The organism is Leuconostoc sp. S50, from assembly GCF_016624925.1.
In the GTDB taxonomy this organism is placed as follows: Bacteria; Bacillota; Bacilli; order Lactobacillales; family Lactobacillaceae; genus Leuconostoc; species Leuconostoc pseudomesenteroides.
In genome coordinates this window covers 1-57,671 of record NZ_JACVUE010000006.1, presented here as the reverse complement: position 1 = coordinate 57,671, position 57,671 = coordinate 1, and the positions used below count along the sequence as shown (strand labels likewise).

General features: G+C 36.0%; 60 protein-coding genes (1 of these 60 running past the window's edge). 49 read left to right on the top strand and 11 right to left on the bottom strand.

Annotated elements, in window-relative coordinates; genetic code table 11:
* The 6 genes from IAE53_RS06510 to msrA form a co-directional block, all read left to right on the top strand.
* Window positions 1-298 carry the 3' portion of a hypothetical protein gene (locus IAE53_RS06510; RefSeq protein ID WP_188353288.1) on the top strand. 404 nt of this gene lie to the left of the window's left edge, so the window shows 298 of its 702 coding nt (coding positions 405-702); its start codon lies beyond the left edge, outside the window; its stop codon occupies window positions 296-298.
* Window positions 295-909 (top strand): hypothetical protein, encoded by a 615-nt coding sequence (locus IAE53_RS06505; RefSeq protein WP_147651447.1) that lies wholly within the window; start codon window positions 295-297, stop codon window positions 907-909. The genes IAE53_RS06510 and IAE53_RS06505 overlap by 4 nt, the downstream gene beginning before the upstream one ends.
* Window positions 910-911: 2 nt before the next feature.
* Complete coding sequence (locus IAE53_RS06500; RefSeq protein WP_200136112.1) at window positions 912-1,547, top strand: ABC transporter ATP-binding protein; 636 nt, start codon at window positions 912-914, stop codon at window positions 1,545-1,547.
* A 232-nt stretch (window positions 1,548-1,779) separates the two neighbouring features.
* On the top strand, window positions 1,780-2,271 hold the full coding sequence (locus tag IAE53_RS06495; protein ID WP_200554207.1) for a hypothetical protein: 492 nt from the start codon (window positions 1,780-1,782) through the stop codon (window positions 2,269-2,271).
* 184 nt (window positions 2,272-2,455) lie between these two features.
* Window positions 2,456-3,787 carry an NAD(P)/FAD-dependent oxidoreductase gene (locus IAE53_RS06490; RefSeq protein ID WP_147651452.1) on the top strand — a complete coding sequence of 444 codons (1,332 nt, stop codon included), beginning with the start codon at window positions 2,456-2,458 and terminating at the stop codon, window positions 3,785-3,787.
* A 58-nt stretch (window positions 3,788-3,845) separates the two neighbouring features.
* Window positions 3,846-4,676 carry a peptide-methionine (S)-S-oxide reductase MsrA gene (msrA, locus tag IAE53_RS06485; RefSeq protein WP_188353290.1) on the top strand — a complete coding sequence of 277 codons (831 nt, stop codon included), beginning with the start codon at window positions 3,846-3,848 and terminating at the stop codon, window positions 4,674-4,676.
* 142 nt (window positions 4,677-4,818) lie between these two features.
* Here msrA and IAE53_RS06480 read toward each other — a convergent pair whose 3' ends face one another.
* Window positions 4,819-5,214 (bottom strand): hypothetical protein, encoded by a 396-nt coding sequence (locus tag IAE53_RS06480; RefSeq protein WP_200136110.1) that lies wholly within the window; start codon window positions 5,212-5,214, stop codon window positions 4,819-4,821.
* Between the two features lie 29 nt (window positions 5,215-5,243).
* Window positions 5,244-6,128, bottom strand: coding sequence for an EamA family transporter RarD (rarD, locus tag IAE53_RS06475; RefSeq protein ID WP_139968582.1), 885 nt, complete (start codon window positions 6,126-6,128; stop codon window positions 5,244-5,246).
* Window positions 6,129-6,277: 149 nt separating this feature from the next.
* On the opposite strand from rarD, the gene IAE53_RS06470 reads away from it, so the two are divergent.
* From IAE53_RS06470 to IAE53_RS06460, 3 genes are all read left to right on the top strand, one after another.
* A complete protein-coding gene (locus IAE53_RS06470) occupies window positions 6,278-6,850 on the top strand; it encodes a uracil-DNA glycosylase family protein (protein WP_147651458.1) in 573 nt (190 codons plus the stop codon).
* Between the two features lie 85 nt (window positions 6,851-6,935).
* A complete protein-coding gene (locus IAE53_RS06465; RefSeq protein WP_200136109.1) occupies window positions 6,936-7,538 on the top strand; it encodes a sugar O-acetyltransferase in 603 nt (200 codons plus the stop codon).
* 43 nt (window positions 7,539-7,581) lie between these two features.
* Window positions 7,582-8,058 carry a PASTA domain-containing protein gene (locus tag IAE53_RS06460; RefSeq protein WP_010280335.1) on the top strand — a complete coding sequence of 159 codons (477 nt, stop codon included), beginning with the start codon at window positions 7,582-7,584 and terminating at the stop codon, window positions 8,056-8,058.
* 96 nt (window positions 8,059-8,154) lie between these two features.
* Here the strand turns inward: IAE53_RS06460 and IAE53_RS06455 are convergent, their stop codons facing one another.
* Entirely contained in the window at window positions 8,155-9,381 is a 1,227-nt protein-coding gene (locus IAE53_RS06455) for an MFS transporter (RefSeq protein WP_200136108.1), read from the bottom strand.
* A 104-nt stretch (window positions 9,382-9,485) separates the two neighbouring features.
* Window positions 9,486-9,875, bottom strand: a complete 390-nt coding sequence (locus tag IAE53_RS06450; protein WP_010280331.1) for an MmcQ/YjbR family DNA-binding protein — start codon at window positions 9,873-9,875, stop codon at window positions 9,486-9,488.
* Window positions 9,876-10,535: 660 nt separating this feature from the next.
* Between IAE53_RS06450 and IAE53_RS06445 the strand changes: the two genes are divergently transcribed.
* From IAE53_RS06445 to IAE53_RS06435, 3 genes are all read left to right on the top strand, one after another.
* On the top strand, window positions 10,536-11,828 hold the full coding sequence (locus IAE53_RS06445; protein WP_147651461.1) for an O-acetylhomoserine aminocarboxypropyltransferase/cysteine synthase family protein: 1,293 nt from the start codon (window positions 10,536-10,538) through the stop codon (window positions 11,826-11,828).
* A gap of 66 nt (window positions 11,829-11,894) precedes the next feature.
* Window positions 11,895-13,490 (top strand): peptide ABC transporter substrate-binding protein, encoded by a 1,596-nt coding sequence (locus tag IAE53_RS06440; protein WP_200136107.1) that lies wholly within the window; start codon window positions 11,895-11,897, stop codon window positions 13,488-13,490.
* Window positions 13,491-13,497: 7 nt separating this feature from the next.
* The gene (locus IAE53_RS06435) at window positions 13,498-14,208 is read left to right on the top strand and encodes a gamma-glutamyl-gamma-aminobutyrate hydrolase family protein (protein WP_147651465.1); all 711 of its coding nucleotides are present in this window, start codon (window positions 13,498-13,500) and stop codon (window positions 14,206-14,208) included.
* 75 nt (window positions 14,209-14,283) lie between these two features.
* Here IAE53_RS06435 and IAE53_RS06430 read toward each other — a convergent pair whose 3' ends face one another.
* From IAE53_RS06430 to IAE53_RS06420, 3 genes are all read right to left on the bottom strand, one after another.
* Window positions 14,284-15,621 carry a hypothetical protein gene (locus IAE53_RS06430; RefSeq protein WP_147651467.1) on the bottom strand — a complete coding sequence of 446 codons (1,338 nt, stop codon included), beginning with the start codon at window positions 15,619-15,621 and terminating at the stop codon, window positions 14,284-14,286.
* Between the two features lie 195 nt (window positions 15,622-15,816).
* Window positions 15,817-16,140, bottom strand: coding sequence for a branched-chain amino acid transporter permease (locus IAE53_RS06425; RefSeq protein ID WP_010280319.1), 324 nt, complete (start codon window positions 16,138-16,140; stop codon window positions 15,817-15,819).
* Window positions 16,141-16,824, bottom strand: coding sequence for an AzlC family ABC transporter permease (locus IAE53_RS06420; RefSeq protein ID WP_200136106.1), 684 nt, complete (start codon window positions 16,822-16,824; stop codon window positions 16,141-16,143).
* A gap of 98 nt (window positions 16,825-16,922) precedes the next feature.
* On the opposite strand from IAE53_RS06420, the gene IAE53_RS06415 reads away from it, so the two are divergent.
* On the top strand, window positions 16,923-18,311 hold the full coding sequence (locus IAE53_RS06415; protein ID WP_200554205.1) for a PLP-dependent aminotransferase family protein: 1,389 nt from the start codon (window positions 16,923-16,925) through the stop codon (window positions 18,309-18,311).
* A 132-nt stretch (window positions 18,312-18,443) separates the two neighbouring features.
* On the top strand, window positions 18,444-19,010 hold the full coding sequence (locus IAE53_RS06410) for an NADPH-dependent F420 reductase (protein ID WP_147651472.1): 567 nt from the start codon (window positions 18,444-18,446) through the stop codon (window positions 19,008-19,010).
* 90 nt (window positions 19,011-19,100) lie between these two features.
* On the opposite strand, the gene IAE53_RS06405 is transcribed toward IAE53_RS06410, so the two are convergent.
* The gene (locus tag IAE53_RS06405; RefSeq protein ID WP_147651474.1) at window positions 19,101-19,457 is read right to left on the bottom strand and encodes a helix-turn-helix domain-containing protein; all 357 of its coding nucleotides are present in this window, start codon (window positions 19,455-19,457) and stop codon (window positions 19,101-19,103) included.
* 259 nt (window positions 19,458-19,716) lie between these two features.
* Here IAE53_RS06405 and IAE53_RS06400 point away from each other — a divergent pair, with 259 nt between their 5' ends.
* The 3 genes from IAE53_RS06400 (at window position 19,717) to IAE53_RS06390 (ending at window position 23,789) form a co-directional block, all read left to right on the top strand.
* The gene (locus IAE53_RS06400; protein ID WP_147651476.1) at window positions 19,717-20,688 is read left to right on the top strand and encodes a Gfo/Idh/MocA family protein; all 972 of its coding nucleotides are present in this window, start codon (window positions 19,717-19,719) and stop codon (window positions 20,686-20,688) included.
* Window positions 20,689-21,322: 634 nt separating this feature from the next.
* A complete protein-coding gene (uhpT, locus tag IAE53_RS06395) occupies window positions 21,323-22,717 on the top strand; it encodes a hexose-6-phosphate:phosphate antiporter (protein ID WP_200136104.1) in 1,395 nt (464 codons plus the stop codon).
* 76 nt (window positions 22,718-22,793) lie between these two features.
* Window positions 22,794-23,789, top strand: coding sequence for a zinc-binding dehydrogenase (locus IAE53_RS06390; protein ID WP_200136103.1), 996 nt, complete (start codon window positions 22,794-22,796; stop codon window positions 23,787-23,789).
* A 144-nt stretch (window positions 23,790-23,933) separates the two neighbouring features.
* On the opposite strand, the gene budA is transcribed toward IAE53_RS06390, so the two are convergent.
* Window positions 23,934-24,641: an acetolactate decarboxylase gene (gene budA, locus IAE53_RS06385; protein ID WP_147651481.1), complete on the bottom strand. Its 708-nt coding sequence runs from the start codon at window positions 24,639-24,641 to the stop codon at window positions 23,934-23,936.
* Window positions 24,642-24,790: 149 nt separating this feature from the next.
* On the opposite strand from budA, the gene IAE53_RS06380 reads away from it, so the two are divergent.
* The 11 genes from IAE53_RS06380 (at window position 24,791) to IAE53_RS06330 (ending at window position 35,117) form a co-directional block, all read left to right on the top strand.
* The gene (locus IAE53_RS06380) at window positions 24,791-25,252 is read left to right on the top strand and encodes a MarR family winged helix-turn-helix transcriptional regulator (protein ID WP_147651483.1); all 462 of its coding nucleotides are present in this window, start codon (window positions 24,791-24,793) and stop codon (window positions 25,250-25,252) included.
* 43 nt (window positions 25,253-25,295) lie between these two features.
* A complete protein-coding gene (locus IAE53_RS06375) occupies window positions 25,296-25,652 on the top strand; it encodes a DUF1304 domain-containing protein (RefSeq protein WP_010280298.1) in 357 nt (118 codons plus the stop codon).
* 93 nt (window positions 25,653-25,745) lie between these two features.
* Complete coding sequence (locus IAE53_RS11625; RefSeq protein ID WP_147651485.1) at window positions 25,746-26,606, top strand: N-acetyltransferase; 861 nt, start codon at window positions 25,746-25,748, stop codon at window positions 26,604-26,606.
* Between the two features lie 238 nt (window positions 26,607-26,844).
* A complete protein-coding gene (locus tag IAE53_RS06365) occupies window positions 26,845-27,948 on the top strand; it encodes an ABC transporter ATP-binding protein (RefSeq protein ID WP_228928844.1) in 1,104 nt (367 codons plus the stop codon).
* Between the two features lie 33 nt (window positions 27,949-27,981).
* Window positions 27,982-28,884: a carbohydrate ABC transporter permease gene (locus tag IAE53_RS06360; protein WP_147651487.1), complete on the top strand. Its 903-nt coding sequence runs from the start codon at window positions 27,982-27,984 to the stop codon at window positions 28,882-28,884.
* A complete protein-coding gene (locus IAE53_RS06355) occupies window positions 28,871-29,689 on the top strand; it encodes a carbohydrate ABC transporter permease (protein ID WP_147651489.1) in 819 nt (272 codons plus the stop codon). Before IAE53_RS06360 ends, IAE53_RS06355 begins: the two co-directional genes overlap by 14 nt.
* Window positions 29,690-29,738: 49 nt before the next feature.
* The gene (locus tag IAE53_RS06350; RefSeq protein WP_114667584.1) at window positions 29,739-31,067 is read left to right on the top strand and encodes an ABC transporter substrate-binding protein; all 1,329 of its coding nucleotides are present in this window, start codon (window positions 29,739-29,741) and stop codon (window positions 31,065-31,067) included.
* Window positions 31,068-31,070: 3 nt separating this feature from the next.
* The gene (locus IAE53_RS06345; protein WP_200136102.1) at window positions 31,071-31,787 is read left to right on the top strand and encodes a glycerophosphodiester phosphodiesterase family protein; all 717 of its coding nucleotides are present in this window, start codon (window positions 31,071-31,073) and stop codon (window positions 31,785-31,787) included.
* Window positions 31,788-31,792: 5 nt separating this feature from the next.
* A complete protein-coding gene (locus IAE53_RS06340) occupies window positions 31,793-32,476 on the top strand; it encodes a histidine phosphatase family protein (RefSeq protein WP_147651492.1) in 684 nt (227 codons plus the stop codon).
* A gap of 287 nt (window positions 32,477-32,763) precedes the next feature.
* Window positions 32,764-33,279, top strand: a complete 516-nt coding sequence (locus tag IAE53_RS06335) for a DUF6622 family protein (protein ID WP_147651494.1) — start codon at window positions 32,764-32,766, stop codon at window positions 33,277-33,279.
* A gap of 245 nt (window positions 33,280-33,524) precedes the next feature.
* A complete protein-coding gene (locus IAE53_RS06330) occupies window positions 33,525-35,117 on the top strand; it encodes a LysM peptidoglycan-binding domain-containing protein (RefSeq protein WP_200136101.1) in 1,593 nt (530 codons plus the stop codon).
* Window positions 35,118-35,186: 69 nt separating this feature from the next.
* On the opposite strand, the gene IAE53_RS06325 is transcribed toward IAE53_RS06330, so the two are convergent.
* The gene (locus IAE53_RS06325) at window positions 35,187-35,750 is read right to left on the bottom strand and encodes a TetR/AcrR family transcriptional regulator (protein ID WP_147651498.1); all 564 of its coding nucleotides are present in this window, start codon (window positions 35,748-35,750) and stop codon (window positions 35,187-35,189) included.
* Between the two features lie 113 nt (window positions 35,751-35,863).
* Here IAE53_RS06325 and IAE53_RS06320 point away from each other — a divergent pair, with 113 nt between their 5' ends.
* The 3 genes from IAE53_RS06320 (at window position 35,864) to IAE53_RS06310 (ending at window position 38,396) form a co-directional block, all read left to right on the top strand.
* The gene (locus IAE53_RS06320; protein ID WP_147651500.1) at window positions 35,864-36,985 is read left to right on the top strand and encodes an alpha/beta fold hydrolase; all 1,122 of its coding nucleotides are present in this window, start codon (window positions 35,864-35,866) and stop codon (window positions 36,983-36,985) included.
* Window positions 36,986-37,248: 263 nt separating this feature from the next.
* Complete coding sequence (locus IAE53_RS06315; RefSeq protein WP_200136121.1) at window positions 37,249-37,566, top strand: PadR family transcriptional regulator; 318 nt, start codon at window positions 37,249-37,251, stop codon at window positions 37,564-37,566.
* On the top strand, window positions 37,563-38,396 hold the full coding sequence (locus IAE53_RS06310; RefSeq protein WP_147651501.1) for a hypothetical protein: 834 nt from the start codon (window positions 37,563-37,565) through the stop codon (window positions 38,394-38,396). Before IAE53_RS06315 ends, IAE53_RS06310 begins: the two co-directional genes overlap by 4 nt.
* 353 nt (window positions 38,397-38,749) lie before the next feature.
* Here the strand turns inward: IAE53_RS06310 and IAE53_RS06305 are convergent, their stop codons facing one another.
* On the bottom strand, window positions 38,750-39,688 hold the full coding sequence (locus tag IAE53_RS06305; RefSeq protein WP_114667624.1) for a sugar-binding transcriptional regulator: 939 nt from the start codon (window positions 39,686-39,688) through the stop codon (window positions 38,750-38,752).
* A 263-nt stretch (window positions 39,689-39,951) separates the two neighbouring features.
* Between IAE53_RS06305 and IAE53_RS06300 the strand changes: the two genes are divergently transcribed.
* The 18 genes from IAE53_RS06300 to IAE53_RS06215 all read left to right on the top strand — a co-directional run bounded on the left by IAE53_RS06300 (window position 39,952) and on the right by IAE53_RS06215 (window position 57,640).
* Window positions 39,952-41,103 carry an NADP-dependent malic enzyme gene (locus IAE53_RS06300; RefSeq protein ID WP_147651503.1) on the top strand — a complete coding sequence of 384 codons (1,152 nt, stop codon included), beginning with the start codon at window positions 39,952-39,954 and terminating at the stop codon, window positions 41,101-41,103.
* Between the two features lie 9 nt (window positions 41,104-41,112).
* On the top strand, window positions 41,113-42,174 hold the full coding sequence (gene citC, locus IAE53_RS06295) for a [citrate (pro-3S)-lyase] ligase (protein ID WP_200136120.1): 1,062 nt from the start codon (window positions 41,113-41,115) through the stop codon (window positions 42,172-42,174).
* A complete protein-coding gene (gene citD, locus IAE53_RS06290; protein WP_050892382.1) occupies window positions 42,164-42,457 on the top strand; it encodes a citrate lyase acyl carrier protein in 294 nt (97 codons plus the stop codon). The genes citC and citD overlap by 11 nt, the downstream gene beginning before the upstream one ends.
* Window positions 42,457-43,365, top strand: a complete 909-nt coding sequence (gene citE, locus IAE53_RS06285; RefSeq protein WP_050892381.1) for a citrate (pro-3S)-lyase subunit beta — start codon at window positions 42,457-42,459, stop codon at window positions 43,363-43,365. The genes citD and citE overlap by 1 nt, the downstream gene beginning before the upstream one ends.
* Complete coding sequence (gene citF, locus IAE53_RS06280) at window positions 43,355-44,893, top strand: citrate lyase subunit alpha (protein WP_147651507.1); 1,539 nt, start codon at window positions 43,355-43,357, stop codon at window positions 44,891-44,893. The genes citE and citF overlap by 11 nt, the downstream gene beginning before the upstream one ends.
* Before the next feature lie 79 nt (window positions 44,894-44,972).
* Complete coding sequence (citG, locus tag IAE53_RS06275) at window positions 44,973-46,376, top strand: triphosphoribosyl-dephospho-CoA synthase CitG (RefSeq protein ID WP_147651509.1); 1,404 nt, start codon at window positions 44,973-44,975, stop codon at window positions 46,374-46,376.
* On the top strand, window positions 46,373-47,170 hold the full coding sequence (locus IAE53_RS06270) for an alpha/beta fold hydrolase (RefSeq protein WP_188353299.1): 798 nt from the start codon (window positions 46,373-46,375) through the stop codon (window positions 47,168-47,170). Before citG ends, IAE53_RS06270 begins: the two co-directional genes overlap by 4 nt.
* A gap of 81 nt (window positions 47,171-47,251) precedes the next feature.
* Complete coding sequence (locus IAE53_RS06265; RefSeq protein ID WP_200136100.1) at window positions 47,252-48,577, top strand: 2-hydroxycarboxylate transporter family protein; 1,326 nt, start codon at window positions 47,252-47,254, stop codon at window positions 48,575-48,577.
* 408 nt (window positions 48,578-48,985) lie between these two features.
* Window positions 48,986-50,191 carry an MFS transporter gene (locus IAE53_RS06260; protein ID WP_148422805.1) on the top strand — a complete coding sequence of 402 codons (1,206 nt, stop codon included), beginning with the start codon at window positions 48,986-48,988 and terminating at the stop codon, window positions 50,189-50,191.
* A gap of 575 nt (window positions 50,192-50,766) precedes the next feature.
* Window positions 50,767-51,123 carry a hypothetical protein gene (locus IAE53_RS06255; RefSeq protein ID WP_148422804.1) on the top strand — a complete coding sequence of 119 codons (357 nt, stop codon included), beginning with the start codon at window positions 50,767-50,769 and terminating at the stop codon, window positions 51,121-51,123.
* Between the two features lie 142 nt (window positions 51,124-51,265).
* Window positions 51,266-51,562 (top strand): hypothetical protein, encoded by a 297-nt coding sequence (locus tag IAE53_RS06250; protein ID WP_167497493.1) that lies wholly within the window; start codon window positions 51,266-51,268, stop codon window positions 51,560-51,562.
* 156 nt (window positions 51,563-51,718) lie between these two features.
* Entirely contained in the window at window positions 51,719-52,138 is a 420-nt protein-coding gene (locus IAE53_RS06245; RefSeq protein WP_148422802.1) for a MarR family winged helix-turn-helix transcriptional regulator, read from the top strand.
* Between the two features lie 159 nt (window positions 52,139-52,297).
* Window positions 52,298-53,680, top strand: coding sequence for an MFS transporter (locus IAE53_RS06240; RefSeq protein WP_200136098.1), 1,383 nt, complete (start codon window positions 52,298-52,300; stop codon window positions 53,678-53,680).
* 193 nt (window positions 53,681-53,873) lie between these two features.
* Entirely contained in the window at window positions 53,874-54,404 is a 531-nt protein-coding gene (locus IAE53_RS06235) for a TetR/AcrR family transcriptional regulator (RefSeq protein WP_200554203.1), read from the top strand.
* Entirely contained in the window at window positions 54,404-55,468 is a 1,065-nt protein-coding gene (locus IAE53_RS06230; protein WP_228929065.1) for an ABC transporter permease, read from the top strand. The genes IAE53_RS06235 and IAE53_RS06230 overlap by 1 nt, the downstream gene beginning before the upstream one ends.
* 6 nt (window positions 55,469-55,474) lie before the next feature.
* Complete coding sequence (locus tag IAE53_RS06225; protein ID WP_148422799.1) at window positions 55,475-56,149, top strand: ABC transporter ATP-binding protein; 675 nt, start codon at window positions 55,475-55,477, stop codon at window positions 56,147-56,149.
* A 168-nt stretch (window positions 56,150-56,317) separates the two neighbouring features.
* Window positions 56,318-57,340, top strand: coding sequence for a linear amide C-N hydrolase (locus tag IAE53_RS06220; protein ID WP_200136097.1), 1,023 nt, complete (start codon window positions 56,318-56,320; stop codon window positions 57,338-57,340).
* Between the two features lie 39 nt (window positions 57,341-57,379).
* Window positions 57,380-57,640 (top strand): hypothetical protein, encoded by a 261-nt coding sequence (locus tag IAE53_RS06215; RefSeq protein WP_148422797.1) that lies wholly within the window; start codon window positions 57,380-57,382, stop codon window positions 57,638-57,640.
* Window positions 57,641-57,671: the final 31 nt, after the last annotated feature.

Genomic DNA, 57,671 nt, shown 5'->3' with positions numbered 1-57,671 from the left:
TTCGGTTTTTTGGGAAGTAGTAGTGATTCAACTAATATTAATTGTGCACACATATTTGCAGAAGAATATATTGTTCACGGGATTATCGCTGCTTATCGCTATTGTACTTTTACTGCATGTTTGGCCAATGAACCAATCGTTATTTTCTGACACACAAGTTACAGCAATGATTAGAAATAATAATTACCAATCCGGTTTAGTCAGATTTATCAGCACCGTTGTCTTAATGGCTGTGCTTTCAACGTTTTTTCGACTTGTTATCGAACAAAATATTTGGCGGCTGGAGTGTAAGAAATGAAAAAAAGTGCGTTTATTTGTATTGTAACAGTAGTTGTGATGTTGAATTTTCTTTTACAAAAAAATGATACCTTAGGCTATTTTGTGGAAGATGCTACGAGTTCGTTAGTAGTAAAAGTGACATGGTTCGGTTTGGTTTGTGCGCCATTATTGTACCTCGTTGGAACGATTGATAAATGGCAAAACGGTTCGTATCTCAACCAGCTTGTCAGAACTGATAAACTACACAGAATAGTGATATCCACCTATTTCATAAACTTATTCCACGTTTTGGGTATTGTGCTTATTGGTTTGTTAATCAATGCATTACTGACAGGTAATACTGGATCAATAGAAAACATTTTGAATTTAGTTGGTAGTTATATGTTCTATACATCGGTTTATATGGTCTTAGAATTACTGTTTAGCAGCACATCGGCCGTATTATCACTGTGTGCTCTCCTATTAATTGTGGCATTGGGCAAAAATAATCTGTCATTATTAGGTTCAATTACATTTCATCGCAACACGAGTATTTATCAGACTATTCTCACATTATTTATGACAATAACTATAATGACATTTTTTTTGAAAAAGTTGAATCAAAAAGATTTTTACGGTAAAGGAATTTAGATATGATTAAAGTTGAGCAAGCTACGAAAAAAATTGGTAACAACATCGTGTTAAAAGCTGTTAATTTGGATTTTCAAGAGGGAAAAATTTATGGTCTTCGTGGTCGAAATGGGGCTGGCAAAACGATGTTACTTAGAGCAATTGCTGGATTAATTAGATTGGATTCAGAACGGATTCTGATTAACAATCAGCAAATTAAGAAGGAGATTTTATTTCCAAAAAGTTTGGGTATTTTAATTGAAAATAATAATGTTTTACCAGACTTCACCTTAAAAAAAAATTTGCAATTATTGGCCAAAATTAAAAAAATTGCGACCGATGAGATGATTGACGACGCAATCTTAAGGGTAGGACTAAATCCGAATGACAAACGTAAAGTACGTCAATTTTCTTTGGGTATGAAGCAACGCGCTGCGATTGCGCAAGCTATTTTCGAAAAACCAGATTTAATATTATTAGATGAACCAACTAATGCCATTGATGTGGAAGGCGTAAGAGAAATGCGCAAGATATTCGACAATGAAAAAAGGCGAGGCGCTTGTATTATTTTGGCTAGTCATAATCCTGAAGATTTGAACGTTTTAGCTGATGAAATTATTGTCATGACAGAAGGGAGTGTGATTAATGAGAAGCAGTAAGAAATCTACCTTCTGCATATTTGTGAGTGTACTTCTTTTATTGCTAGGCACTATATTAGCAAACTATATTTATAGCAAAAACAATAAAAATGTCAGTAGAAAATATCTTCAAGAACACCAATCAAAAAAAGATAAACATAAAATTCATGGTAAAAATATAAAAAATCCTGCGCGATCATTTACATTAACGGGACCCATAAATGGTGGTAAGAGTTTGAAAGACCTGGGTTATATGCCAGGGTTTTACGACGTACATTTAACTGGTAAAAACACACAATTTTTATCATCAAATGGTCTATCCAACAGCAAGGATGAGTATGGCCGTTTGTTAAATAATACTGACCCAATAAATTTAGAAGACGGGACTAAAATAGAATTTACACCTGCTAAATTTGCCAAATTAAAGAGGCAAGGACAAAGTTATGTTGTTACAAATCCTGGTAATTATTTACCAGATATTCAGATACCAGCTGGCGAGTATCAAGTTACGTACCGAGGTAATTTAATTAGTCAAGAAGTTAGTGCGTCAGCTAAGGCAGGATCAGTATTATCACTGTCAGTGACAACTTATGAAGGAACAGTTATTCCAAAAAGTACACAGGAGGATAATTTTAATGTCACGCTATATGAAGCACAGGGAAAGGACTCAGGTAATGATAATGGGCTGCTGTCAGTACAAAAAAAACCGTTTAGTAACTGTGTCAATGATGAATGTTGTCGATAAAAATATTGCAATTTTGTTAACACCAATTACTAAAAGCAGCAATAGTAAGTAAGGGGATTTAAAAAAGTTTTGATCTAGCGGCATAAGCAAATTGTTGGTATTTGTTTTGTCGGAAGAATATACTGAAGTCAATCGATATATCTATCAGTCGATATCTCAAAGAAGTATCATGAAAGAGGTTGAAATGGCAAAAACGTATGATTATGATGTACTCTATATTGGTAGCGGGCATGGAACCTTTGATGGGGCTATTCCTCTCGCACAAACTGGCAAAAAAGTTGGCGTTATTGAGACAGATATGATCGGGGGCACATGTCCAAATTACGGTTGTAATGCAAAAATAGCTCTTGATCAACCTGTGGTTTTAAAAAGAGCTCTTGAGAACTTAAGTTCAATTACAGCAAACGATTTACAAATTGATTGGCAACAAAACTTTAAAAACAAATCACGTATTATTGACCCATTACCAGCCATGATAAGCAATTTATTAGTCAAATCTGGAGTCGAAATTATAAATGGCTATGGCAAATTTATTGACAAGCATACAATATCAGTTAATGGTGATATCAAAACTGCTGAAAAAATTGTTATTGCAACTGGCTTGCATCCACATCGATTAGCAGTTTCTGGTAAAGAGCTAGCGCATGATAGTCGTGACTTTATGTCTTTGGGTCAACTTCCGGAAAAAATCGCTATTATTGGTTCTGGTTATATTAGTATGGAATTTGCCACAATTGCTAACGCAGCTGGTTCGAAAGTAACTGTTTTAATGCATGGTAATCGAGCTTTGAGACAGTTTTATTCACCATATGTGCGACAGGTGATTAATGATTTAGAAAAAAGAGGGGTCTCTTTTATTCAAAATGCTAATGTCTCATCATTTTCCCAAAGTGGTCAATCGCAAGTGGTTCACTATGCTAATGACCAAGAATTAAAAGTCGATTATATCCTTGACGCTAGTGGTCGTGTGCCTAATGTCAACAATATCGGATTGGATGAAATAGGCGTGAAGTATAATGAAAATGGTATTGAAGTTAATGGTTTTTTACAAACGACTGTTGACAATATATATGCTTCTGGAGATGTTATTGATAAAGTCCAGCCTAAATTGACGCCAACGGCTATTTTCGAATCGACTTATCTTTTTAATCTGTTTTCGGACAAAATTAGTTCAGAAATAAAGTACCCGGTAATTCCGTCTGTTGTGTTTACATCACCAAGAATTGCAAAAGCAGGCGTTGAAATTGATTCAAAACAGTCCAAAAATTATGAAATTCAGAAAAATGATTTGAAAGATGACTGGTATCGTCAAGTTGCTAATGATCAACTGGCTCAAAACGCGCTTGTCTTTGATCAACAACATCATTTAGTTGGGGTGACAGAAATTAGTGAAGTAGCAGAAAATTCTGTTAATACTTTTTTGCCGGCAATTGAATTTAAATTTTCGACGTCAGAAATTAATCGACTCGTGCATCTCTTTCCTTCAATCAGCGCAGCGAGTTGGGGACAAATTTAGCATATTTTACATGATTGTTTTGTGAGATAAAAATGATATGTTCTCGGAGAATAAGGACATGATAACACAAGCAGATGATTTAGTTTGGCAGCAAATTTATAATCTAATTCTTAATCCAAGAACAAGAGAATGGGAACGACAAGTTCTTGTTGAGACGAAAGATAACGTTAATGGTTTTTCACTCAACACTCAGTTAGATCAACTGAAGTCTGAATTAAAACCTTTGGCAGTGCGACGTAATTTGACACCAGATGTGATGGATTTTTATTTAAGCATAACAGGTGAAAAACAAATAGATACTCGTGATAAAATGAGCCGCCATTACCAAGCTGATTTACCCTATCAAGAACGTGCTATTTTTGCCGGTGGGTGTTTTTGGTGTATGGTCGAACCCTTTGACAAATTGCCAGGTATTATTGACGTCATTTCAGGTTATACCGGTGGATTGATTGCTCATCCATCTTATGATGAAGTGTTTTCACAAATAACTGGTCATATAGAATCGGTTGAAATAATATTTGATTCGCGTCAAATAACCTATCAACAATTGTTGGCAATTTATTGGTCTCTGATTGACCCGACAGACGAATATGGTCAGTTCGATGATCGTGGAGAAAGTTATAAACCCGTTATTTTTGTTACAAACAATGTTCAACTCTCGTTAGCCAAAAAATCAAAAACAGATATGATTAATTCTCAGTTGTTCAAGAAACCAATTGTTGTTGACATACGAGAGGTATTAAAATTTTGGCCCGCTGAAAACTATCATCAGGATTTTTACAAAAAGAATGTTAGTCGTTATCGAGCCATTAAGAGATCAAGAAAGATTTTTTTGAAACTTTTACAAACAAAAAAGGCTATGCATCGTATTTTTACAATACGTGAATAGTCTTTTTACTTGCAACTCGACAACTTATAAGTTTAACTAATTTGTCAATGATTTAATCAAATTAATTAACTGACAATAGATTTCTTTAACAACAATACATTAGCGACTGGAAGCATGCTTTTCAATTTAGTCATTCACGTGATTACTGATTTGGGTCAATAAATTGATGATTGTTGACATGTGCGTTCCACAGTTCTCGAGCAGCTTCAGCCCCCATACCATGAGTCCGTGTATTAAGATATTTAATGTATCCTTGATAACTAGTTCCACCAATTCTTGGCATGTTATTGCCTACAACGCCAAGTAAAATTATGACTAAAACGTTACCAACTACCAGTATAATATTTTTTAAAAAGGGGAAGCGTTTGGTGTTTTTGATCCAAAAATAGGTAATTAATGCGTCAGCAATTAGCATGATAAAAATGCCACCTAAAAGTAACGAAGCAAGGTAGGGATGGGCATAATCATGCCAAGTTGATGAAAATAGTTTCTTACCAATAATCTTGATAAGTAATGCTTGATTAACTGATTCAGACATTATAACCTCCAATAGGTCCTTTAAAGTTCTCAAGATGACTTAATATGTTTGAATTGACGTACGCTGCCAATGACAAATACGAGAATACCGGCCCAGATAAATATAAATACAATGGCTTGATTTATTTGGAAACGCTCATGAAGGACAAAAATGGCCATCAATAGTTGAATGGTAGGATTAAGGTACTGAATAAATCCAAGTGTGATGAAGTCGGTATTTTTATTTGCGATAGCAAATAGTAGCAAAGGTATTACAGTGATGATGCCACTGCTTAGAAGCATTACAGTCACAAAGGGACCGTTTTGGGTCAAAGTGTGTGGGGATACCCATAAATAAATAATAGCAATTGGCGCCACACAGAATGTTTCAAGTGCCAATGAAATCGTTGCTGGAAGCGGCACTTGTTTTTTTATTAAACCATAAAAGCAAAAAGAAGCTGCCATTAATAACGTGTTGATCGGTAAACTGCCTGTCAAATATGTGAGTGATAGCACACCAATGATGACTAGTACCAAAGCAAGGGCTTGGTATCTCAATAGTTTTTCATGCAAAATGATAACGGCTACAGCAACATTCATTAGTGGCATGATATAGTAACCTAAACTAGCTTCGGTGGCTTGATGATGTGTGACCATATAAATATAAATAAACCAGTTGATGGCTATTAAAAAGGAACTTAAAATAATATAATATATTTTTCGATTATGGATTAACTGTAAAACTTCTTGCCAAAGTAATGACCAATTACGTTGCATTGTTAGCACAACAGCAATTGTAACGATTGAAAAAACGACACGATAAGCGAGTGTGTCCATTGCAGGGACCGCATTTAATAGTTCCCAAAAAACACCGAGGGCGCCCCACAATATATAGGCTGACACGGCTGAAATGATACCAACTTGTTTATTCTCCATTATTCACTCCTAAACCTTGATGATGTGTTAAAAATATAATACCATTTTCGACGTTTATTAATCGCGTTATATTTATAAAACAATTTTGATCACATCATTATTTTACTTATTCATTGATGAGGATTACAATAATTTTAAAAGGAGCTCATATGTCAATCTTTGATGATATTCTTGCGGATGATTTGAACAAACATTTTACTAATCGGGGATGGTATCCAATTTATTCGGCGCCCCATCAGGCAAAAATATTGATTATTGGTCAGGCCCCTGGCATGAAAGCACAAACGTCAGGTATTATGTGGCATGATCAATCTGGAGAACGGTTAAGATCTTGGTTAGGCGTAGATGAAAATCAATTTTATCACTCTGGGCAATTTGGTGTTTTGCCAATGGACTTTTATTATCCAGGTAAGGGTAAGTCAGGTGATTTGGCGCCAAGAAAAGGTATTGCTGATAAGTGGCACCCTGTTATTTTGCAAGAAATGCCAAACATTCAAATGACGCTACTGGTTGGCTCTTTTGCGCAAAAATATTATTTAAAATTACCCCGTAATATCAAAACAACTGAGGTAGTCCAGCATTTTGACACTTATTTACCAACTTTTTTCCCAATTGTTCATCCATCACCGAGAAATAATATTTGGCTTTCTCGACATCCGTGGTTTGAAAAAGATGTTACACCTATGTTACGTGCTAAAGTGGCATCTATTTTGGAACAGTGAAGTGAAATTTTGACTTTAAGATAAGCCATATTTTATTAAATTATAATAATAATATGATAAAATCACTAACAAGGAGAAACTAGCGATGAGTACCCAAAAAGAGAATATGTTAGCCGGAAAATTGTATAAAGTGGATGAAGAACTGGCTACATTAATGGCTGAGAATAAGAAGAAAATAGCACAGTTTAATCGCGCAACGAGCGAGGATGAGCAAAGTCGATTAATTCAAACGATAATTCCTAATGCAGGGCACTCAATTCATATAGAACCACCATTTCATTGTGATTATGGTTGCCACGTGCATTTAGGAAACAATTTTTATGCCAATTATGATTGTATTATGCTAGATGTAAATGAGATTCATATTGGTAACAATGTGCTTCTTGGGCCGCGAGTTGGTATATATACAGCTGGACATCCCATTAGTTCAAAAGTCAGAAATAGTGGTTTAGAGTTCGGGACAAGTATTGTTATCGGCGACGATGTATGGGTCGGTGGGAATACTATCATTAATCCTGGTGTAACCATTGGTAGCAATACTGTGATTGGATCAGGATCTGTAGTCACTAGGGACATACCAGCCAATGTTATTGCAGCTGGCAATCCTTGCCGCGTGATCAGAAAAATTACGACGCAAGATGAGTTAAAATGGCAAAACCAATCAATAGCGGTTAATCAAGTAAAATAATCTTTTTATTTGATTGACTAGCTAACGAGAGGTAATTTAAATAATGGGTAAAACTAAAATTTTTACAGTGTTGGGAAAGCTAACCGCTGGTGCACTAATACCTGAAGCTTTAAATCAAGGCGCAAAGATCTTGAATAGAGAACTGGAAAAAAGACAAGATTATGTTAAAATTCCAGATGTTACTGGGTTGCCAGTTGAAGAAGCCGCAATGGTTTTAGAAAAGTACGGGTTTCAACATTCATTAATAAAAGCGACGGCTAGTCCGCAATTTTCAAACAGTACGGACAATCAAGTTATCAAGTTAGTCCCTAGAGCAAAATCTAATGTACCAGCTACAACTTTTTTGAAAGTTTATTATGTTGATTCTGCTACCATTTCAGAAAGTGTTATTTTAGCTAACAAAATACGTGAAATGAAAGCGATCAAAAAAGAAAAAAATCATAAAAATATGCAAAAGATTGTCCAACAAACAACGAAAGTAACTGAAAAGTTGACAAAAAAGCGTCATGTTAGTAAATGATGCTTAGATGAAAAGAAAGAGATGGCTACTGTGACCATCTCTTTCTTTTAGATAAAAAAATTTTTTGATCGAGCGTCATTGACTAATGCATTAAGTTTAAGCATATTTAACAAAAATCCAACCGCCTAGAATAAAGAAAATCAGCAATGAGCCCGATCCTAACTGGACACTACCGGTAAGTGCAGCAATGCCACCAAATACAAGTGGACCTAGGACTGCTGAAAACTTACCAAAAATATTATAAAAACCGAAAAATTCGCCTGAATATTCTTGAGGAATAATTTTCCCAAAATAGGAGCGACTGATTGCTTGAATGCCACCTTGGGCGGAGCCGATTAGAAATGCCATTATCCAAAATCCCCAAGCTTGTGTGATAAAAAGCGATAGCAGGCAGATGATTGAATAGATACTAATGCCGACTAAAATCATGAAACGTTCAGTAAAATATTTAGTTAAACGACCAAAAATAATAGAGGCAGGAAAGGCAACTAGCTGTACAAATAACAAGATTGTTAGCAATTCAGTCATTTTAATGCCCAGCGAAACTGCGAATAAAGAAGCTTCAGTAATTATTGTATTGACACCGTCTATATAAAAGAAATACGCCGCCAAGAAACCGACGATTTTTGGATACTGGGCTAAATGTTTTAGGGTGTTCACTAAGCGCCTAAAGACTTGTTTCAACGGGTTGTGTGGTACTGGAATAGCGTTTCTTTGTTTGACAGTTAGTAACATAGGTATTGAAAAAAGCGCCCACCACAATCCTGAGAGTATAAATGCCAATATAATTGATTGGTGGGTTGTCATCAACCCTCGTACCAAATAAAACAAAATAAATGGGATAACGCCACCCAAGTAACCTAGCGCAAATCCCCAGCTAGAAACTGTTGGCATTTTATTTGGCGTTGTAATGTCTGTTAGAAAAGAATCATAATAAATATTAGCTACGCTGAAACCAATATTGGCTAACAAAAATAAAAACAGCAGTAGCCAAAAACCATCGTTGGGGGCAAGCGCTAATGATAGGGTTGTCACGATACCCAGGACTGTGGCAATGAACCAAGATGGCTTTTTCCAACCTCTAAAGTCTGCTAATGCACCCAGAATTGGCGAACAAAATGCCACGATTAACGTTGAAAATGAATTGGCATAAGACCACCATGATGTTGTTTGTGCAGTTGAAAGGTTGATATTATGTCCTACACTTTCTAGCCACAATGGCAATACCGCAGTAACCACAATTAGACTAAACCCAGAATTAGCCCAATCATAGAGCATCCAACCTTTTTCTGCTGATGAAAATTTTTGTATTACTTTTGACATATCTTACCTCTTAAAACAAGGTTACCAAAATTTTTTTTAATTCATGTACAGAATACGTCAAGAATAGTAGATGTATTTTTACCTTGTGAGATTATTTTTTAGCATTACAAATTATTTTCAGTTATTCTTTGTCTGATATTTACTGGTAAATTATTAACAACCAATAAATACGATTGCTTAATCATGGCATCAATTTCTTGATCAGAGAGTTCTTCCGTATTAAGCTTCACTGAAATCCAGTGTCTTTTATTGACATGGTAACCAGCACTGATGTCAGCGTATAAATCACGCAGTTCTTCGTTTGAATCAGGGTTTCCTTTTAGTGTAATAATTGCTGTATCAGATAGTGTAGGTGACATCAAACCAAACATTTTACCCGCTAATTCAAAATAGATGATTTGCCAATCCTCTCGATAATAGACCTTAGCGTGTGGTAAATTTTGGCCAAAAGCTGTGAAATGCTTGATTCTGTCTCTGTGTCTATTGTTTGTCATTTTGTGTCGCCTTTCTGAAGTTAAGATAATTATATCAGAGCGTTTGTTGTCGAATAAATATTATGGTAGTCAACCGGCACCTCAAAATAACATTTTATAAAATTAGAGTATTGACATCAGTTTTGCATTATCATATAATAATTCTAATATAAAACAGTGAAGAGATAAGTACTTACGAATGCATTTAACAGAGAACTAATGGTTGGTGGAATTTAGTATTGTTGCAGTTTGGAAAATGGTCTTGGAGTTATTGTTATCGTGAGTGTATTGATTATATTATAATCAAGAATGAGCTATAGCCGGGTGCGCCCGTTATTGCGTCGCCAATTCTCAGTGTTACTGGATACTAGAAAATTTTGTAGCACTTGATGATTGGAGATGAGTTGTATTTCAGTGTATGAAACACAAAAATGTCGGGTGGTAACACGATGCGTCGTCCCGTAGTCCAAATAGTTTGGACTGCGGTTTTTTTATTACCCAGTATTTAGCTAAGTGTTGTGAGGAATTGAGTATGAATAATAGCATAAAGCAGGCGTTCATTGATATTACTAGAATTTTGAGTCAAATTTTAGGTTGTGGTCTGGTGCACAGCCGAATGTGTTTTTTGCTGATGTTAATGAACACGAAAAAGCGAATAGAAACTCAAAATTGGAGACAAATATGACAAAATTAAACAAGAAATATGCTTTTGAAACACAACAACTTCATGCGGGGCAGGAAGAGCCGGACTTAGCAACAGGTGCACGAGCAGTACCTATTTATCAAACAACTTCTTTTGTTTTTAAAGATGCCAAAGAAGCGGCTGGACGTTTTGCTTTAACAGATGCCGGCAATATTTATGGTCGTTTGACTAACCCGACAAACTCAGTTTTGGAGACTAGAATTGCGGCATTAGAAGGTGGTACGGCAGCTATTTCACTTGCTTCTGGGGCTGCAGCGATTACTGCCGCCATTCTCAACGTTGCTGGTGCGGGAGACCATATTATCGCAGCTTCTACGTTGTATGGTGGCACGATTGAGTTGTTCTCGGAAACCTTGAAAAAATTAGCCATCGAGACAACATTTGTTGACCCTGATAATCCCGAAAATTTTGAAGCTGCAATTCAGTCTAATACTAAAGTAATCTTCTTTGAAAGCTTAGGTAATCCCAAAATCAATATAACTGATTTTGAGGCTGTCGCGGCGATTGCAAAACGACATGGTATTATATCAATTGTTGATTCCACTTTTGCAACGCCTTATTTGGTACAACCTTTGGCACACGGTATTGATGTTGTCGTTCATTCTGCAACGAAATTTATTGGCGGTCACGGGACAACCTTAGGTGGGCTTATTATTGAAAAAGGTGATTTTGATTATAATGCCTCCGGTCGGTATCCGGATTTTACAAAGCCAACAGCATCATACAATGGTATTGTTTGGTCCGATTTAAAAGGTGCCGCGTTTGTGACAAAAATTCGTGCGGAACATTTACGTGACACAGGCGCAACATTATCACCTCAGTCAGCTTTTTATTTGCTGCAAGGGTTAGAAACATTGTCACTGCGTGTGGCACGGCATGTTGAAAACACACGTCAAATCGTGTCATATTTAAACCAGCATGACAAAGTCGCTTGGGTGAGTTACCCAGAATTAGAAGAATCGCCGTACAAGGCATTAGCAAATCAATATTTTGAAAAAGGTGTTGGCTCGATTTTTACGTTTGGATTGAAGGCTGGAGAAAAAGGGGCAGAGGACCTCATTAACCATTTGGACATTTTTTCTCTACTAGCTAATGTGGGTGATGCAAAATCACTTATTATTCATCCTAAATCAACCACTCATGCGCAACTATCTGATGATCAACTGGCCGCAGCTGGTATCACGCCTGACTTAATTCGTATTTCTATTGGTATAGAAAATGTTGACGATTTAATTGCAGCGCTAGAGGAAGCGTTGACTTATGTTGAATAAATTAACAGTTTGAACACATCGACTGACAGAAAAATAGTCATTTATAAAAATGAGAAGTGAGAGAATATGAATAAAAAGATAATGATTGGCGCAGTAGCGGTAGCTGTCATTGCGGGCGTTTACGTGATTACAAAGCCATCCAATTCATCAGATCAGCATACATTGAAAGTGGCGGTTCAAAATAACATTTCCACGCTTGATCCAAATTTAGCTGATCAAGTAGGCGCCAATTGGGCTGAAGTACAAACGTTAGAAGGCTTATACACAACATCAGCTAAAGGTAAAATTATTCCTGGTGTCGCGACAAAAGTGGTTCGGCCAACACAAGGCAATAAAGTGTATACAATTAAATTGAAGAAAAATCAGAAATGGTCTGATGGCTCAACCGTGACGGCAGCTGACTTTGTTAATTCTGTTAGAAGGCAAGTTAATCCTACTACCAAATCAACACGTGCCAACCATTTTAAAGACATCGCCGGGTATGATGCAGTGTACAATCACAAAGCCAATATTAGCAAATTAGGCATTAGTGCGCCCGACAAATACACGGTTAAAATTGAATTATCTCATCCAGTACCGTATTTTAACTTTATTCTGGCAAATCAGTTATATCCGATTAACGCTGACAAATTAAAATTATACGGTAGTAAATACGGTCAAACCGCCAAGACAACAATTTCTAATGGTGCTTACACAATTAAGAAGTGGAACCAGTCTTCAACGTCGTGGGAATTCGTGAAGAATAAATATTATGCTGGTGCCGACAAAGTTCACTATGACACCATTAAGGTAACACAGGTGACGGACGCCACCTTAGCGGCAAAACAATATTTAGCAAAAAAAGTTGATGAAGCCGAAATTTCAGGTAGTATTCTTACAGATTTGAAAAAAACACACGCTTCAGATATTAAATCGACTCAAAAAGGTCGTGTTGCGTTTATTGTTTGGAACGCTTCGGATAAAACTGTTAGCAATACTAATCTTAAACGCGCTTTGAGTTTGGCTATTAATCGTCAAGAATTGACAAAATCAGCTTTGGGCGATGGTTCAACACCTGCCAAATCAATTGTACCGAGTGGTGAAGTGACCATTAAAGGTAAAGATTTCAACGATGGTCTTTCGTTGCCTTATGACAAAAAGCTAGCACAATCATATCTCAAAAAGGCGCAAACTGAGCTTAAACAAGAAAAGATAAGCATTACACTAAATACTGCCGACACCGACGCTTACAAAGCGTTAGGTGTATACTTAAAACAAAGTATCGAGGCTACTTTGCCAGATGTGACAATTAATTTGAAACAGTTGCCTTTGAATGCTGAAATGTCAGCATTTGAGAGCCATAATTTTCAAGCAGGAACGTTAACCTGGTCAACTGATTATAATGATCCTATCGACTTTTTAGATATTGCTTATTCTAAGGGCGCTATTAATTTTACTAATTGGTCAAATCCAGAATATGAAAAATTAATCGACAAAATATCTGATCAGCATGAAGCAAATGATGCTCGTTATCAATTGGAAAAACTGGCAGCCAAACGCAATAATGAGTTAAACGGCGTGACGCCACTTTATCAAGTCGCCAATGTTCACCTACTAAAGTCGTCGATCAAAAACCTGAACTATCCATTGATTGGTTATCAAAATTATAAATATGCAAAGTGAGGCAACCATGAAAAAAATTGGCATCCCAAGTAATAATCTTCTTCATCCTAATTCGCCTTTTGGCACTAACTATGTTGATTACATTCAAAAAAATTATATTGATGGCATCACAAATGCTAATGCACTTCCAATTGTTTTACCAATTGGGAACCCAAAGTTAGCTAAAAATTATATTGATAGTGTGGATGCTTTAGTTTTAGCGGGCGGGCAAGATGTATCACCTTTATATTTTGGTGAGGATCCTCAAATCAATCTTCACGAAACTGATAGCGATCGTGATGCCTTTGAAGTGGCCTTGGTTTTGGAAGCAATCAAACAAGAAAAACCAATTTTAGGGATATGCCGTGGATTACAAATTGTCAATGTCGCGCTTGGTGGTACGCTTTATCAGGATTTAAACAGCCAATATCAAGGCTTGAACGTTAGACACAATCAATATCCTACCAAGTGGTACACGCCGACACACCGTTTAATCTTGAAACGTGTGAGTTGGTTGCAAAACTTTTTAGATGATCAATCACTTGTTAACTCATTTCACCATCAGGCTGTCAAAAAATTAGGTGACGGTTTACAACTTGATGCAGTTAGTACCGATAATGTTGTTGAAGCTTTTTCAGATGAATCACGTCGCATTTATGCTGTTCAATGGCATCCTGAAATGCTATTAATGAAGCATCCCGAAGCTCAAAAATTATTTGACACGTTTGTTTTAAAATAAAAACATTTAAATAAAAACGCGCGTTGTTTTGTTTCAACGCGTGTTTTTGATTGTCTTAATGATAAAAATGTATACTTAAATATTATCTTTTGGTGTTGTGAAAACTGTAGGCTGATTAATATGATACGCAATAGCATGATCAGATAATATCTGAGTAAATGTATTGGCATAAACATCACTTTCAAAACTTTGCAACATGTCAATTGATATTTCACCATTTACAGCTAACATTTCGATTGATAGACCAGCTGTGCCGCTCATGTACGTATGCATTTCTTTGATGTAGCGTTCAAAGGGACCCAATTTTGTCTGTCCTGAATAGCTTATGATAAATGTATTTAAGAGTAAGTTGTCAAAAAAAGCTAACATTTGTTGCTTGTCTTTGAGCGTAGGTAGCGAATCCAACTTATCAAACAAATTAATCATTTGCATAATGCTACTACGTAGTGCCTCTGGCTGCTTACTCTCTTTGATAATTTGTCTAAATGTTGTGGCTACATCTGCAAATTGTGCATCTGATTCGATTGATTGGTTGATTGGTAAGACAATACTGCCGACACAGTTTCTGAAAGTGTTCTGATTTGTAGTGCCTAATCTCAAATCACTAGCCATATGAGCAATAATCGGTAGATTAAAGTTAGGGTAGGATTTTTGAATGGCTTGGGCAATCATGATTGCAACAGCAATTGCCGGACTAGCGTTATGAGCTTTAGCAAATTTCATGAAACTTGCTTGGTCAATTACGATTTCGTAACGATAACTGGTGGCTGAATCTTTCGAATTGTGTGTTTCTAATAATTGATAACCGTCATGTTGCAAATTAGGTGTGTCTTGGCGATTTGTCATTTCTTTTTTAAGATTTTCAAACGGTTCAGACATTTCATTTGGTTTCATAGTATCACTGATTAAGTTAACACCATCGACTTTTGGCCAAACCTGTGTTTTCGTACCAAAATAGTAGTATAACAAGGTGTTGACAAATGGCATAATACCTCTGCCATCAGCTATGGCATGATGATAAGCAACAAACAATGTATTTTTTGAGTAAGTGACATCAATCAAGTGTTCGTTGACAACCAAACTACCTAAGGAGCGTAATTCAGCAGTTTCGCTTATGATGATTGGTTTTTCATTATAACTTAAAAAATAGTTGGCATTTTTTTCGACTAATTTACTTGTGAGGTAGGGATAGCGCTGAAGTGATAAATTCAGTGCCGACTGTAAAATTGTTGGATCAATCATTTCCGTGAGCCGTATATCAATAACCATACTGGCAGTTCCATTTTGTCGGTACAGAAAAGATTGTCCAGAGGTGATTTTTGCGATTGTTGGTAGTAATTCTAGGTAAGTTTGACCATTTTTTGATTCAAAAATGTCTTGATAGGTTGGTGTGGCCGTTTCTAAAGTTAACATAATTAGTCTCCTTAATAGTGTCATCAGTGGTATTTGCGCTGCATCAGCACGACTTGTGTTGATGATGATTCATACTATAAGGACTAATTGTTTAGTTTTTATTTGAATTTTGTTTTTAAAATGTTAATCATCTTGATTATTAGCCAAACGAAGGGATAACAGCGAAAGTCGTCCCTGATCTAGTCTGTTGTAAAATTAAAACAATGCCAACAAAATTATATAGCAAAATGTGCCGCCAAAAATGGATAGCAACATATTTTTTCGCCATAACTGTAAGAAAACTGTAATTATTCCAGCAATCACACTCAAATAAGTTGCTAGATTAACTGAAGTCAAGGTGTCGCTATAGCAATAAATGACTAGTATCCCTAAAATTGCTGGGGGTAAAAAATTACCTAACAGATGAATATATTTGGGTGTTTTTTGATCATTAGGATAAAGCCAGAATGGCAGAAATCGTGTTAGCATGGTGACGACCGCGGCGATACCAATAGTTATAATTTGTTCTAAAATTGTCATTTACTTACTCCAAAAATGCTCTCTGATGCTAAAAATGAAAACAACTAACAGCATACTAATTGGCAAAAATAAGTTGTGACCAAATATTAGTAACGCTGTGAGCGCAGTAATAATGCCGCTAATTGAGCTGAAATGGCTTTGTTCACGTTGCAATTGATCCACAAACAAAACTAAAAACAATGCTGTGAGCACAAAGGATAATTCTTCTAATTTCACGACCACAAGTTGTCCAAGCAGACCACCAAGAAAGGCACCTAAAACCCAGTAAAAATAGTTTAATAAAGTGACATCAAAATAGAATGTGATCGCATTGACATTGCTTGGTAATTTGATAGCATAATTAATTGAAAATGTTTCGTCGCATAATCCGAAAATTAATACCTTTTTCTGACGACCCGCATTTCGATATTTTTCCAGCATTGAAATACCGTAGAATAGGTGCCGCGAGTTTACAATTAGTGTTAGCCAAAACACTGGCCACGGATTGAATGGTTCGCGTAACAGATTGGCAATGATGAATTCAACTGAACCGCCAAAAATTGTCATTGCCATGACAGTTGGATAAATAACGTTGAATCCTTGCTGGTGCATATATAAGCCATAAGCAATTCCTAAAAATATGAAACCAGTCATAATGGGAATTGTTTTTTTCAGTGCAAAATGAAATACTTCGTGTCTAGACATAAAAATCTCTTTTCAATGATAGTAAGATGATTTTATCATTTATTTGAATACATTTATTGATATAATTGTATTCATTACAATGTTTTTTTGAGAGGACAATGATGTCAATTAATCTTTTTTCTAATTATCCTTTAAGTTGGAAACCGGTTAAAGCAACGTTAACAAGACCTTACTATCAGGGTCTGGCAAGACAGATGCGGGCAGATATTAATAATGGTCTACTTTTACCAGGCACAAAACTACCCCCACAAAGAGAACTTGCGGACTACTTGGATGTAGGTTTTACAACTATAACGAGGGCCTATAAACTAAGTCAGGCCGAGGGGTTGACCTATGGGGTTGTTGGTAAAGGCACTTACGTTTCTCCAAACGTCAAAACTGATCTAACAATTACACATCAAGACAACAAAAATATTCAAGAGCTGGGTTTTGTCTCCTCCTTTGAGTCGGAAAATGGCGCCCTCCAATCCACGATTATTAACATCGCAAAGCAGAAAAAATTTGCCGAGCTATTAAATTATGAGCATCCAACCGGTATGCCGCGACACAAAAAGATCGCAACGCGGTATTTACGTGAGATAGGTATGAACGTTAATCAGCAGAACACATTGATTGCTTCCGGTGGCCAAAATGCGCTGACAATAACTTTACTGGGTCTTTTTAATCCAGGAGATAAGATAATAGTTGACCAATTCACATATGTTAACTTCATTGAGCTATGCAGATTACGAGGAGTCAAGTTAATTCCGATTCCTTCGGACAATGATGGCATTCGATCTGACTTAATATTAAAAGCTTGCCAAAACGATGTGATTAAAGGTATTTATTTAATGCCTGATTGTAACAATCCCACAACAGAGATAATTACTTTGTCACGTCGTAAAGAAATTGCTACGATTATTAAACACTATGATTTGACTTTCATCGAAGATGACTATGCCAACTTTCTAAATTTATTTCGTGAAGTACCTGTGATTAAATTAAGTGAATTAGTTCCGGAAAACAGTGTATATATATGCAGCATGTCGAAGCCGTTGGCTTCTGGACTTCGGGTAGCATTTATGCGTGTGCCCGATCGATACAAATTGCAGATTGAATTAGCAATGTTTAACAGTACTGTTAAAATTTCTGCACTGGATGCGGCAATTGTTGCAGAGGCATTAGAAAATGGCACAGCAAATAAAATTATGCATCGTAAAATAAATAAACTATTGGTCGCAAATCAAATATTTGATCGTGTATTTGAACAACAAGTTAATGCGTACAATGCCACAAGTTTTTTCCGACCATTACACTTAAAAAGTAAACAGCGCGGTGATGAGCTTGAAAAATTATGTTTAGATAATGGCATCAGAATATTCCATTCCGATCGTTTTTTGGTAGGGCCACGACCAGACAATTCATTTTTAAGGGTTTCGTTGTCTGCTGTTGAAGAAATAAATGACTTGACGAATGCTCTTAAAAGGTTAAAGTCAATCATACTTTGAGTGATAATATAAGTAATTACATATAGTTACTTAAATATACTAAAACACTTTTAACTGCCTACTTCCATTTAGTGCCAAACTAGATTATAGTTATCGATGTAAGATAAATTAAATAAAAGAGAGGTATGTATCATGGATATTACGATTTTTGGAAAAGGTAATATGGGACAGGCCATTGCTAAAAATTTAGCCAATGGCGATCATCAAATCACACTTTTAGACTCAAGTTCAGAAACAAGTGATTTGGGTGAACTGGTTATTTTGGCAGTGCCATATCCTGCTTTGGCAACGATTGCTGAAAAATATCAAAAAGAACTGAAAGGTAAAGTTGTAGTCGATATTTCAAATCCTCTGAATTTTGAAACATGGGATGGATTAGTCGTGCCGGCTGACAGTTCTGCGGCTGAACAATTGCAGGCTCTTTTACCCGAAAGTACTGTATTGAAAGCGTTTAATACTAATTTTGCTAGTACATTAGCAACAGGCAAAATAGGTAACGAAGCTACGACTGTTTTAGTAGCTGGAGATAGTGCTGCCAAACAGGTTTTGATTACTGCGCTAACTGGCTCTTCTCTTCAAGTAAGAGATGCTGGGGCCTTAAAGCGTGCCCGTGAACTTGAAGCAACTGGATTTTTACAAATGACACTTGCAGCTAATGAGCAAATTGGTTGGACTGGTGGTTTTGCGACTATCAAGTGAAACAACTAGTCAAATAAACAGAACCCGATAGCTTGACATTCAATGCTATCGGGTTCTGTTTATCTCAAAATATTTTGATTAATTAGTGTTTTATTTAGGTAGTTCTTTGCGTTTATCTGGATTTTGATCAAGATAAAAATTTCCCCATTCTGCCATCGAATTAATGACTGGTTCCATGCTCCGACCAAGTTTTGATAAACTATATTCGACTTTAAGCGGTACGACAGGAAAAATTTGTCGAACAACTAATCCATCATGCTCCATTTCGCGCAAACTTTGAGTTAACATTTTTTGACTGATGCCAGCTACACTTGTTTTTAATTGCGTAAAGCGTTTTGTACCAGGTAGTAAATCGCGAATGATTAGAACTTTCCATTTGCTACTTAATAAGTCAATCGTGGTTGCTACCGGGCAAATGCCGTTTTCTTCGAGTAATTTTTTTGACATCGTATCACCTTATCATCAATTTTCGGTATTTATAATACCTTAGGTCACTAAAAGTATCTATATGAAATTATAATGGCTATACCTCAAGTATGCAAGATTTAGCTTGTAAAGGCGCTCTAAAAACAGTTTGATTGACTTTGGGTTAACGATTAGATATATTTAAAAAAATACTCCCAGAAAATAGTTGGCATTTTGCAGTATTTTAATGAATAGCCATTTCATTTTGGGATGAGTCTGAAAGCAGAGAAAGGTGGTTTCTATGAATTTAGCAATTATTGGGTCAGGTAAAATTGTGGATGATTTATTTCAATTTATCGGTGATCTACCCGCAATTCACTTAACTGCGATTTACGGTAGAGAAAAAAGTCTAGATAAATTGAAGCGTATGCAGCTGGCGAATCATATTGATCGTGTTTTCACCGACTATGATCAGTTACTAGAAAATGAGAATATTGATACGCTTTATATTGCATTGCCAAATGATTTACATTTTGAATATGCCAAAAGGGGATTAGAGGCTGGAAAACATGTTATCGTTGAAAAACCTTTTGTGCAAACACTAGATCAATTTGAAACTTTAAAAGCACTTGCTTTAGTTAAGCATCGCCATTTGTATGAAGCGATTAGTAATCAGTATTCACCAAACTTTAACATGCTCAAGAGTTGGATTTCAAAAATAGCACCGATCCATTTTAGTTTTTTGAATTATTCTCAGTATTCATCTCGTTACGATGCTTTTAAGCAAGGGGAAATCTTACCAGCGTTTGATCCGAATCGTGGCGGGGGCGCATTACAAGATTTAAATATCTATAATATTCATGTGTTAGTTGGTCTCTTTGGAAAGCCAGAAGCGATACGCTATTTACCTAATATGGCAAAAGGGGTTGATACTTCTGGTATTCTAACACTCAAATATCATGAAGCCATTGGTTCTGCGTTTGCTGGCAAGGATGTTGTTTCAATCCAACAATCTAACAGCGTAATTGAAGGTGAGCAAGGGTATATTAAAATTGAGAGTCCATCTAATGAGCTCGCTGATATTTCATTAGTGGGTTCTGAAAGCCAGACCGAGACATTACACACAGCCAAACATCGTATGTACTATGAGTTTGAAACGTTTGAAAAAAGTATTCGTGAAGATGATTATGTCCTGATGTCAGAGATGCTTAATCATACGCAAGCTGTATTGGAAGTACTTGAAACAGCTAAAAAATTCACTTTGACACTCTAAATAAGATCTAATTTGTTTCTTGTCAAAAAAGTGTTTGCTACTCAAACTTGGGGAACATTGGACCGTTGACTCAAATAGAGTTGGCTTTATTTTAGCGAGCAAGACTTTGTTTTATAAATATGTTGTAACCAATAGTTGAAAACATGGCAGTACTTTAGGTTATATAAATTATTTTCCTTTTTTGGATGTTCTTATTGAGTTAAAAAAATCTTTCACTGTATTTACTTTTGAAAGATTTTTTTCTATTAAGCTAAATAATCACCATAACAGTAAAATATGGTCGAATTACAAATTTTAAACATGTGGAATATAGGTTGACATTTGCCTAAACGTAAACTCGTTTCACCGTAATTGTAAAATTATCGAATGTCAAAAAAGATGATATCAAAATTGACTACAAAATGAGTGACTTTTGATTAGTAAAAATCAAGGTGAAATCCAAGACCATTCTGCCTAATACGGTGAATTGCTGCAAAGTGATTATCCGGCATACTGTTTTGTTAATATCGTTTATAAACATAAAATAAACACAAATTAACCATAAACGTGTATAATAACAATGTAAACGTTTACATACAAAGCAGGTGAAGGCTCTGCTGCAATCCCTTCAGAAAAAGAATTAGGGGAGTATGAAATGTTAAATCAATTTTTTGCGTTGCACCATCCAAATAAAATAAATATTTCTGTCAACGAGGAACGGAAGCTTTGGTTTAAGCAATTTATCAAATCTTTTGCTGTCGTTTTTTTTGTGTATTTTGGTATGTATTTGGTTAGAAACAATATTAAAGCTGCCACACCATTGCTCGTTGAAAATGGTACGATCACGACAACTCAAATGGGGGTGATTGGTCTGGCATTTTCAATTACCTATGGGATTGGAAAGACCTTGATGTCAACGTTTGTGGATGGGCACAACGCTAAGCGCATGATTTCGTTTTTTCTAACAATCTCAGCATTTTTATCACTTTTATTTGGTATTGTATTGCTAACTAATAACGCCATGACTGGTGTGTTGATTGCCTTATGGGGATTAAATGGTTTGTTCCAATCGCCTGGTGGGCCAGCTTCTTATTCTACAATTTCACGTTGGACACCAGAAACGAAACGTGGTAGATGGCTAGGATTTTGGAATACATCTCACAATATTGGTGGTGGGCTGGCAGGCATACTAGCTTTGTGGGGTGCCAATCATTTGTTTCATGGTAATGTCGCTGGGATGTTCATTTTTCCCGCCTTTATTGTATTAATAATTGGTATTGTTGGCATGTTTGTGGGTCAAGATGAACCTGAGGAACTTGGATGGGATTCAGCACCAATTATATTCAATGAACCTGAATCACTTCAAAATCAACAAGCAGCCACGATGACTAAAAAACAAATATTGAAAGAATTTGTTTTGAAAAATCCGTGGGTCTGGTTGTTAGCAATCGCCAATGTTTTTGTGTATATTGTCCGCATTGGTATTGATAATTGGGCACCCTTATATGCTGTACAAGCTTTACATTTGAGCAACACCGCAGCAGTATCGACTATTTTCTACTTTGAAATGGGTGCACTAGTGGGGTCATTATCTTGGGGCTGGATATCAGATCTACTTAAAGGACGTCGTATTGTTGTGGCACTATTTTCTGTATTTCTTCAGTTTTTTGTGCTTCATATTTATACTGTGGCTCACAATGAGACAGCACTATTTGTGGCCCTGTTTGTGATGGGATGGCTGGTTTTTGGTCCGCAACTTTTAATCGGCGTTTCGGTTGTCGGATTTGTGCCAAAACAGGCTTTATCTGTGGCAAATGGTTTGACCGGTACTTTTGCTTATCTGTTTGGGGATTCCTTGGCAAAGGTAGGATTAGGATATATTGCCGACCCAAAATCAAATGGCTTAAAGATATTTGGCACAGTATTGCATGGTTGGTCCTCAACTTTTGTTGTCATGTATGCTGCTCTTATCATTGCAGTTATTTTACTCATTTTTGTGGCGTTTGCGGAAGAACGTAAGATTAGACAGACTGAAAAACAATCGGTTTAATCGAGTATTTTTGAAAAAATAGTTAAATTTTTAGGCATAAGCATTAAAAAAATTTGATGATAGAGGAGATATCTAAGTGAAAGCATATATTATTTCTGGGCCACAAAATTTAGGCGCGGATAATTTGAAATTGATGGACATCCCAACTCCTAATGCAACAGATGACTTGGTATTAGTTCAAACTGAAGCAGTAGGATTAAATCCCGTCGATTACAAACTAGCAGATGATGGCAATCAAAACTGGCATTATCCTCATGTATTAGGTGTAGATGTAGCTGGGATAATTGTGGCATGTGGCAAAAATGCTAAAACTAGCCTTCGTGTAGGTGACAGAGTTTGTGGTCATGCGAACCTTGAAGAGAATGGCACTTTCGGTGAATATGTATTAATGCATGATTATTCACTTGCTTTAATACCTGAAACAGTAACTTTTGAACAAGCTGCAAGTATTTTATGTGGTGGTATGTCTGCGTTTCAAGCCCTATATAGAAAAGCAAATTTAACGGGTAAAAGCACCATCTTAATCCACGGTGGTGCGGGCGGCGTGGGTTCTGTGGCTATTCAATTGGCCAAGAGACTAGGCTTAACAGTGATAACAACGGTTTCAAGCAAAAAAATTGAATTCGTTAAAATGGCTGGTGCAGACCATATTATTGACTATCAAACTGAAAACGTGACTGAGCACGTCTTAAAATTAACAAATGGTCAAGGGGTTGATATTAGTATTAATTCAATTTCTAATGAAGAAATTATGCAAGATATTCTTAATCGGTTAGCTTATAATGGTCAGGTTATTTCTTTAACAAATTCGCCTTTTAATGTTAATATGCTGGATCTTGCGGAGAAAGGCTTAACTATTTCTGCGTTGAATTTGGGTGGCGCTCACAGATTTCATACGTTGTCTGAAAAAGCGGATTTAGCTATGATGGCCCAAGAACTTGTTCAAATGATAGCGAATAACGAGCTTGACCCTATGATTGGAAAAATAATATCATTTGACAATTTGGTTGATGGGTTAAGCGCTTTGAAAGCATCTCAAGTAACCGGTAAAATAGTTGTTAAATTGTCGTAGATTTCATATCAAAATGTTTTTATAGCCTATGCAAAGTCGTGAGATAATTGTGATTTTACAATTATTCGGATTTGAAAAAATAATTTAACTGACGCATAGCAGGAAAATTTTGGAAAACCTTGTTGCTGTAAAGTGCAAGGTTTTTTATTCGCCCTCAGCCTTTGCAATTGCTTGTCGAATGTCGGAAATATTTGACTTGTGAGACATAAACGAATCATTGTGAATCGGCATGGATACTTTAACTGTATCAAAAGTATCAACGGTACCACTCAAATGCTCAGCAGAGAAGTCTAATACATGACCGCCTATGGTGAAGTCGTTACTCAAAAAATGTAAATGCCATCCATTTGCCATGACACCTGTATATATGTCTGGACCAAAATCGCCAATTAAGGTGCCTTCAACGTTTTGATATTCGAAAGTAGGCTGCTCGGCACTTACTGATAGGAAATCTGGATAAGGCTTTGCTTGTTTTGGCGCTACTCTGACCTTTAATGATTTAAAGAAACCGTTTAATCGCAGGCTGTTTGGTACATTTTGGGAGACATAGTGGTTTAATGTTTCAAGTCCGGAGAAAGACAGCTTTGGTTCCTGAACAAAACGATTGTTACTTGCTTCAAAATGAGATGATGAGAACGGTGTTGTGAGCTCCAGTTTTCGAATTTCTTGTGTGATGCCACCGGCATTAGTTTGGTATACTTTGCCATTCATTATTGTCAGCTCGCCATTTAGGCGGTCCAAAGTGCCGATACCAAAATCGCCGTTATCTAAAATAGTGGCCAAAGAGGTGGTACCATCATAAAGACCGTTCATAATGAGTTCTAACGTACCATGTTGAAATATCGTTGCCATAATAACTCCTTTTACTGTTTACTTACTATAAGTAAACAATAGCCAGATTAAATCAATTTTAATAACTGCAACGCCAAGTTGTAAAAGGAGCAAAATTTAATTGCGAATTTATATCGTGCACGATATAATAGTTGAAGAGGATTTCTGGTATGGTTGATCAAAACGAATTGTATGATGAATTATGTTTGTCGATATATAATACGAATCGCTATTTTCATCGGCTTTACGGGGATGTTTTAGCAGAATATGACTTATCCTATTTGCAGTATATGTCATTGCTGATCATCTACAAAAATGGATCGGCTAAGTTGATGGACATTGGTAATAAATTAGAGTTATCGAGTAATACGCTAACACCAGTTATTGATAGATTAGTCCAAAAAGAATGGTTAATCAAAATACCTAGTGAGTTGGATCGGCGAGTGAAATCTTTAAAGATAGCAGATTCAAAAAAAGATATTTTTGAAGAAATCTTATCCGATGTTGCTGTTATTCGAGATGAATTGATTGCTAATAGCACAAGATCTGTGACTGCAATGATTAAGGAAAACCAAGCATTAAACGAAACCCTTCAGAAAATGATTGCAACGCGAAATCATAGGGATGATTGAGATGGCTAGTGATGATGTTTTATATTGAACAGAGGAGAAAATTATGATTGGATATATTTTAGTAGTGCTTGTCAGTATTGAGGCAATCGGCATTATGTTGCTAGAAATGTTTGGGTCAGCACAACAGCAAGCGAATGCCTTTGAACTAGATGAGTCGTTTGTCAAAATACCAGAAGTTAAAACATTACTAGCTAATCAAGGTATATACAATGGTTTGTTTGGCGCATTAATTATTGCCACATTATTGCTTTTGACTGGGCCACAACAACTACTGATGTTAAAATTAGAAATGGTATTTGTGCTACTGGCTGCCATCTATGGTAGTTTGACAGCAGCAAGAAAAATTATTGTGATGCAAGGATTACCCGCATTTCTTGCTTTGATTGCACTATTTTTATGAGGTGAATTGGCACGGTAAGTGCAACCCTTTAGCAATTGAGAACAAATCAGTTTTGTGGCGTTTCAGACTGGGTTATAAATTAGGAGAAACAGCGTGTTAAGTGATGTCAACTATTCTAAATTGAGTCAGTTTTTAATGGCGGCTAACCTTGATCAGAGACAAACGTGCGTCATGATTGCTGATGAAGCGCAAGAGATTACGCAAGATCTGAAAACGATTGATATTGATAACTCATGCCTCAAATTAAATCAGAATGGGGATATAGTTGGCGCATTAATTGTCGATAGGTACCGTAGCGGTGACAATTTAATTGACGAGGTATGGGGACCACTGACGTTGCCGTACGATGATTCGGTTCGTCAACATTTGTTTGATTGTTATTTAGAAAACAAAGTTGCGTCTGCACAGCCCAATTTTTTCTTCAAGCCAACTGATACTTGGTTATTCGAACAGCTCAAATTGCGGCGAGCTGATTTTACGACAGAAAATTTATGGTGCAAATCACTTATAGATCTACCGCAAAATGTGGTTTCTGGAAATGTCTCTTTTTATCAAGAGACAATCAATTCTGATGTTGCAAATGAGTTGAATGATATTCATAATTGTGTCTTTCATCATCCCCAGAGAGGGATGGATACGTTATTGAAAAACCTGTCACCGTACCATTTTGTATGTGTTCTGCATGAACAAAATGACATTGTCAGTTACGCGATTATCGATATTAATCAGAGTGGTGAGACGGCACATCTAGATTTTATCGGTACACAGACTAAATATTTACGGCAGGGTGGAGCTAAGCAACTAGTAACAGCCATTTTTAACGATTTGGTTGCTAGGCACGTCAAACGTCTCTCACTGGTTCAAAATCAAAAAGCTGCTGCAGCATTTAATTTATATCAACGATTAGATTTTCAATGCATAGAGACAAACGTTGCGGCTATGTTAAGAAAGTAGAAATCGAAACCAAACTTTTTAAGGAGAATTATTACGTTTTATATATTGTTACTGTAAAAAGTGTCAAGATGAATTCATTATTTTTAATTAATAGATTGATGTATAGATAAAAAAAGTGCTATATGACGGTGATTATCGCTCATATAATGCTTTTTTTAATCTTTACGTCATTGTTATGACGAGTTTACATCAGATTGTTACAATAATTTTGTTAACAACAATAATAATAATGACATCGATGGCATTTGAAAGAGTACAGCTATACATGACGATTGAATTGAGACATTTGAAAAAGAAGTACGATAACGGCGAAGAAGTTTTAACTGATATTAATGCAACAATCGAAAATGGACAGTTTTACATACTGGTGGGCGCATCGGGTTCGGGGAAAAGCACTATTTTGAATGCTATTGCAGGGTTTATTCCGATAAACGATGGTGCTGTTGTGATTAATGAAAAAGATGTCACTCAGTTACCGCCAAAAGACCGTAATTTATCAATGGTTTTTCAAAACTATGCGTTAATGCCTAATCTTACGGTGGCTGAGAATATTGTCTTTGGCTTGGCGGCTAGACATACTGCAAAAGATATTCAACAACAAAAATTAAATGATGTTTTAAATCTAGTTCATTTAGAAGAATATAAAAATAAAAAACCGGGCAACTTATCCGGTGGCCAACGGCAGCGTGTTTCTTTAGCTCGTGCACTGGTTTCAGATGCACAAATTATTTTAATGGATGAACCATTGTCAAATTTGGATGCAAAACTTCGCGCAGAGATGAGAAAAGAAATAAGGGCTTTACAGCAACAACTGGGTATCACTGTTATTTATGTCACACACGATCAAACTGAAGCAATGACAATGGGCGATCAAGTAATGGTTCTGAACAAAGGTAAAATCGAACAAATTGGTTCGCCGTTAGAACTTTATAATGCGCCAGCTAATACTTTTGTTGCTGATTTTTTCGGATCGCCCTCCATTAATTTATTAGACGTGAAAATGAGACAAAATAGCTTTCACTTAAACGACCAGTTTGAGATGCCAACCAATGTTGATATTGATGAGGGTCAATATATATTGGGCGTTCGGCCTGAAAATATTGTCATCAGTGAAAATGGTGCTTTGCGAGGAGAGCTGACTCATATAGAACCGTTAGGTGATGGGACCAACATTGAAGTAAACATTGGGCAAAATCAATCCGTGAGAATCAAAGTTAGCGAACAACTGGACTTGACTTTGGGGGATGTAGTGTCTTTCAATGTTTTGATAGATAGAGCACTACTATTCACGCCGAGTGGTCAACTGCTTAATACTGGAAAATCAGTATCGGCAGTAATTTAGATATTTCGTTTTACAAAGTTGGATTAATATATTATGAAAAAAACAAGCAATTTGAAATTTCGTAACCAATTAGTATTAGGCTGGTTATTGTTACTGCCATCATTTATCATTCTGGGTATTTTTGTTTTCTATCCAATGTTAAAAACATTTTTCTTAAGTACACAATTAACAGATTTAATGGGTAATCCAATTAAATTTATTGGATTTAAAAATTTTTCAAATTTGTTTACATCTGATAGTTTTATGACGTCCTTTACGATTACACTTATTTTTGTCTTCTTTTCAACACTATTGACGCTAGTGCTGGCATATTTGATGGCAATGAGTGCAAGTCAAAAAATTATGGGTATCGCTGTGTTTAGAACAATGTTTTCGTCAACTATGGGTGTTTCGGTAACAGTAGCATCAATACTTTGGTTATTTATGTTTAACCCACAAATTGGTATGTTCAGTAAAATATTGACATTTTTACACTTACCACAAATCAATTTTTTATCTGATCCAACATGGTCATTAGTGGCCATTATTGGTACGACCGTTTGGATGAATCTTGGATTTGCATTCCTGATTTTGCTCGGTGCAATCCAAGCCATACCTCAGGATTTGTATCAAGTAGCTGATTTAGATGGTGCATCATGGCTAATGAGATTACGAAAAATCACGATTCCGGCAACCAGCCCAACTATTTTTTTCGTTACGGTAGTTACTTTAATTAACGCTTTTCAAACGTTTGGTCAGGTTGATATTTTGACATCTGGCGGTCCTGATTATCATACTAACTTGTTAGTATATGCTATTTATCAAGACGCGTTTGTTAATCATAGCGTTGGTCGTGCCAGCGCACAGTCAGTTATTTTGACAATTATTATCATGCTCTTTACTATGATTCAGTTTTACGTGAAAAACAGAAAAGGAGCAAATTATGCAAACGAGTAACGTTAAAAAGGGTTTTCGTTTAGCAACACTTATTGTGCTAACACTATTATTATTATTGCCATTATTTGTGGGTATTTCTCTAAGTTTGTCATCTAGTCAGTCAATTGCACAAGGACATTTGTTACCTGATCACTTAGAATTTGCGAACTATGTCAAAGTGTTTACAAGCACATCGATGACAAAGTTTCTATGGCATAGTTTTATCATTTCAGGTTCGGTTATGATTGGTCAAGTTATATTATCAATCATGGCTGCGTATGCGTTTGTATTTTTGGAATTTAGATTCAAAAAGGCGGCATTTATTTTATTCTTAAGTACAATGATGTTGCCGTTTGAGGCTCAAATTATTCCTAATTTTGCAACAATGCGTGATTTGAATTTGTTAAATACTTACGCTGCAATAGGATTACCCTTCTTAGCGTCAGCTTTTGGTACCTTTATGATGAAGACGAGCTTTGAACAAATTCCAACAGCATTAAAGCAATTAAGTGACATTGAGGGGCTGAGCCATTTTCAATTTGCAACACGGGTAGTCATGCCTTATACAAAAGTTAGCATTATTACTTTTGCTTTATATAGTTTTTTGACTAATTGGAATATGTATTTGTGGCCATTGATCGCCACAACTAATGATAATGTGAGAACTGTGCAAATTGGATTAAGACAATTGCGATCACAAGATACCGCCAGCAATTGGGGATTAATTATGGCAGCAACAATAGTGTCTGTTATTCCAACATTGTTAATCATCTTTTTAGGGCAAAAATACTTTAAAAAAGGTTTGACAAATGGTGTTATCAAATAAAGTTTGTTTTAGGTTTTAGTTGAACGAGAATGAGAATAGGAGAAAAATAATGTTTAAAAATGTAGCCAAATACGTTGCGTTGACCACAATTGGTTTGAGTGCTGTTGTTCCAATGGTTCAGGTGCATGCTGCTGATTCAAAACGTCAAAATATTGTCTTTTGGCATTCTATGACGGGTCAGAATCAACAAGCCATTGAGCGCATTGTGAATGATTTTAACGCTTCACAGACAAAATACAAGGTGACACCAGAATTTCAGGGGCAATATGTTGAAGCCCTTCCAAAGTTTTTATCCGTGGGTGGTACCAGTAAAGCACCTGATTTGTTTCAATCGAACGAAATTTCTACGAAACAACTCTCTACTTCGGGCATGATTGAGCCAATGCAGACGCTCATTAAAAAATATAAATATAGTACAAAAAATCTTAGAAAAAATATTTTGAACTACTATACTATCAATGGTAAGTTATATTCAATGCCTTTTAATTCAAGTGCGCCAGTATTGTATTACAACAAAGATGCCTTCAAGGCAGCTGGAATTGATGATCTACCAACTAGTCCGACGTATGAACAAGTCACTGCTGCGGCCAAAAAGTTGAAAGAGAAGACCGGTAGTGCGAAGTTGTCTATTCTACCTTATGGGTGGACTTTTGAAGAATTACTAGCCAATCAAAACCAGACACTTGTTAATAATGGCAACGGTCGTAAAAAGACCGCTACTAAAGCAACTTTCAATAATAAAGCCGGAAAAAATATTATGAACTGGATCAAGACTAATGCAAGTGCTGGTACATTAGTTGATTACGGTACAGGTGCAAACGCAGGTGATACTGAGTTATCAGCCTTTACATCTGGGCAAATTGATATGTTTATGAATTCATCAGCATCTCTTGGCAACATCAAAAAAGATGCTAAGTTCAATGTTGGTGTGACCTATTTACCAAGACCAGAAGGTACAAAAGCTAATGGTGTTGTAATTGGTGGAGCAAGTATCTGGATGTCAAAAGGAAAATCTACTAAGGTTCAGAAAGGTGCTTTTGAATTTTTGAAGTTTGCGACATCAGCTAAAGAACAGGCACAATGGTCTATCGACACTGGTTACTTTGCGGTTAACACTAAATCATATGACACAAAACAATTGAAAGATGCCTTCAAAGAGACACCTATTTTAGCGGCACCAGTCAACCAATTGAAAGCTACAAAAATTAATGCAGCAAGTAAAGGCGCATTGATCACTGCTATGCCAAAGGAGCGTGTTAACACCCAAAACGCAATGGAAAATGTGATTAATGGTAAGGATGTTGATTCAGAACTCAGCAAAGCAGAAAAACAAACCACATCTGATATCAAACAAGCTAATGAGCAAGCAGGTGAATAAAGAATGACGACGACAGTTTTTGGTCATCGTGGTATTCCTGAAAAATACATTGAGAACAGCATGTCAGGATTCAAGTATTTGGCAGACCATGGTGAGGCAGTAGAGTTTGACGTGCATTTAACCAAAGATCTCATACCTGTTATCATGCACGATGAAAAAATAGATCGAACGACAAATGGATCAGGATACATCAAAGATTTTAACTATGAGGAATTAAAAAGCTTTCAACTAATCAATGATGTGAATCGTGAACAGCAATTAGTGCAAGAAAATGAAGGCATCCCGACGCTTGATGACGTTTTAGCAGTGTTTAGTGATACACAAATACAGTTGAATATTGAATTAAAAACGGATAACTTTGACTATTCAGGTATTGAAAAAATTGTTTTGAATACAATCCCTCATTTCCACTTTGACCAACCGGTGATTTTTTCGTCCTTTAACATTGACACTTTAGATCGACTGTATGCCATTGATCAAACCTTAAATTTAGCTTATTTAAGTGAGCAACCAGTAAATGATTTTTCCCATTTCATGCAAGTGCATCATTTAAATGCTTTACATCCAGGTCTTGAAGGCGTGCAAGACGGTGATGTTATACAGCGGGTTTGGACTGTAAATGAAGACGGCGAGCTTGCTAAATTAATTGATCTTGGCGTGGCAGGCGTGTTTACGGACGATTTTGTTCATGCCATGCAGATTAGAAATTGCCGTGGTTAGTAATCATGACACAAAACATTAAATTATACTTAGTTAGACATGGTGAGACATATTTTAATACCTGTCAAAAAATTCAAGGCTGGTCTGACTCGTTACTTACTAAAGCTGGTGTCAATCAAGCAGCTATTTTAGGTGACGGTCTAAAAAATTTACCGTTTTCAAAAGTTTATAGCAGTGATTTAGGTCGCGCCAAGGGAACGGCAGATATAGTATTATCTGTTAGGCATGACAAGATGATGGATGAGTTAGAAATAGTGCCTAACTTTAGAGAACAATTCTTTGGCTCATTTGAAGGTGACCATCTCAACATGCTATCACAGCTTTTTGAGGATGATGATAAACTGTTGTCATCGGTTGTCAATGATAGTGAACTAGCTAAATTCAAATCTGAAGATGACATTATGAATCAATTCAAATTAGTTGATCCAACTCATGAAGCTGAGAATGCTTCAGAATTTTGGAAAAGAGTGGATCAGGGATTCAATTATGTTTATTCGAAAGCGCATGATGGTGACAAAATTTTGATTATAACCCACGGTGCCCTCATTAGAAAATTGGCAACACGTGTTACGGGCACTTATCATCAAAATCCTGACAATGCTTCTTTATCAATTTTTGAAATGGATGAAACAAAGTGCATGAAATTGGTTTCATACGATCAATTAGTATCTAGGAAATCATCTTTATAAATATTTTATTTTTTTGACATTCTCTGATGTTAACCAGAAATATGGACTAATTTTCTGGTTGCCATCAGAGATTTTTTATTTTAATTGAGTTAATTAGAACAGTCACTTATCTTCCGTCACGAACCGCTCATCGTTGCTTTCGAACCACTTAACCAGCAAATGAACATCAGCAAACTTTTTTCAACTATGATAGTCAGTGTTCAAGTAAAACAATCTAAAGGTATACGATCAAAAAATTGAACAAATCGCTTTTGGAAATCTTGAAACGATCAAAAGGAGTTTTTATCATGGCAAATATTTTAGAAATTATTTTTCAAATAATTCACAACACACCTTTCTGGGTTTGGGTGGTGCTAATCATACTTGTTAAACGAGGAACTGCATTAATGCATGATGGTCCTAGTTCTTTGGGAAAGTCAGTTATTATGCCACTAATTTTCATTGTGTGGGGATTAAATACAGTAGTGACAAAGTTTGCAGATCCTGATGTGATTTTGGGATTTTATATTGTATCATTGCTTCCAGGATTCTTGTTAAGCTATTTATTATATATGAATCGCAAATTTTATGTCGAGAATGGGCAGTTAATCCAAGCGGGGAGTAAATTGCCAATCACGATCATGCTATCAAACTTTTTCGTAAAATATTTTTTGAATGTTTTAACGGCGATGCACCCGGCTTTGTATAACCAAATGCAATTTAATATTTTTTACGGTATTATTTCTGGATTTACGGTAGGATTATTCTTTGGGGGTATCTACAAAACGCTTACTGCGCAGAAACAAATGTTCACAACGAAATAATCATCTTAAAATAGAATTAGGTTTGGCAGGCACACTATGGTAATGTATTCATCAATCATTGACATAATAGATAGCAGGAATGTGACAAATTTAGTGAATCAGTTAATGCTGATTTGCTTTTTTTTGACAGTTTATAGTTATAATGTTAGCAAAAATGTCGTTTATAATCTTAATTAATTCTTAACATTCTTATCAAATGTGTTATAATTTAATTATCCAGTGATCTTGAAAGTGAGAAAGAATGTATGAAAAAATCTTTGTTAGTAAGTGCTGTTGCGGCCTCAGTTGTTAGTGGACAGGTAATTGAGGTTTCTGCTAGTACAACGTATAATGTCAAAACGGGTGATACCTTATATGCCATTGCATTAAAAAATAATTTAAGTGTTAATGAGATTAAGCTAACAAATCATTTGAGTTCAAACACTATTTATTCTGGGCAAAAGTTAATATTAGATAAATCAGCCACATCTAGCACGACTGCATCAACCACAGTTTCGACAAAATCTAGTAATACATATACGGTTAAATCTGGTGATTCATTATCAAAGATTGCCACAAGCTATGGTATGAGCGTATCTCAGATTGCTACTTTAAATCAAATAAGTAATGTTAATGTTATTCGTGTTGGTCAAATTCTAAAAGTAGCTGGTACAAGTGCAACGACTAGCCAAAGTAGTGCGACGAATATTACCACTAGTAAAGTGTCGGTTAACACAGGCACTTACACAGTTAAATCAGGTGATACACTTTCCAAAATTGCTAGTTCAAATAAAATGACGGTAGCACAGTTGGCTTCGCTAAACAACATAACAAATGTGAACATGATCAAGGTCGGTCAAGTCCTAAAAGTGACGCAAACAACTACCGCAGCTCAGTCTGCAACAAGCGCGTCAACTAGTACTAGTAATACAACTACTGGTACTAGTAATACAGCGTCCTATACAGTTAAATCGGGTGATACACTTTCTAAAATAGCTGCAAACTATAATATGAGCCTTACGCAAATTGCTAGTTTAAATCAAATAAGCAATGTCAATGCGATTCGTATTGGGCAGGTTTTGAAAGTTTCCCAAACTACTACGAGTGCTAATCAATCATCAACCACTACTTCTAAGGCAACAACAACTACCAGTACCAGTACAACGACAACAACCGGTAGTTATAAGGTTAATTCTGGCGATACACTTTATGCCATTGCTGCGAAATTAGGAGTAAATATTAATACATTGTTGTCTTTAAATGGCTTGAATTTGTCAAGTACAATTTATGTCGGGCAAGTATTAAAAACTGCTACAACAACAGCTACCACTACTACTCCTAATACTACAAATTTAGCAACGTCAACAGGGGGAAGTATTTTAACTACTGGATTGAGCGCTACCCAAGCTGCTTGGCTAAATACTGCTGTGGCTGATGCAAAAGCTGCCACAGCTGGGACAGGTGTATTAGCCTCGGTTACAGTGGCACAGGCAATTCTTGAAAGTGGCTGGGGGCAATCAACTTTAGCTTCAGCACCATATTATAACTTATTTGGCATTAAGCAAGGGACTGGCTGGCAAGGTTCAATTGTAAACATGAACACGTCTGAATATGTGAATGGCAAGTGGGTGACAGTCTTGGCGCCATTTAGATCATATAGTTCACAGATGGCTTCGTTTCAGGACCACACGAATTTCTTATTGACGAATAGTCGCTACGCTGCTAACGGGGTGATTAATGCCAAAAATTATGTGGCGATGGCTAATGGCTTACAAGCAGCAGGGTATGCGACTGCACCAACCTATGCTAGTACATTGATTAGCTTAGTTGAACGATATAATTTGCAATCATTAGATTAGTTAAGTTGCATAATTGCTAAGGTCGTAGTTTTTACTACGATTTTTTTTCTTACTATTATCAATAACGGCCTAATCTGATTTTAAGAACTCAAATACAAATTTTTGCAATTGATTCAAAGAGGTAATCAGTTGTGGATTTGGTCCTTTATCAAGACTATATTTGATAAAAATCGTTGCATTAGCAGCATATAATTCTGAAAAATAGGCTACTGGCATGCCTTTGATGATATCAATTTGCTGTTCTTGAAGCATGTAATCATAGAATTCGTCATACAACAAGTTTTTGAGTTTATATTCTAAACTGTCTTGATGGTTAATATGTTTTATTTCAAAGAGTCGCTTCATTATTTCAGCATCATGCTCAAGAAATTCGGTCATTTGTAATAGGGCATTTGAAATATCTTTTTGATGCAGTCTATTTTGAATATACTTTTTCAGCGTGTTGATTTGGGTAGTATTAATCGCGGAGAGTAAATCGTATTTGTCAGCGTAGTGCCGATAAAAAGTAATACGACTAATACCAGCCTCGTCACAAATTTGATTGATGGTTAATTTAGAAAAATCAGTTGACTTGAGTACATTTAAAAAGGCAGTTTGAATTTCTTGGTTAGTGATTTCAAATCTAGTTGTCATAGTAGCGTTTATCCTTTCAAAAATGGTGGGAATGTAACAATTTGCCCGTGATTGTAACTCGTTTTTATCTAAATAGTTCGTTATCGTAGTATTTAGGAAAAGGAGGATACAATATGTATCAGAATTATCATACAGACGAACAATTCAATTTTCAAATCAACCGATTCATTGAACCTTTTTATGAAAATGAAACGGTTCAGGCTGATGTCTATGCTGCTGCAAAGCACATTACTGATGTTAAAAGCTGGATTTCGGTTTGGATGGCATTAGGACAGAAAGCTAATGATGCAAAGCAGTACGCACTGTCTTCTGCTTACTACCAACTTGCAGATTTTTTTGTCGGCGAAGATGATCCAATTAAAGCACAAACTTACTCATTGTTTAAGTCAAATTATTATCAATCCATTGATAAATCTCAAATTGAGTTTGACCAAATACCTTATCAACATGGTAAAATACCAGTTGCAATTATCCGTCAGGTGGGTGCTACAAAAACTTTGGTCTTTCACGGTGGCTTTGATTCTTACTTGGAGGAATTGATCCGTTTGGTATTGACTCATTGTATCGGAGCATTAAAGTCATACAATTTTGTATTATTTGAAGGGCCAGGTCAGGGGATGTCGCTAAAATCTGGTTTGCCAATGACTTACCAATGGGAGCTTCCTGTTAAGGCTGTTCTTGATTATTATAACATTGAGGAAGCTGACTTGATGGGGATGTCCTTAGGTGGTTATCTGTCAATGCGGGCCGCTGCGTTTGAACCTAGAATTAAAAAAGTGATCGCCTTTGATGTCTATTATAGTATGATGGATTCTTTGACAATGAAATTACCTGATAAGGCAGTGAATGCAGTCCATAAAATCAACAATCCAGTGATTGCAGCCCTAGTTAATCGTAAAATCATGGCGGCAACGCAAAACGATGTGGATATGGCCTTTAAAATTCAAAAAGGCAATGAAGTGATGCATACAAAAAAGCCATCGGATTTAATCAAAGCTATTTCAAAGTTTACAATGGCTGGTATCGAGGACAAGATTACACAAGATGTCTTATTATTAGCGGGTGATCATGATATGTATGTGCCATCAAAAACAGTTGATGACGTAGCCAAGTCATTAATAAATGCCAAATCGGTTACCACCTATCTATTTGATCAGGCAAGTGGTGGGGAGAGGCACTGTCAAGTTGGCAATAAACAAATTGCTTTTGACAAAATTAATCACTTTCTGGGGTGATTTTAGTTGAATGTGTTAATAGTAATTTAGTAACATTCATTTTAAAAAGTAAGGTGACATAATGAAGTCACCTTACTTTTTTGGCGTTATTGGTAGGTAATCGTATTGTTGTGTATAGGCAGATTTAATCTAATGTTGTCGTTAATGTATTTATTATTACTATTTTGCTTTACAAGCTAGTGATTTGTGTTACACTACTAGTTTGCAATACATAATAGAGGAGAAGGGGTGATCACTTGCCGCAAAATGATATTTCCAGTCAAATGCTTAAAGGTATTCTGCAAGGTTGTTTGTTGATTCTAATTAATCAGCGACCTTATTATGGTTATGCAATCAGTCAAGAACTTTCAAGATATGGATTTGCTGATGTGCCAAAGGGCACAATCTATCCATTATTGATGAGTATGGAAAAAAAAGGTCTGATTATAGGTAAAATGCAACCGTCGAAAGATGGACCACAACGCAAATATTACCATATAACGGCCAATGGTAAACAAGCTCGACAAACATTTCTAAATAAATGGGATACGCTGTCACTCAATGTCAATGATTTAATAAATGAAAGAAGGAATGATTCATGAACAACGATAATTTGATTAATAGAAACAATCAGTTACGGGAAAAATTAAATTCAGCAAACAAACAATACTATGAAGATTTGCTAACCTATATCCGCGGCAAATCAATGTTTAATAGAGAAAGAGATGTAGAGCAACTCATGTTAGACATGCTGCACGACTTAATTGACGCTCAAAGTAATGGACAATCTGCCGAAAGCTATTTTGGTAAAAATCCACAAGCCTTGGCTGATGAAATATTGCAAACATTACCCAAATCTTTTTTTGAAACTTTCAAACTAGCTTGCTATATCTTGTTTGGTTATGTTCTCTTCTTTACCATTCCCAGCATGGCAATACCTTCAGCAAAATTTGACCTTGGTAATTTAATGATAACTGGCGTACTTGGTTTCATTTGGTCTCTAGGCGTTTTATGGTTGATAGGGCAAGAAACATATCAAAAAAGTAAATTCAAAAAATATACTAGTTACACTGCTTGTGCTTTGATTTTTGTTGGCCTGATCATAGGAAGTGTTTTCCTGAAAACACCACTTTCTTTGAGTTTACCGGGTTGGTGGGGTATTGGTACTATCCTAATTTTATTTGTTATCACAACAACCATTTTCCTAGTTGAGCGTAAACGGATGCCTTTTCTTATTACTATTTATGTTTTGATTGTACTTGATACGCTACTGGGTATTGGTAGCCGAATTCCGGGTTTTGCTGATTTGTTAACACAACCGATTTCTAAATCAACCGCATTATGGGTTATATTAATTGGCGTGCCAATCGTTGCAGTTGCATTTGGCTTTGGAACTTACCGTTATCTCATGAAAAATGACGCTACGAACTAACATTAAGTAGCAGCTGATTCTTCCAAAAAATACTTTTTTTAAAAAATTTAACTTCTTTTTTATTTACAATTTGTTAGTAATTTAATGACAATGTGCAATTAGTTGATAGCACATTAAAAGCAATCTTCTTTGTTTCTTAAACATTGAAGATTGCTTTTTTGATAATAATTAAAGTACTTTCATGAGAATTCAGAAATGAAAGTGAGCAACTGTAGCACAAAAAAAGCGCCAGTTAATCCAAGACATTGTTCAACCTACTTAGCTATAACAAATGAAAACGCATTGCCATCGAAATGTAACACTGGCGCGAAGATTGGATCATGATTCGTAGCAATTTAGTTTGCAACTTGAATTTAGGATGTTTCATTCAAAATTTTATACGCCATACCTTCCGTCATGATGACGTCGGTAATTAATTTGCCTTTGATTGCACCAATAACTGGCTTATATTTTGATTTTCCTCTCACCAAGCAAATTCTTTTTGGGACCTTCAATATTTGGTCAATGCTAAGACCCAACACTTTATCGGCTTCAAGATTTAAAAAACGACCATTAATATCGTAAGGGCGACCATAAATCAAGCCAGCAATTTCTTGAGTATTAACAGTAGAAAAAATTGCATTCAAATTTTGCTTCCAAATTGGAATAGAATCAAGTGATAATATTGTGCCAACACCGGTAATCAACGCATCCATATTATCGGCGACCGCAATGGTATTTTGTAAAGAAGGCTCTGAGTACAAACCATTTCGAACACTGTCGTTTAAAATGTACAACGGTGCTGGTAAGGTTAAAAATTCACCAGAAACTTTTTTTGCGGCTCTTTCAACCATTCTCATTGAGCCGGCGGTTGAATTATACTTCATGTTTTCTCCCAAAAACTGTGTGAATTTAACACGCTCAAGCGGTCTGTTTTTTAAACTATCAATCATGGTGTAGATGGTTTCGCCCCATGTTAAACCAACAATTTTATTATTATCTTGTAGAACCTCATCAACGTAGGTAGCGGCAAAATTAGCAAGGTGCTCGGATGTTGTTATATTGTTAATGTCATCTTGAACCACATAAAAATTGATGTCTTTGAACTTGTCGCGCAAAATATGCTCAATCTGCGGATTACGATTAGAATTTTCAGTGATTTCGATCTTAACAATTCCAACTTTAACCGCTTCATTAAGGTATTTATTAACTAAATAACGACTAATGTTGTATTTTTTTGAAATATCACCGAACGGCAATTTGTTTAAATAATAATCCTCAGCAATTTGGGAAAGTATTGTTCTTTCGAGCATGACGAATGCCTCCATTTGTTATCTTTACAAATTGTACAAATAATTTATAAAAATATCAAATTATTTCAAAAAAAATAAATGATTTTAAAAATATTAATTTAAAAAAACTAAATCGTTTTTAAATATTTAAAAATAAAAAATCTAAACAAAATTTATTTTAAATATTTTAAAAAAACAGTTGACTTTTTAGAATGACAACCATAGAATGAGTTTGTTATCAGTTATGCGTTTTGTAATAACTGAAAAAGAAAAAGGAGTTATTTATGGTAAATATGGATGAAGTGCTTTCAGTTCATCAAGCACATACAGGTGTACTCGATATTGAATCTTGTTTTGATATCACCACACCAACTGATTTAAGTGAAGCATACACACCAGGCGTTGCTGGACTAGCGAAACTCATTGCTAAAGATACGTCAAAAAAACGCGATTACACAATGAGTGGGAAACTAATTCCAGTTATTACAGATGGATCTGCTGTTCTTGGTTTAGGCAATATTGGGCCAGCAGCTGGCTTGCCAATTGTGGAAGGTAAAGCATTAATCTACAAAAATTTTGCAAATGTTGACGCTTTACCCATGGCGTTGAATCAAATGAGTGTTGATCAATTCGTTGATACAGTTAAAGCTATTGCACCATCGTTTGCTGGTATTCATTTGGAAGACATTTCGGCACCTAAGGTGTTCGAAATTGAACGACGTTTGAGCCATGAACTTGACATACCGGTTTATCACGATGATCAGACAGGAACAGCAATTGTTGTATTAGCGGGTATTATTAATGCGGCAAAAGTTGTTGGTAAAAATGTTCATGATTTGAAAATTGTTGTTAACGGTATTGGTGCTGCAGGTGTGGCAACAACAAAAATTTTGATTGCGGCTGGTATTTCTAATATTACATTGGTAGACATTAACGGCGTTATTAATTTGGGCGACGCAAATTCAAACAGTTACCAGCAAGAGCTTGTACGTGAGGTTACTCAAGTAGATGGCAAATCATTAGACGATGTTATTGCAAATCAAGATGTATTTATTGGTTTGTCAGATGCCAATGTTTTCAGCGGAAAACAAGTAGCTCGGATGAACGAGAATCCTATCATTTTTGCATTAGCAAATCCTGTACCAGAAATTTCACCTGATGATGCTAAAAAAGCTGGTGCAGCAGTTATTGCTACTGGTTCGTCACAATGGCCAAACCAAGTCAACAATGTACTTGTATTTCCTGGTTTGTTTAAAGGATTGCTGGAAAGTGGTATTAAACACGTTGACATGGCACTTCAACTTAATGTTGCACGTGCTTTGGCAAACATGATTAGTGATCCAGATGCCACCCATATTGTACCAGCTGTCTTTGATAATGACGTTGTGAACTCGGTAGAAACAGCAGTAGTTGATTATGCTAAACAGCACGCTTAAAACGATATGATGTCAAATGAAATTAAAACAATAGATTTAAAGGATAAGTCAGTACGACGTGGTTGGCAAAATTTTTTAATGGCTTGTGGCATCAAAAATTTTGATGATAGTGAGTTAAATCCTTTAGATATCACAATCGCGGTGTATGAAAACGAGGAAATTGTTGGGACTGGTTCGATTGCTGGGGACGTGATTAAGTACGTTGCAGTGCAAGAAACAACAATATCGGGTCACAGTACACTCTTTAATCAACTCATGACAAAACTAGAAAACTTTATGGCCGTTGAGGGACGTTTTCATCAATTTGTTTTCACCAAACCAATTTACCAAAAAAGTTTTGAATACATTGGGTTCAAAACGTTGGCTGAATGTGAACAAGGAATTTTGCTGGAAAAAGGATTGCCAGATATTAAGGAATACTTGTCAACAATTCCGCGTCCCAAAACACCTATTGATAAAGTAGCCAGTGTTGTTATAAATGCCAATCCATTTACAAACGGTCATCGTTTCCTAATTGAAGAGGCATCCCGAGATAATGAACTGGTCTATGTGTTTGTATTAAATCAAGAAGCTTCGTTATTTCATACCGATGAGCGTATTGCGCTCGTCAAGTCAGGTGTGCAAGACTTATCCAACGTCATTGTGGTTAATGGTGGTGCTTATATCATTAGTTATCTGACGTTTCCTGCGTATTTTCTAAAACATAACGATTCTGCCATTGATTATCAAACAACAATAGATGTCAGATTGTTTAAATATAAAATTGCTTCAGTTTTAGGCATAACTAGTCGATATGTTGGCAGTGAACCGCTATCACACACCACAAACTTGTACAATCAAAAGTTAATTTCTGAATTAAATCCGCAAATTGAAGTTCATGTTATTCAGAGGAAACTAGCGACGGGTGATCTGGGTGTTATATCGGCACGCACCGTCCGTGAAGCAATTGCTAAAGGAGATGAAACAGTATGGCAAAGAATGGTGCCTGAAACGACACAGCATTTTATTTCAAATAACTTACTAGAATTGCAACAACGTATTAGAAAGGGACAAAATATTAATGGAAATTAAAAAAACAGCCATTGCGGGAACATTAGAATCTTCCGATGTTCAAATCATGTTAAGCAAAGGGACAGTTGGAGTGGAATTTGATTTGGTTTCTGATGTGGCAAAACAATTTGCCGATGATATTAAATCAACAATTAAAGAAACATTGGGATTGTATGGCATAGAAAATGCTGTGGTGAAAGTTGTTGATAAAGGGGCATTGGACATGGTTATCAAGGCACGTACCCTTACGGCGATTCAAAGAGCTTTAGATGCTGTTGATCAACCAAATTGGGAGGTTTTGTAATGAATAACGAACGATTACGTCGCACAATGATGTTTGTTCCTGGTAATAACCCAGCTATGGTTAAAGATGCAGGAATTTTTGGAGCTGACTCTATCATGTTTGATTTGGAAGATGCAGTTTCTTTGGCTGAGAAAGATTCAGCACGTTATCTGGTTTATGAAGCGCTTCAAACAGTAGACTATGGTTCTTCAGAATTAGTCGTGCGTATCAATGGACTAGATACACCGTTTTATAAAAATGATATTAAAGCAATGGTGAAAGCTGGTATTGACGTTATTAGATTGCCTAAAGTTGAAACGGCAGCGATGATGCATGAATTGGAAAGTCTAATCACCGACGCGGAAAAAGAGTTTGGTCGTCCAGTTGGCACAACACATATGATGGCAGCTATTGAATCGGCGCTTGGTGTCGTTAATGCGGTTGAAATTGCTAATGCTTCTGACCGTATGATTGGTATCGCTTTATCAGCCGAAGACTATACAACTGATATGAAAACACATCGTTATCCTGATGGCCAAGAACTCTTGTATGCACGTAATGTTATCTTACATGCTGCACGTGCCGCCGGTATCGCAGCATTTGACACTGTGTTTACCAATTTGAATGATGAAGAAGGATTTTATCGAGAAACTCAGTTAATTCATCAATTGGGATTTGACGGTAAATCATTGATTAACCCCCGTCAAATTGAGATGGTAAATAAAGTTTATGCGCCAACAGAAAAAGAAATTAACAACGCGCAAAATGTTATTGCTGCTATTGAAGAAGCCAAACAAAAGGGTTCTGGTGTTATATCAATGAACGGGCAGATGGTTGATAGACCAGTTGTCTTGCGTGCACAACGTGTGATGAAACTAGCTAACGCCAATCATTTAGTAGATTCGGAGGGAAATTACATTGAAAAATAAAGTAAATATCGACGTTCCTGATGCTATTTTGGAACAATTAGATGATAGTGTGTTTGAAAGCACAAATTATGGCAATCCTGAGATTCAAAGAGTTGGTCCTAAGGTGCGAGCCACTACTGGAGAAAGTAAAGTTCAAAGTTCAATTGATGATGTCTTGTCAAATACTTTAAAAGATGGCATGACAATTTCATTTCATCATCACTTTCGAGAAGGTGACTTTGTCTTTAACAAAGTCATGAGAAAAATTATTGACATGGGCTATCAAAATCTTACATTAGCGCCTTCTTCTTTAACAAATGTTATGAATGATATTGTGATTGAAGCAATTAAAAAGGGTGTTGTCACTAATATCACTTCTTCTGGTATGCGTGGCACACTTGGTGATGCGGTATCACATGGTATTCTCAAAAATCCAGTTATCTTCCGTTCTCACGGCGCACGTGCACGTGCAATTGAATCTGGTGAAATCAAAATTGATGTTGCATTTCTAGGTGTACCTAATTCAGACGAAATGGGTAATGCTAACGGTATGAATGGTGACGCTGCTTTTGGATCACTAGGATATGCACTAATTGATGCGCAGTATGCGGATAAACTAGTTTTGATTACAGATACGATTATGCCTTACCCCAACACACCCGCTTCAATTAAGCAGACTCAGGTTGACTATGTCGTTAAGGTAGATAAAGTAGGTGATCCCGACAAAATTGGATCAGGTGCGACAAGATTTACAAAAGATCCAAAGGAACTAAAGATAGCAAAAACGGTTAATGACGTTATTGTTAATTCTAAGTATTTCAAGAATGATTTCTCATTTCAAACAGGATCAGGTGGTGCTGCACTTGCTGTAACTAGATTCTTGAGAGAGGCAATGGTGGCCCAAAACATCAAGGCTTCATTTGCATTGGGTGGTATCACTAAACCTACTGTTGATCTTTTAAATGAAGGCCTAGTTAATCGTGTAATGGACGTACAAGACTTTGATAAAGGTGCCGCAAGCTCTATGAAGCTAAGTCCTAATCAGCAAGAAATTGATGCTTCTTGGTATGCCGATCCTGCTAACAAAGGCGCAATGGTTGATAAATTAGATGTTGCTATTTTGTCGGCCTTAGAAGTTGATACTAACTTTAATGTCAATGTCATGTCAGGTTCTGATGGCGTTATCCGAGGTGCAATTGGTGGACATCAAGACGCTGCAACTGCCAAATTGACTATTATTTCTGCACCCTTAGTTCGAGGCAGAATTGCGACGATTGTTCCTAAAGTTAATACTGTTATCACCCCCGGAGATTCAATTGATGTTGTGGTCACAGAGGTTGGTATTGCGATTAATCCTAAAAGAACGGATTTGGTAGAACAGCTAAAGCAAGTGCCAGGATTGCCAATTTACAGTATTGAAGAGTTGCAACAAAAGGCTGAAAAAATTGTTGGCCAACCAGCACCCCTCAAATTTACAGATCGTGTAGTAGCTGTGGCAGAATATCGTGATGGTTCAGTCATTGATGTTATCAAAGAAGTCGCAGATTAAGTGATTGCGTATTTTATTGGCGAAAAGCGAATCATATTTGATTCGCGTACATAGCAAATAAAAGCAGAAGGAAAAACGAATGGACTATTTTGAAGGTGGAGAACGCCTTAACTTAATGCAAGTTCTTGATAATAGAGAATGGCGCGAAAAATACCAAAAACAGTTAATGGCAAGTTTCCCAACAGCTGTCATCACTAGTGTCAAGCTTAACTTGCCGGGACCTATCAAAACGTCACCAAAATTACAGTCAGTATTCCAAAACATAATTAATGACTTGAACCCAGTTTTCAAAGATCTTCAAATTATTAAAGAAGCATCATTTGTAGATCAAAGCACTGGCCCTGAAATATTTTTTGTCACGAGCGGTTGTTTGAAACTAGTAAAGCAAATCATGATTACTTTTGAGGAAAGCCACCCACTGGGACGTTTGCTTGATTTAGATGTCATGTGTCAAAACGCTGATAAGCAATTATCTCGCGAAGAACTGGGATTTGCCCCAAGAAAGTGTTTGTTGTGTGGAAAAGATGCCAAAACTTGCATAAAAGAAGGTAATCATTCTCTTGCAGAGGGATACATTCAGATTAATAAGATGCTTCATAATTTTGAAAAATCAAAAATGATTGTGCCACAAATGACTCAAAGTCAAGTTGTTAATGCAGCACTTACTGGCATGCTTTATGAAGTATCGTTAGCCCCGAAACCGGGCCTTGTAGATCCAATCAGTAATGGCGCGCACAAAGATATGACGGTTTTTACATTCATAGATAGCTCATTGGCATTACAACCTTATTTAAATGAAGCATATCGTATTGGTAATCAATTTAAAGGGACAGATTTACCTAGGATGTTTTCATTATTAAGGAATGCTGGCATAAGGGCTGAAAAGGATATGTTTGCAGCGACGAATGGTGTCAATACCCATAAAGGTGCTGTATTCTCGTTAGGAATTATGGTAACGGCAGTTGCGTATGCAACACAGAAAGGTATTACTAACTTACTGACGATTCAAAAAGTAATTAGCGACATGACTCAAGATCTCGTAAAAAACGATTTAGGTAAAAACAACTTACGCAATAGCCAAAATCGACAAACAGCAGGAGAACGTCAATTCATTAAATATAAAATTCCGGGTGTTCGTGGTGAGGCTGAAAAAGGCTTTCCAATCGTGATGAATCTTGCGTTGCCATTTCTCTGTGAGCAACAGGGTAACTTAAATCAACGACTATTAAACACGTTGATGAAGATTGCGGGTAATATTGATGATACTAATCTAATCAAAAGGGCCGGTGATGCTACGATTTCAAAAGACATGCAGCACTGGTCAATGACGTTTTTCCAAATTGGTGGTAGTTACACACCAGAGGGGCTAAAGTTTCTCAATGATTTAGATCAAATGTTTATTAAACGAAACCTTAGCATGGGCGGTGCGGCAGATAACTTAATTTTAACCATATTCTTAGCAAGATTGGTGGGATCTTTATGAGTATGAGCTACATTGTGACAAACGATCACGTCAGGCTCGCTTACAGTGATGTTGGAGATGGTCCAACCATGATATTTTTACCGGGCTACTCTGATATCAAAGAGACGTGGTATTTTCAATCTAAATACTTTTCCGAAAATGGGTACCGTATTATTTGTTTGGACTGGAGAAGCCATGGGTGTTCAGCGCATACAGCCAAAAATATGAAAATCATGCGTTTAGCTGCCGATTTACACGAACTGATTACAACCTTAAAGTTAGAAAATGTTATTTTGATTGGTCATTCAATGGGTGCTAGTGTGATTTGGGCGTATGTGACAATATTTGGACAAACAAATGTTAGCAAAATAATTACAGTCGACGAATCACCAAAACTAATTAATGATGTCGGTTGGCAAGCAGGAATAAAAAACCTTAATTGGGATAATTTTATTGAATTGGCACCGTTAATTTTGCAGCAACCATTGACTGAACAGCAGATGCCAGCAACATTGAAAAATATTCGTAATAGATTTAAAACAGATCATCCATTTGATGCTGATTTGGGATACGGACTACTATTAGATCATATGAAACAGGATTGGCGGACAACCGTTATTAACATAACAGTTCCTCAATTATTTGTTGTCGGTGACAAATCACCATTATGGGCAGGTGATTATAGTAATTATTGTGAAAAAAAGAACAATATAAATATTTTTAAAACTTTAATTAAAAATACAGGGCACTTTCCGCAAATCGAAGACGCAGAACGCTTTAACAGTGAAATAGATTTTTTTCTTAAAAATACTTAAATGATTAAAAGTTTGGTGTCTATTTTTTTAAAAATTTTTAACATTTTATGTGAATAAAATAACAAGCGAAAGAAGTTAATCATGATAAACGAAAAAGAAACAAACGGCAATAAGTCAAAGCTCAAAAGTGCTTTAGGTGCTGTGGACAAAATTAAAATTAGCGGGATTGGATTGGTTGCTTATATTGTAATGGCTATTCTTTTGATTGTAGCTATTAGTACGCATAAGTTACCCAATACAATGATTGGGGCCATTCTAGCTTTGGTTATTATGGGACATGTATTCTATTATATTGGGGCTCATTTACCAATTTTTAGATCTTATTTGGGTGGTGGTTCAGTCTTTACAATATTAGTGATGGCTGTGTTGGTTTATCTCAATATAGTTCCTAGTGATACTGTCAAAACAGCATCAGGATTTATCAACGGCATGGATTTTCTTGGCCTGTACATTGTGTCCCTTATAGGATCATCAATTTTTAAAATGAATCGTAAAATGCTACTCAGTGCAGCGGTACGATTTTTACCAGTAGCATTTTTGTCAATGGCAGTCACTTTCTTCGGAGTGGGCTTAGTTGGTATGTTGATTGGTGTTGGATTTAGTCACGCAGTATTGTATACTAGTTTACCTATTATGGCCGGCGGAGTTGGCGCTGGTATTGTGCCACTTTCAGGTATTTATGCTCACGCCTTTGGTAGCTCTGCCGCAATTATTTTATCAAAATTATTCCCCGCAGTTATTTTAGGCAATTTACTGGCTATTATTAGTGCCGGCCTTGTTTCTAAACTGTTCTTACACAGCAAGTCAAATGGGCATGGTGTGTTATTGAAGACTGAAAATGCTGACGCGCAAGTCGTAGCAGATCCCAAACCAGACTACACTCAAATAGGTGTTGGCTTGATCATATCCGTTTCTTTCTTTGTATTTGGCACACTCTTAAGTGCACTATTTCCATCAATCAATGCGTACGCTTTCATCATTTTGTCAATTGTATTAACAAAAGCTTTGGGCTTGTTGCCTGAGTATTATGAACAGTCCGTGATTATGTCCGGACAAGTGATTACTAAGAACATGACACATGCCTTGTTGGCAGGAGTGGGAATGTCGTTAGTTAATATCAAACTTCTATTGAGTGCATTATCATGGCAGTTTGTGGTACTTTGCTTAACGAGTATAATTGTGATTTCATTGGCAAGTTATTTCCTCGGTAAATTGTTTGGCTTATATCCAGTCGAGTCAGTCATTACTGCTGGTTTAGCTAATAATAGTATGGGAGGTACTGGCAATGTGGCTGTTTTGGCAGCTTCTGATAGGTTGAATTTGATTGCTTTTGCTCAAATGGGAAACCGTATTGGTGGGGCATTAGTTCTGGTTATAGCTGGCATACTTGTGTCGTTTATGCATTAAAAGTTTTGACGGTTGCAAAGGAATATTAAGAAAAGCACAGCGTCGTCAATTAATCCAATAGGTCTCAAAACAGATGGTTATTCTGCTTTGAGACCTATTGTTTTTTATATTTAATTAAGAAAATGGAGCTAATCATAATTTACTATTTTGAACTATTCTCCTTTCTCAATACGATTTGTGATTAAATCGTTTAGTCTGCTTGGAGTGTGCTGTGTAAAAGTGACACGACTTGTAAGCATAAAAGACGCTATGGAGGGTAATTGCATTTCAATCATTAATGTGATAGATTAAAAAAAGTATTTTTGAGCATGGATATTGTTAACAATAAAAATAAAGGAGACCACTGGCATGTAGTTATCATATACCTATTACAACTTAATAATTCAATTTAATTTAAAAGGTATATTCATGCTCAAAAATAAAAACTTTTTATTCTTATTGTTCGGTCAATCAGCTGCGAATATTGGTGATACGTTATACATTATTTCCGTCATCAGTGCAATTTATAACTTAACTCATTCAGTAATTGCTTCATCATTAGTACCGACTGTTATCACCTGTGCTATGGTAATTGCAAGTTTCATGTCGCCACTTTTTACCAATAAGTTAAAACTAAATCATATTTTAGTTAGTACCCAGCTTATCAAGACAGTTTTTTTAACGGGTTTATTATTTTATATCAAAAACGGTTTTGTTAAACAAAATATCTTTGGTCTGTTCGTCATTATTAGTATTATTGCTTTTTCAGATGGATTTGCACAACCTGTCAGTCAATCAATATTGCCACATTACGCGGCGGATAATGATTTAGTCAAATCTAATAGCATATTAAATACTTCGTTTCAAATACTTGGTATTGGTGGCTGGGCAGGTGGCAGTATTTTGTTATCTTGGCTTTCAGTTCCTAGTGTTCTTGTTCTCAGCTTGGCACTTGCCATTTTATCTATTATTTTACTTTTACAGTTGCAATCGGTCAGTATTGATCAACAAGACTCAGAAAATAATAGCATTTGGCATAATTTGTTGAGGGGATGGCGAACAATTGATACCGTGCCTCTTTTAAAATTCACTGCTGTCATTTCGATTCTTGATACCTTCGCAAACAGTGTTTGGATTTCGTCAATTATTCTTGCCTTTGTTCAAAAAACGCTAAATGCCTCTCAATATTGGTGGGGATATATCAATGCAGACTATATGTTTGGTGGCGTTCTAGGCGGTATTCTATGTTATAGGTTAAGTCAACGCATAGCTAAAAATCCTTTTTCTGTGATGATTACTGGTACTACAATAGTTGCTTTAGTTACCTTTGTTGTTTCTATCAATTCCAATATGTGGATTTTATTGTGCTTATCTGGACTTGTTGGCATATTTGGTGAATTAAAAGATATTCCACAAACTTCATTGATCCAATCTCGTACTGATAACAAGTTATTACCAAATGTTTTTAGTAGTCTTACCGTTCTTTACACAGGGACATTTTCAATGGCTTCCATAGTTGTTAGTGCTTTGTCAGAACAATTCGGTGTTCGATTTGTATTTGTCATATCATCATTGCTCTTAGTGATTGTTTCTGTTTTACTGTTCTTCAATAAACGCTTGATCAATCAAAATTAATTGTGATTGATGGTTATCATGCCGAAAAAGTGATAATATATCTTGCTTTGACGAATAGGTATTGCTCACTATATGACGGGTGATTGGTGGATTATCAAGATATCGAAACAAAGGACATTATCAATCTGTGAAAAAGAGAGAGTAGGCGAGTGTCAAGTGGTGTTTGAAATATTTCATTGTTATTTACGCCAGCCGTTACAAATAGTTATTGGTAAGCACTATTGAACTCTGATTTGCAATAATAGATCAAAACTGTCACAGAAATTGGCAGTGCTGTTTATTTACTTAAAGATGGGAAAATTTCCGACTATTGGTTACAATTAGGTAAAAAAGGAATCGATGAACTATCATGTAAATGATGACAATGAACACAATGAACACTTTGTCTCATGTCGTGTATGGAACAATTCTTTATAAAACTTATGAAAAATAAACACACACACATTTACTGCGTTTTTTTAGCAGTATTAGTAATAATAGTAAGTGCTTTGTTGATTAAAACGGGCATAAGCACTAGAGAGACTAAAAAGGATATCACTTCCTCGTTTGTCAGTATCAGTTCCGCAGAGTCAAGTATGTCAGAAAATAGCACAAAGCATTCGACTGATATGCGTCATGTTTTTTCTGTTCCGCGAGGTAATGATATGATGCATGGTAACAATTCTTCCAACGTTTTCTTTACAACATGGACACTGGCTGATTTTGAGTCATGGATTGCGAATTACAAAAAAATGAGCTATTTAGATAAAGCACAAAGTACGAGTAGTTTTGGCACATCATATACTTTTGAAAATCTGAAAATTAATGATAATCAAAATGATGCGAGCTTGGCCTTTGATACGTTTGTTCAAGAGCATTGGTTTTATTTTGATACGGTTTCTGATTTTATTGAAAAAAATGATAAGAATGCAGATCCAAACGATATTCAATGATGCTATGCAGTCGTTCATTAGCGGAGGAGTACTTGATGAAGAAAAAATTATTGTATTAGTCATGTTTTTTGCTATGGTTGTGGGCACTTGCTATTTTGTGAATGATTTTAAATAAAAAGAAAATCGACAAGCACAACAGCGTTTGAAACAGCTCAAGCATCAACAATGGTCAAAGAATGATTACCAGAATTTAATGAGCGCTGAGAGCCTATCGCCAAACAAGCCCTATACGAGTAATCAGATTAGTATGTATTTGAAAATTGTTCATGATCATGGCAAACCAGTATCTCGAAAGACGGTTAAAAAGGGTAACATCGTTGAGACAACTGCCATTTGGAAGAATATCAAAAATCATCCTAATCAAAAAATTATTTTGAAATTTCAAGGTCATCACGATGAATCACGTATTTTAGTGCATAAGCAGTCCTCAATTTGGTAGTCTAATATATTGTAGAAAATTGATTCGTTATCATAATAATCTCAAGCTTTGTTTCGATTATACAAAAACACACAATTTAAAATGTTTACAAAGTGTATAAATTGTAAACACATCGTGTTATGATAAATAAAACTAATCGAAAAGGGATTACTAAACATGGTACTACAAGAAACTGGTCGTAAAATAAGTCATTTATATCAGTTATTTATGCAAGAGTACGCCAATTTTGGAGAGACTATATCTGTCAATGTGACCGATTATAATGTTTTTTTATCGATCCAAGAAAATCCGGGATGTAGTCAACAGTTTTTAGCTGATAAACGCCATGTGCAGCGTAGCCTGTTGACGCGCATTATTAAAAGATACGTTGCTTTAGGTCTCATCGAACGCAGAAGTAGCGACCGCAATAAAAGTGCCTATGCGCTATACTTAACCAAAAGTGGGGAAGAAACGACCCAACAAATTCGAAATAAAATTCTTGATCTTAATCAGAAGATAGCGAATCATTGTTCAGCAGAACAATATCAGCAACTTAATGAAGCATTGGATACCATCATTAGAAATTGGGATAGGTAGCCCAAAAATTAATTAGACAAAAAGGAGACGTCACAATAATTTGTGATGTCTCCTTTCTTAATATTAGTGTTTACACCGTAAACACTATATGTTATGAATTTTATTCATAAACTAAGCGAAACTGATGTAGTAGCGCTTCGAATAAAAGGACAAGGTCAAATGAAAAATAACGAAAAACCAATTGCATTGTTAATGGGATTAAGCTTATTTATGGAGATGTTAGATAGTACCATTGTGACAACGGCTCTACCACAAATTAAAAGTAGCTTGCAGATTACTTCTGCTAGTGCATCTTTAATTATAAGCATATACATGATAGCGATAGCTATATTCATACCGTTGAGCGGTTGGCTTGCTAAAAAGTACGGTAATAAGACAATATGGCTTTTGGCTATCATCATGTTTACGATTAGTTCAGTCGGTAGTGGACTTGCATCAAATTTAACACACATGCTAAGTATGAGATTATTGCAAGGTCTCTCGGGTGCTTTACTGGTGCCAATAGCACGATTGATCGTTCTAGAAAACACACTACCTCAAAACCTACTTAAAATGATTAGTTATGTGATTTGGCCAGCATTAATAGCACCAGCTATTGCGCCATTTATCGGCGGGGTATTGTCGACATATTGGTCCTGGCGTTTGATTTTTATGATTAATGTGCCAATCGGTATGGCCCTATTTATCTCTGGTAATAAGGTTTTACAACATGATAACGAACGTACAGACAAAAGCACGTCTTTTGATTGGATTGGTTTTGCCTTAATTAGTTTAGCTAGCGCTTCGCTCTTAATTGCTTTGGAGATCATTTCCTCAAAAAAAGTGCTTAACATCTTAGCAATGGTGTTGTTACTTGTTTTTATATCTAGCACCTTCGGTACTGCCAAACATCTCATTCAGGCAACTTCGCCACTATTTAGCATACGACCACTTAGATTTCCATCCTATAAAGTGAGTCAATTTGGGGGTAGTATGATGTGGTTAACTGTAGGTGCTATTCCGTATCTCAGTACCATATTCTTTCAAAATGCTTGCCACTGGTCTGCCATTAAAACAGGTGCCATTGTGCTATTTATTTTCGTTGGCAATATTGCGATAAAGCCATTTGCAAACAATATCATACAAAAACTAGGTTTTAAAAATACTATAATAGTTTCCTTGTTTCTGATATTTTTTACAACGTTTATGGTTGGTATGCTGACGGGCCAAATAAATCAATTTTATATAATAGCTATCCTAACATTGTCAGGTGTTGGTAGATCTTTAGCTTTAACAGCATACAATGGCATGAGCTTAGTAGAGATTCCTTATGATGAACGAAATAGTGCTAATATATTAGCTGCGGTGAGTCAAAATTTATCACAGGGTATTGGTATTTCATTAGTCACAATTTGTATTTCCGTTTTGAATCAATATCAATCTGTCTTAAATGCGTATCGATTAACATACATTTTATTGGGAATAATTATTATTGTGCCATTAATAGAGGTGCTAACTCAGTCAGGACATCTTGGCGTAGTTGAGGAATCTAAGTTAAACTAACGAAATGCGTTTGATGATAAATCATATTTTAATCACTTAACTTGCCATATTATGCAATAAAAAACAGACTTTATAAGTCTGTTTTTTGCATGAGTCTTTATACTTCAGATCAAATATCTTAATTCAAATAAATTGACACCGTGTCAGAAATAATATATTATAAAAGCAATAAATGACACCGTGTCAAAAAGAGATGAAAATGGCAAAAGACATATTAACCAGAATCAAAACAGAAAAAAAGCAAAATTTAAAAACGGCTTTGATTGATGAATTTTCCGTTTATAGTATAGCAGATGCTCAAGTTGCGCGCATTGTAGCACAAGCTAATATTTCGAGAGGTTCTTTTTATACCTATTTTGAGGATTTATACGATGCTTATGAATGGGTGTTCGAATTAGTCATGGATGAGATTCACCATGATCAATTCGCACCCCCCTTTGAGGCAACAATTCGTTTTATTGCTGATATTGAAGTTAACCCATACTATAATTTTCTAAAAAAATATTATCAAGTCAATGAAAGTTTACGCAATACTCATATAAATCATGCGAATGCAACAAATTTTGCTGTTCACACGAAGCAAAATTTGGATACTAAATGGTGGCTTGAGATGTTGGTCAGTCATGAATCAATCAAGGAGGCTTTTCTGCAACCGGAAAACACAGCTCAAATCATTAACAGACTTACCACTGTACAAGACTTATTGAATCAGAAAGAAGGATAATGATGTTTTTAGCCATTAAAGAAATTCGCCATGAAAAATTCAGATACAGTCTCATTGTCGCAGTTATCAGTTTAATTAGTTTCCTAATTTTTATTCTGAGTGCCTTATCGCTGGGATTGGCAAACGAAAATACTGCGGCAATTACTTCGTGGCAAACTCAAAGTGCCTTGATGACAAAGGACGCTAATGGTAACATGGGTCAGTCATTATTGACTAAAAAGCAATCTAAGATTTTTCATGATGACAAAAATGTAGCAACAGTTGGGATAACGCCTGCTAATATCAAGAAAAGAGGGACTTCACAAACACAGTCAGCACAATTCATTGGGCTTGAATCTACGCAGTATATTTTTCAAAATTTAAAATTAATTTCCGGCAAAAAGCCTGCAACCCAACATGAAGTTGTTGTTTCTAATAAATTTGAAAATCTACAAGTAGGCAACAAAATAAAAATTGGATTGGATACTCATCTTTATACAATCGTTGGTAAAGTGAACGATGCACAATATAACATGGCACCTGTCGTATACGGCGACATTGATAATTGGTCTACCATAAAAGGGGTTGGGACAAAGTATTCGGCCAGTGGCTTTATTTCTAAAAAGCATGATAATCTCAAAGTCAAAGATAATAACTTGGTTACTTATAGTAGACAGGCATATTTAAACAAATTACCCGGATATTCAGCACAAAATACAACCTTCGCTTTCATGATAGTTTTCCTGATCATTATATCTCTAGTGATCATCACGATATTCCTGTATATTTTAACGATACAAAAGTTACCTAATTTATCAGTATTAAGAGCACAGGGGATTCCGAGTAACTATCTTCTCAAAAATACATTTGGTGAAGCGTTCGTAATTTTGTCTATTGCCATAGTTGTCGGTTTACTCGTTACGGTTTTGGCTGCGACTGTGATTCCAAATACGGTGCCTATGTACTTTGATACAACTTTCATTATTTTAGTTGCCGTTGGTATATTACTGACAGGTCTGATTGGCGCACTCGTTCCAATGAGAATTATTTCAAAAATTGATCCAGTTACTGCTATTGGAGGATAAAATGATATGGCGACATTAGAATTAAAAAAAGTGAACAAAGTTTTTGGTAAAGGCTCGAATGCTGTGCAAGCCTTAACCACAATAGACTTTGAATCGAATGAGAATGAATTAACTTTGATTCTCGGGCCATCAGGTTCGGGGAAAAGCACGCTGTTAACTATTCTTGGCGGGATTCAAACGCCAACCGATGGCGAAATTCTGTTGAACGGTGCATCAATTAATCAATTAAAGCAGCAAGAACAAGAGCGAATTCGGTTAAATCAAATTGGTTTTATCTTACAGCGTTATAGTTTGGTTCCTTTTTTAAATGTTTACGAACAATTTGAGCTGTTGGATAAAGTAAAGCCAAACGGCAACTTGAGCCAAACCAAATTTAATCAACTATTGAAACAACTCGGAATCGAAAAATTACTAAATCAATACCCTGCTGAATTATCAGGTGGTCAAGCACAAAGAGTGGCAATAGCCAGAACTTTGTATGCAAATCCGAAAATAATTTTAGCTGATGAGCCAACGGCAGCTTTAGATACTGATCGCGTAGAAGTTGTAGGTGAATTATTGCAAACGATCGCCCATGAACAAAATAAGGCAATTGTCACAGTGACACATGATGTGCGTTTGAAAAAATTTGCTGATCATGTATATGAATTGGTGGATGGTCGACTGAGTAAAGCTGATTAGATGTTTGGAAACATTGGTCTATACATCAATACTAAGTTTTGATCTGATTGAAGTTTGTTTTTTTCGTATTTGCTAAACGTGATCAAATCTTACTGAGGAATATACTTAATTTATTCGTTTAGTGATAAAATAGTGGCATACAAAAGGTGAAGAAAGTAGGTAAGTGATATGTGTACTGGTATTAGTATTACCTCAAAAGAGGGCAACGTATTTTTTGGGCGTACAATGGACTTAGCAATGGGAATGTTTGGTGAAGATTCGGATAGTGCTATTCCAACAGTTATTCTGACTTTGCCGAAAAATCATTTACTTGACAGTCAACTTAGCCCTTGGCAATCAAAATATACGACTATGGGTATGGGTGTCAAAGATACGACTATTTTATATGATGGCATCAACGATCAGGGTTTGTCAGGTGATACACAAGTATTAATGGAAACAACACGGGATAGTAAAGAAAACATTCAGTCTCGTGGTTTAATACCACTTTTGGGTGAAGAATTTGTGACTTATATCTTGAGTCAATATGCGTCAGTGCAAGAAATAAAAGCTAATTATAAAAAATTTTCCCTAATTGATACGCCATTTATGATGGGGGATGTTCCAATGCAGTTTCCTTTGCATTACACATTTATTGATCCGACAGGGGAGCAAATTGTTTTAGAACCGACAGATAATGGTGCCTTTGTGTTGTATGACGGGATTGGTGTTGTCACAAATAGTCCGGAATATAGCTATCACACAACGAATATTCGAAATTATATTAGCCTTAGCAATTATGATCCAACGAAACAAAAGCAAATCAATGAGAAGTATACGATGCAACCAATTGAAATGGGAACTGGCTATGGTATGTTTGGTCTGCCAGGAGACTATACGTCACCTTCAAGATTTGTACGTGCTTTTCTGTTATCAAATGCTCTAGATTCATTTGAGGGAAAGGATGGTATTAATCAACTTTATAGTGTCTTCAGAGCAGTCATCATCCCGCGTGGACTAGAGCATGCGAGTGCCACCAGTGACATGACCGATTATTCCAGATATTGGGTTGGCTATGATCTCACAAATCAAACGATGTATGTGCAGACTGGGGAAGGAATTGCATTTACAGCAAAAAAAATTGATCTAAGCTTGTCAGAAATAAATTATGAAAATGTCAATACGACAAATAGCGTGACAACAGTTCTTTAAGTAGGCATGTCATGAGAGGAATCACAAGTTGCATTCCCTATGAACCAAATTGATGCTGTCATTGGGGATATTAAAAAAATGTTTGCTAAGCAACCTAACACAATATATGAAGTGAGAGTTGTAGATCAAATTTACTCCAAAAAGGTCAATATATTCTTTGAATGGTATAAGATTGGCAAAGCTACAAGTTCACAACAAATAGCGCAATTTGATAGTACCTATACGGAACAAATTCCAGAAATCATCAAAAAAATTCGCAAAGAAACAGGTTTGACGGTTCGTACAAATATATATGATTAGTCACAAATGGGTTAGTGCTTGATAGGTACTA

What these genes read in the sequence shown, in the direction of transcription:
- IAE53_RS06315 (WP_200136121.1), top strand. Translation starts at nt 37,249, where the DNA reads ATGCTTAAAGGTATTCTGCAAGGTTGTTTGTTGATTCTAATTAATCAG.
- IAE53_RS06265 (WP_200136100.1), top strand. Translation starts at nt 47,252, where the DNA reads ATGATAAACGAAAAAGAAACAAACGGCAATAAGTCAAAGCTCAAAAGT.
- IAE53_RS06235 (WP_200554203.1), top strand. Translation starts at nt 53,874, where the DNA reads ATGAAAATGGCAAAAGACATATTAACCAGAATCAAAACAGAAAAAAAG.
- citE (WP_050892381.1), top strand. Translation starts at nt 42,457, where the DNA reads ATGAATAACGAACGATTACGTCGCACAATGATGTTTGTTCCTGGTAAT.
- IAE53_RS06425 (WP_010280319.1), bottom strand. Translation starts at nt 16,140, where the DNA reads ATGACAATTTTAGAACAAATTATAACTATTGGTATCGCCGCGGTCGTC.
- IAE53_RS06350 (WP_114667584.1), top strand. Translation starts at nt 29,739, where the DNA reads ATGTTTAAAAATGTAGCCAAATACGTTGCGTTGACCACAATTGGTTTG.
- IAE53_RS06375 (WP_010280298.1), top strand. Translation starts at nt 25,296, where the DNA reads ATGATTGGATATATTTTAGTAGTGCTTGTCAGTATTGAGGCAATCGGC.
- IAE53_RS06440 (WP_200136107.1), top strand. Translation starts at nt 11,895, where the DNA reads ATGAATAAAAAGATAATGATTGGCGCAGTAGCGGTAGCTGTCATTGCG.
- IAE53_RS06400 (WP_147651476.1), top strand. Translation starts at nt 19,717, where the DNA reads ATGAATTTAGCAATTATTGGGTCAGGTAAAATTGTGGATGATTTATTT.
- IAE53_RS06335 (WP_147651494.1), top strand. Translation starts at nt 32,764, where the DNA reads ATGGCAAATATTTTAGAAATTATTTTTCAAATAATTCACAACACACCT.
- IAE53_RS06500 (WP_200136112.1), top strand. Translation starts at nt 912, where the DNA reads ATGATTAAAGTTGAGCAAGCTACGAAAAAAATTGGTAACAACATCGTG.
- citG (WP_147651509.1), top strand. Translation starts at nt 44,973, where the DNA reads ATGGACTATTTTGAAGGTGGAGAACGCCTTAACTTAATGCAAGTTCTT.
- IAE53_RS06260 (WP_148422805.1), top strand. Translation starts at nt 48,986, where the DNA reads ATGCTCAAAAATAAAAACTTTTTATTCTTATTGTTCGGTCAATCAGCT.
- IAE53_RS06410 (WP_147651472.1), top strand. Translation starts at nt 18,444, where the DNA reads ATGGATATTACGATTTTTGGAAAAGGTAATATGGGACAGGCCATTGCT.
- IAE53_RS06320 (WP_147651500.1), top strand. Translation starts at nt 35,864, where the DNA reads ATGTATCAGAATTATCATACAGACGAACAATTCAATTTTCAAATCAAC.
- citD (WP_050892382.1), top strand. Translation starts at nt 42,164, where the DNA reads ATGGAAATTAAAAAAACAGCCATTGCGGGAACATTAGAATCTTCCGAT.
- IAE53_RS06490 (WP_147651452.1), top strand. Translation starts at nt 2,456, where the DNA reads ATGGCAAAAACGTATGATTATGATGTACTCTATATTGGTAGCGGGCAT.
- IAE53_RS06305 (WP_114667624.1), bottom strand. Translation starts at nt 39,688, where the DNA reads ATGCTCGAAAGAACAATACTTTCCCAAATTGCTGAGGATTATTATTTA.
- IAE53_RS06450 (WP_010280331.1), bottom strand. Translation starts at nt 9,875, where the DNA reads ATGACAAACAATAGACACAGAGACAGAATCAAGCATTTCACAGCTTTT.
- IAE53_RS06225 (WP_148422799.1), top strand. Translation starts at nt 55,475, where the DNA reads ATGGCGACATTAGAATTAAAAAAAGTGAACAAAGTTTTTGGTAAAGGC.
- IAE53_RS06300 (WP_147651503.1), top strand. Translation starts at nt 39,952, where the DNA reads ATGGTAAATATGGATGAAGTGCTTTCAGTTCATCAAGCACATACAGGT.
- IAE53_RS06405 (WP_147651474.1), bottom strand. Translation starts at nt 19,457, where the DNA reads ATGTCAAAAAAATTACTCGAAGAAAACGGCATTTGCCCGGTAGCAACC.
- IAE53_RS06480 (WP_200136110.1), bottom strand. Translation starts at nt 5,214, where the DNA reads ATGTCTGAATCAGTTAATCAAGCATTACTTATCAAGATTATTGGTAAG.
- IAE53_RS06360 (WP_147651487.1), top strand. Translation starts at nt 27,982, where the DNA reads ATGAAAAAAACAAGCAATTTGAAATTTCGTAACCAATTAGTATTAGGC.
- IAE53_RS06330 (WP_200136101.1), top strand. Translation starts at nt 33,525, where the DNA reads ATGAAAAAATCTTTGTTAGTAAGTGCTGTTGCGGCCTCAGTTGTTAGT.
- citC (WP_200136120.1), top strand. Translation starts at nt 41,113, where the DNA reads ATGTCAAATGAAATTAAAACAATAGATTTAAAGGATAAGTCAGTACGA.
- IAE53_RS06215 (WP_148422797.1), top strand. Translation starts at nt 57,380, where the DNA reads ATGAACCAAATTGATGCTGTCATTGGGGATATTAAAAAAATGTTTGCT.
- IAE53_RS06220 (WP_200136097.1), top strand. Translation starts at nt 56,318, where the DNA reads ATGTGTACTGGTATTAGTATTACCTCAAAAGAGGGCAACGTATTTTTT.
- IAE53_RS06465 (WP_200136109.1), top strand. Translation starts at nt 6,936, where the DNA reads ATGAGTACCCAAAAAGAGAATATGTTAGCCGGAAAATTGTATAAAGTG.
- IAE53_RS06340 (WP_147651492.1), top strand. Translation starts at nt 31,793, where the DNA reads ATGACACAAAACATTAAATTATACTTAGTTAGACATGGTGAGACATAT.
- IAE53_RS06355 (WP_147651489.1), top strand. Translation starts at nt 28,871, where the DNA reads ATGCAAACGAGTAACGTTAAAAAGGGTTTTCGTTTAGCAACACTTATT.
- IAE53_RS06420 (WP_200136106.1), bottom strand. Translation starts at nt 16,824, where the DNA reads ATGTCTAGACACGAAGTATTTCATTTTGCACTGAAAAAAACAATTCCC.
- uhpT (WP_200136104.1), top strand. Translation starts at nt 21,323, where the DNA reads ATGTTAAATCAATTTTTTGCGTTGCACCATCCAAATAAAATAAATATT.
- IAE53_RS06445 (WP_147651461.1), top strand. Translation starts at nt 10,536, where the DNA reads ATGACAAAATTAAACAAGAAATATGCTTTTGAAACACAACAACTTCAT.
- IAE53_RS06495 (WP_200554207.1), top strand. Translation starts at nt 1,780, where the DNA reads ATGCCAGGGTTTTACGACGTACATTTAACTGGTAAAAACACACAATTT.
- IAE53_RS06245 (WP_148422802.1), top strand. Translation starts at nt 51,719, where the DNA reads ATGGTACTACAAGAAACTGGTCGTAAAATAAGTCATTTATATCAGTTA.
- IAE53_RS06325 (WP_147651498.1), bottom strand. Translation starts at nt 35,750, where the DNA reads ATGACAACTAGATTTGAAATCACTAACCAAGAAATTCAAACTGCCTTT.
- budA (WP_147651481.1), bottom strand. Translation starts at nt 24,641, where the DNA reads ATGGCAACGATATTTCAACATGGTACGTTAGAACTCATTATGAACGGT.
- IAE53_RS06240 (WP_200136098.1), top strand. Translation starts at nt 52,298, where the DNA reads ATGAAAAATAACGAAAAACCAATTGCATTGTTAATGGGATTAAGCTTA.
- IAE53_RS06415 (WP_200554205.1), top strand. Translation starts at nt 16,923, where the DNA reads ATGATGTCAATTAATCTTTTTTCTAATTATCCTTTAAGTTGGAAACCG.
- IAE53_RS06505 (WP_147651447.1), top strand. Translation starts at nt 295, where the DNA reads ATGAAAAAAAGTGCGTTTATTTGTATTGTAACAGTAGTTGTGATGTTG.
- IAE53_RS06255 (WP_148422804.1), top strand. Translation starts at nt 50,767, where the DNA reads ATGTCAGAAAATAGCACAAAGCATTCGACTGATATGCGTCATGTTTTT.
- IAE53_RS06380 (WP_147651483.1), top strand. Translation starts at nt 24,791, where the DNA reads ATGGTTGATCAAAACGAATTGTATGATGAATTATGTTTGTCGATATAT.
- IAE53_RS06365 (WP_228928844.1), top strand. Translation starts at nt 26,845, where the DNA reads ATGGCATTTGAAAGAGTACAGCTATACATGACGATTGAATTGAGACAT.
- IAE53_RS06455 (WP_200136108.1), bottom strand. Translation starts at nt 9,381, where the DNA reads ATGTCAAAAGTAATACAAAAATTTTCATCAGCAGAAAAAGGTTGGATG.
- IAE53_RS06270 (WP_188353299.1), top strand. Translation starts at nt 46,373, where the DNA reads ATGAGTATGAGCTACATTGTGACAAACGATCACGTCAGGCTCGCTTAC.
- IAE53_RS06430 (WP_147651467.1), bottom strand. Translation starts at nt 15,621, where the DNA reads ATGTTAACTTTAGAAACGGCCACACCAACCTATCAAGACATTTTTGAA.
- IAE53_RS06435 (WP_147651465.1), top strand. Translation starts at nt 13,498, where the DNA reads ATGAAAAAAATTGGCATCCCAAGTAATAATCTTCTTCATCCTAATTCG.
- IAE53_RS06310 (WP_147651501.1), top strand. Translation starts at nt 37,563, where the DNA reads ATGAACAACGATAATTTGATTAATAGAAACAATCAGTTACGGGAAAAA.
- IAE53_RS06470 (WP_147651458.1), top strand. Translation starts at nt 6,278, where the DNA reads ATGTCAATCTTTGATGATATTCTTGCGGATGATTTGAACAAACATTTT.
- rarD (WP_139968582.1), bottom strand. Translation starts at nt 6,128, where the DNA reads ATGGAGAATAAACAAGTTGGTATCATTTCAGCCGTGTCAGCCTATATA.
- IAE53_RS06230 (WP_228929065.1), top strand. Translation starts at nt 54,404, where the DNA reads ATGATGTTTTTAGCCATTAAAGAAATTCGCCATGAAAAATTCAGATAC.
- IAE53_RS06345 (WP_200136102.1), top strand. Translation starts at nt 31,071, where the DNA reads ATGACGACGACAGTTTTTGGTCATCGTGGTATTCCTGAAAAATACATT.
- IAE53_RS06460 (WP_010280335.1), top strand. Translation starts at nt 7,582, where the DNA reads ATGGGTAAAACTAAAATTTTTACAGTGTTGGGAAAGCTAACCGCTGGT.
- msrA (WP_188353290.1), top strand. Translation starts at nt 3,846, where the DNA reads ATGATAACACAAGCAGATGATTTAGTTTGGCAGCAAATTTATAATCTA.